At 56.1% G+C, this 57,671-nt stretch carries 46 protein-coding genes, 7 tRNA genes and 1 other RNA gene (2 of these 54 running past the window's edge); 31 read left to right on the plus strand and 23 right to left on the minus strand.

The window, feature by feature from the left end; genetic code table 11:
• From FHC51_RS21075 to FHC51_RS21085, 3 genes are all read left to right on the plus strand, one after another.
• Nucleotides 1–668: the 3' portion of a formate/nitrite transporter family protein gene (locus tag FHC51_RS21075; protein ID WP_220436526.1), read on the plus strand. The gene continues 274 nt to the left of window position 1, outside the view; 668 of the gene's 942 nt are visible here — the last part of the coding sequence; its start codon lies off the left edge, out of view; its stop codon occupies nucleotides 666–668.
• 75 nt (nucleotides 669–743) lie between these two features.
• A tRNA-Arg gene (locus FHC51_RS21080) sits at nucleotides 744–815 on the plus strand.
• A gap of 163 nt (nucleotides 816–978) precedes the next feature.
• Nucleotides 979–1,200 (plus strand): hypothetical protein, encoded by a 222-nt coding sequence (locus tag FHC51_RS21085; protein WP_103180578.1) that lies wholly within the window; start codon nucleotides 979–981, stop codon nucleotides 1,198–1,200.
• A 40-nt stretch (nucleotides 1,201–1,240) separates the two neighbouring features.
• Here the strand turns inward: FHC51_RS21085 and FHC51_RS21090 are convergent, their stop codons facing one another.
• On the minus strand, nucleotides 1,241–3,133 hold the full coding sequence (locus tag FHC51_RS21090; RefSeq protein WP_220436527.1) for a flagellin: 1,893 nt from the start codon (nucleotides 3,131–3,133) through the stop codon (nucleotides 1,241–1,243).
• Nucleotides 3,134–3,353: 220 nt separating this feature from the next.
• Here FHC51_RS21090 and FHC51_RS21095 point away from each other — a divergent pair, with 220 nt between their 5' ends.
• Together FHC51_RS21095 and FHC51_RS21100 are read left to right on the plus strand one after the other, a co-directional pair.
• Nucleotides 3,354–3,893: an isochorismatase family protein gene (locus tag FHC51_RS21095; protein WP_220436528.1), complete on the plus strand. Its 540-nt coding sequence runs from the start codon at nucleotides 3,354–3,356 to the stop codon at nucleotides 3,891–3,893.
• Between the two features lie 89 nt (nucleotides 3,894–3,982).
• Nucleotides 3,983–4,522, plus strand: coding sequence for a DUF2058 domain-containing protein (locus FHC51_RS21100; RefSeq protein ID WP_103825186.1), 540 nt, complete (start codon nucleotides 3,983–3,985; stop codon nucleotides 4,520–4,522).
• A gap of 45 nt (nucleotides 4,523–4,567) precedes the next feature.
• Here FHC51_RS21100 and FHC51_RS21105 read toward each other — a convergent pair whose 3' ends face one another.
• The 8 genes from FHC51_RS21105 to FHC51_RS21140 all read right to left on the minus strand — a co-directional run bounded on the left by FHC51_RS21105 (nucleotide 4,568) and on the right by FHC51_RS21140 (nucleotide 18,639).
• Nucleotides 4,568–5,932, minus strand: coding sequence for an HlyD family type I secretion periplasmic adaptor subunit (locus FHC51_RS21105; protein ID WP_103825187.1), 1,365 nt, complete (start codon nucleotides 5,930–5,932; stop codon nucleotides 4,568–4,570).
• Nucleotides 5,919–8,069 (minus strand): type I secretion system permease/ATPase, encoded by a 2,151-nt coding sequence (locus FHC51_RS21110; protein WP_255585111.1) that lies wholly within the window; start codon nucleotides 8,067–8,069, stop codon nucleotides 5,919–5,921. The genes FHC51_RS21105 and FHC51_RS21110 overlap by 14 nt, the downstream gene beginning before the upstream one ends.
• A 138-nt stretch (nucleotides 8,070–8,207) precedes the next feature.
• Nucleotides 8,208–9,557 carry a TolC family outer membrane protein gene (locus tag FHC51_RS21115; protein ID WP_220436530.1) on the minus strand — a complete coding sequence of 450 codons (1,350 nt, stop codon included), beginning with the start codon at nucleotides 9,555–9,557 and terminating at the stop codon, nucleotides 8,208–8,210.
• Nucleotides 9,558–9,725: 168 nt separating this feature from the next.
• The gene (locus FHC51_RS21120) at nucleotides 9,726–13,676 is read right to left on the minus strand and encodes a retention module-containing protein (protein WP_220436531.1); all 3,951 of its coding nucleotides are present in this window, start codon (nucleotides 13,674–13,676) and stop codon (nucleotides 9,726–9,728) included.
• A 275-nt stretch (nucleotides 13,677–13,951) separates the two neighbouring features.
• Nucleotides 13,952–14,251 carry a tryptophan synthase subunit beta gene (locus tag FHC51_RS21125; protein ID WP_236560462.1) on the minus strand — a complete coding sequence of 100 codons (300 nt, stop codon included), beginning with the start codon at nucleotides 14,249–14,251 and terminating at the stop codon, nucleotides 13,952–13,954.
• A 68-nt stretch (nucleotides 14,252–14,319) separates the two neighbouring features.
• A complete protein-coding gene (gene lapD / locus FHC51_RS21130; protein WP_220436532.1) occupies nucleotides 14,320–16,266 on the minus strand; it encodes a cyclic di-GMP receptor LapD in 1,947 nt (648 codons plus the stop codon).
• A gap of 9 nt (nucleotides 16,267–16,275) precedes the next feature.
• Nucleotides 16,276–16,968 (minus strand): cysteine protease LapG, encoded by a 693-nt coding sequence (gene lapG / locus FHC51_RS21135; RefSeq protein ID WP_114386022.1) that lies wholly within the window; start codon nucleotides 16,966–16,968, stop codon nucleotides 16,276–16,278.
• Nucleotides 16,969–16,977: 9 nt separating this feature from the next.
• On the minus strand, nucleotides 16,978–18,639 hold the full coding sequence (locus FHC51_RS21140; RefSeq protein ID WP_220436533.1) for a Mur ligase: 1,662 nt from the start codon (nucleotides 18,637–18,639) through the stop codon (nucleotides 16,978–16,980).
• 116 nt (nucleotides 18,640–18,755) lie between these two features.
• Here FHC51_RS21140 and FHC51_RS21145 point away from each other — a divergent pair, with 116 nt between their 5' ends.
• The 6 genes from FHC51_RS21145 to ypdK all read left to right on the plus strand — a co-directional run bounded on the left by FHC51_RS21145 (nucleotide 18,756) and on the right by ypdK (nucleotide 26,473).
• Entirely contained in the window at nucleotides 18,756–19,634 is an 879-nt protein-coding gene (locus FHC51_RS21145) for an alpha/beta hydrolase (protein WP_309236362.1), read from the plus strand.
• Nucleotides 19,635–19,658: 24 nt separating this feature from the next.
• On the plus strand, nucleotides 19,659–22,991 hold the full coding sequence (locus tag FHC51_RS21150; protein ID WP_220436534.1) for a CapA family protein: 3,333 nt from the start codon (nucleotides 19,659–19,661) through the stop codon (nucleotides 22,989–22,991).
• Between the two features lie 94 nt (nucleotides 22,992–23,085).
• Complete coding sequence (locus FHC51_RS21155; RefSeq protein WP_114314335.1) at nucleotides 23,086–23,430, plus strand: hypothetical protein; 345 nt, start codon at nucleotides 23,086–23,088, stop codon at nucleotides 23,428–23,430.
• Nucleotides 23,427–24,872 (plus strand): hypothetical protein, encoded by a 1,446-nt coding sequence (locus FHC51_RS21160; protein WP_220436535.1) that lies wholly within the window; start codon nucleotides 23,427–23,429, stop codon nucleotides 24,870–24,872. Before FHC51_RS21155 ends, FHC51_RS21160 begins: the two co-directional genes overlap by 4 nt.
• A gap of 249 nt (nucleotides 24,873–25,121) precedes the next feature.
• On the plus strand, nucleotides 25,122–26,042 hold the full coding sequence (lpxP, locus tag FHC51_RS21165; RefSeq protein WP_114314333.1) for a kdo(2)-lipid IV(A) palmitoleoyltransferase: 921 nt from the start codon (nucleotides 25,122–25,124) through the stop codon (nucleotides 26,040–26,042).
• 350 nt (nucleotides 26,043–26,392) lie between these two features.
• Nucleotides 26,393–26,473: a membrane protein YpdK gene (gene ypdK / locus FHC51_RS23310; RefSeq protein WP_197080173.1), complete on the plus strand. Its 81-nt coding sequence runs from the start codon at nucleotides 26,393–26,395 to the stop codon at nucleotides 26,471–26,473.
• Between the two features lie 55 nt (nucleotides 26,474–26,528).
• Here ypdK and alaC read toward each other — a convergent pair whose 3' ends face one another.
• On the minus strand, nucleotides 26,529–27,770 hold the full coding sequence (gene alaC, locus FHC51_RS21175) for an alanine transaminase (protein ID WP_220436536.1): 1,242 nt from the start codon (nucleotides 27,768–27,770) through the stop codon (nucleotides 26,529–26,531).
• A gap of 386 nt (nucleotides 27,771–28,156) precedes the next feature.
• On the opposite strand from alaC, the gene FHC51_RS21180 reads away from it, so the two are divergent.
• Both FHC51_RS21180 and FHC51_RS21185 read left to right on the plus strand, forming a co-directional pair.
• Complete coding sequence (locus tag FHC51_RS21180; protein ID WP_156239478.1) at nucleotides 28,157–29,854, plus strand: sensor histidine kinase; 1,698 nt, start codon at nucleotides 28,157–28,159, stop codon at nucleotides 29,852–29,854.
• A gap of 12 nt (nucleotides 29,855–29,866) precedes the next feature.
• Nucleotides 29,867–30,604 carry a LytTR family DNA-binding domain-containing protein gene (locus tag FHC51_RS21185; protein WP_114314331.1) on the plus strand — a complete coding sequence of 246 codons (738 nt, stop codon included), beginning with the start codon at nucleotides 29,867–29,869 and terminating at the stop codon, nucleotides 30,602–30,604.
• A 41-nt stretch (nucleotides 30,605–30,645) separates the two neighbouring features.
• Here the strand turns inward: FHC51_RS21185 and glk are convergent, their stop codons facing one another.
• The gene (gene glk, locus FHC51_RS21190) at nucleotides 30,646–31,611 is read right to left on the minus strand and encodes a glucokinase (RefSeq protein WP_103180613.1); all 966 of its coding nucleotides are present in this window, start codon (nucleotides 31,609–31,611) and stop codon (nucleotides 30,646–30,648) included.
• 204 nt (nucleotides 31,612–31,815) lie between these two features.
• On the opposite strand from glk, the gene FHC51_RS21195 reads away from it, so the two are divergent.
• The gene (locus tag FHC51_RS21195; RefSeq protein ID WP_220436537.1) at nucleotides 31,816–33,051 is read left to right on the plus strand and encodes an ion channel protein; all 1,236 of its coding nucleotides are present in this window, start codon (nucleotides 31,816–31,818) and stop codon (nucleotides 33,049–33,051) included.
• On the opposite strand, the gene ipdC is transcribed toward FHC51_RS21195, so the two are convergent.
• Nucleotides 33,052–34,707 carry an indolepyruvate decarboxylase gene (ipdC, locus tag FHC51_RS21200; protein WP_220436538.1) on the minus strand — a complete coding sequence of 552 codons (1,656 nt, stop codon included), beginning with the start codon at nucleotides 34,705–34,707 and terminating at the stop codon, nucleotides 33,052–33,054.
• Between the two features lie 184 nt (nucleotides 34,708–34,891).
• Here ipdC and mgrA point away from each other — a divergent pair, with 184 nt between their 5' ends.
• Both mgrA and ypeC read left to right on the plus strand, forming a co-directional pair.
• Nucleotides 34,892–35,890, plus strand: a complete 999-nt coding sequence (gene mgrA, locus FHC51_RS21205) for an L-glyceraldehyde 3-phosphate reductase (RefSeq protein WP_220436539.1) — start codon at nucleotides 34,892–34,894, stop codon at nucleotides 35,888–35,890.
• Between the two features lie 126 nt (nucleotides 35,891–36,016).
• Nucleotides 36,017–36,367, plus strand: a complete 351-nt coding sequence (ypeC, locus tag FHC51_RS21210; protein WP_103824691.1) for a DUF2502 domain-containing protein YpeC — start codon at nucleotides 36,017–36,019, stop codon at nucleotides 36,365–36,367.
• Nucleotides 36,368–36,396: 29 nt separating this feature from the next.
• Here the strand turns inward: ypeC and FHC51_RS21215 are convergent, their stop codons facing one another.
• Nucleotides 36,397–37,638: an Nramp family divalent metal transporter gene (locus FHC51_RS21215; RefSeq protein ID WP_114314327.1), complete on the minus strand. Its 1,242-nt coding sequence runs from the start codon at nucleotides 37,636–37,638 to the stop codon at nucleotides 36,397–36,399.
• A gap of 342 nt (nucleotides 37,639–37,980) precedes the next feature.
• On the opposite strand from FHC51_RS21215, the gene FHC51_RS21220 reads away from it, so the two are divergent.
• Complete coding sequence (locus FHC51_RS21220) at nucleotides 37,981–39,168, plus strand: NupC/NupG family nucleoside CNT transporter (protein WP_103180623.1); 1,188 nt, start codon at nucleotides 37,981–37,983, stop codon at nucleotides 39,166–39,168.
• 46 nt (nucleotides 39,169–39,214) lie between these two features.
• On the opposite strand, the gene FHC51_RS21225 is transcribed toward FHC51_RS21220, so the two are convergent.
• The 3 genes from FHC51_RS21225 to FHC51_RS21235 all read right to left on the minus strand — a co-directional run bounded on the left by FHC51_RS21225 (nucleotide 39,215) and on the right by FHC51_RS21235 (nucleotide 41,801).
• Nucleotides 39,215–41,401, minus strand: coding sequence for an EAL domain-containing protein (locus tag FHC51_RS21225; protein WP_220436540.1), 2,187 nt, complete (start codon nucleotides 41,399–41,401; stop codon nucleotides 39,215–39,217).
• A 207-nt stretch (nucleotides 41,402–41,608) separates the two neighbouring features.
• Nucleotides 41,609–41,684 (minus strand) — tRNA-Ala (locus FHC51_RS21230).
• A 41-nt stretch (nucleotides 41,685–41,725) separates the two neighbouring features.
• A tRNA-Ala gene (locus tag FHC51_RS21235) sits at nucleotides 41,726–41,801 on the minus strand.
• Nucleotides 41,802–42,021: 220 nt separating this feature from the next.
• Here FHC51_RS21235 and FHC51_RS21240 point away from each other — a divergent pair.
• Entirely contained in the window at nucleotides 42,022–42,381 is a 360-nt protein-coding gene (locus FHC51_RS21240) for a YfeC-like transcriptional regulator (RefSeq protein WP_220436541.1), read from the plus strand.
• 1 nt (nucleotide 42,382) lies between these two features.
• Complete coding sequence (locus FHC51_RS21245; RefSeq protein WP_220436542.1) at nucleotides 42,383–42,778, plus strand: YfeC-like transcriptional regulator; 396 nt, start codon at nucleotides 42,383–42,385, stop codon at nucleotides 42,776–42,778.
• 38 nt (nucleotides 42,779–42,816) lie between these two features.
• On the opposite strand, the gene gltX is transcribed toward FHC51_RS21245, so the two are convergent.
• Nucleotides 42,817–44,232, minus strand: a complete 1,416-nt coding sequence (gltX, locus tag FHC51_RS21250; RefSeq protein WP_220436543.1) for a glutamate--tRNA ligase — start codon at nucleotides 44,230–44,232, stop codon at nucleotides 42,817–42,819.
• Between the two features lie 257 nt (nucleotides 44,233–44,489).
• Between gltX and FHC51_RS21255 the strand changes: the two genes are divergently transcribed.
• The 6 genes from FHC51_RS21255 (at nucleotide 44,490) to FHC51_RS21280 (ending at nucleotide 45,506) form a co-directional block, all read left to right on the plus strand.
• Nucleotides 44,490–44,565: transfer RNA gene (locus FHC51_RS21255), tRNA-Val, on the plus strand.
• A gap of 44 nt (nucleotides 44,566–44,609) precedes the next feature.
• A tRNA-Val gene (locus tag FHC51_RS21260) sits at nucleotides 44,610–44,685 on the plus strand.
• A 48-nt stretch (nucleotides 44,686–44,733) separates the two neighbouring features.
• Nucleotides 44,734–44,809: transfer RNA gene (locus tag FHC51_RS21265), tRNA-Val, on the plus strand.
• A 4-nt stretch (nucleotides 44,810–44,813) separates the two neighbouring features.
• Nucleotides 44,814–44,889: transfer RNA gene (locus FHC51_RS21270), tRNA-Lys, on the plus strand.
• A 29-nt stretch (nucleotides 44,890–44,918) separates the two neighbouring features.
• Nucleotides 44,919–45,043, plus strand: a non-coding RNA gene (locus FHC51_RS21275) — RtT sRNA.
• A gap of 121 nt (nucleotides 45,044–45,164) precedes the next feature.
• On the plus strand, nucleotides 45,165–45,506 hold the full coding sequence (locus FHC51_RS21280; RefSeq protein WP_220436544.1) for a FlxA-like family protein: 342 nt from the start codon (nucleotides 45,165–45,167) through the stop codon (nucleotides 45,504–45,506).
• On the opposite strand, the gene FHC51_RS21285 is transcribed toward FHC51_RS21280, so the two are convergent.
• A complete protein-coding gene (locus FHC51_RS21285) occupies nucleotides 45,503–46,438 on the minus strand; it encodes a LysR family transcriptional regulator (RefSeq protein WP_220436545.1) in 936 nt (311 codons plus the stop codon). The two genes, FHC51_RS21280 and FHC51_RS21285, sit on opposite strands and share 4 nt — an antisense overlap.
• Nucleotides 46,439–46,527: 89 nt before the next feature.
• Between FHC51_RS21285 and FHC51_RS21290 the strand changes: the two genes are divergently transcribed.
• Complete coding sequence (locus FHC51_RS21290) at nucleotides 46,528–47,526, plus strand: bile acid:sodium symporter family protein (protein ID WP_103826490.1); 999 nt, start codon at nucleotides 46,528–46,530, stop codon at nucleotides 47,524–47,526.
• Here the strand turns inward: FHC51_RS21290 and FHC51_RS21295 are convergent.
• The 3 genes from FHC51_RS21295 to zipA all read right to left on the minus strand — a co-directional run bounded on the left by FHC51_RS21295 (nucleotide 47,523) and on the right by zipA (nucleotide 50,849).
• On the minus strand, nucleotides 47,523–47,738 hold the full coding sequence (locus tag FHC51_RS21295; protein WP_103180635.1) for a DUF3820 family protein: 216 nt from the start codon (nucleotides 47,736–47,738) through the stop codon (nucleotides 47,523–47,525). The two genes, FHC51_RS21290 and FHC51_RS21295, sit on opposite strands and share 4 nt — an antisense overlap.
• A gap of 1 nt (nucleotide 47,739) precedes the next feature.
• Nucleotides 47,740–49,755, minus strand: a complete 2,016-nt coding sequence (ligA, locus tag FHC51_RS21300) for an NAD-dependent DNA ligase LigA (RefSeq protein ID WP_220436546.1) — start codon at nucleotides 49,753–49,755, stop codon at nucleotides 47,740–47,742.
• A 68-nt stretch (nucleotides 49,756–49,823) separates the two neighbouring features.
• On the minus strand, nucleotides 49,824–50,849 hold the full coding sequence (gene zipA / locus FHC51_RS21305) for a cell division protein ZipA (RefSeq protein ID WP_220436547.1): 1,026 nt from the start codon (nucleotides 50,847–50,849) through the stop codon (nucleotides 49,824–49,826).
• Between the two features lie 230 nt (nucleotides 50,850–51,079).
• On the opposite strand from zipA, the gene cysZ reads away from it, so the two are divergent.
• The 5 genes from cysZ to crr all read left to right on the plus strand — a co-directional run bounded on the left by cysZ (nucleotide 51,080) and on the right by crr (nucleotide 55,923).
• Nucleotides 51,080–51,841: a sulfate transporter CysZ gene (gene cysZ, locus FHC51_RS21310; protein ID WP_220436548.1), complete on the plus strand. Its 762-nt coding sequence runs from the start codon at nucleotides 51,080–51,082 to the stop codon at nucleotides 51,839–51,841.
• Nucleotides 51,842–51,995: 154 nt separating this feature from the next.
• Nucleotides 51,996–52,967: a cysteine synthase A gene (cysK, locus tag FHC51_RS21315; RefSeq protein ID WP_220436549.1), complete on the plus strand. Its 972-nt coding sequence runs from the start codon at nucleotides 51,996–51,998 to the stop codon at nucleotides 52,965–52,967.
• A gap of 379 nt (nucleotides 52,968–53,346) precedes the next feature.
• Nucleotides 53,347–53,604 carry a phosphocarrier protein Hpr gene (ptsH, locus tag FHC51_RS21320; RefSeq protein WP_000487600.1) on the plus strand — a complete coding sequence of 86 codons (258 nt, stop codon included), beginning with the start codon at nucleotides 53,347–53,349 and terminating at the stop codon, nucleotides 53,602–53,604.
• Nucleotides 53,605–53,648: 44 nt separating this feature from the next.
• On the plus strand, nucleotides 53,649–55,376 hold the full coding sequence (ptsI, locus tag FHC51_RS21325; protein WP_103824678.1) for a phosphoenolpyruvate-protein phosphotransferase PtsI: 1,728 nt from the start codon (nucleotides 53,649–53,651) through the stop codon (nucleotides 55,374–55,376).
• A 43-nt stretch (nucleotides 55,377–55,419) separates the two neighbouring features.
• Entirely contained in the window at nucleotides 55,420–55,923 is a 504-nt protein-coding gene (crr, locus tag FHC51_RS21330) for a PTS glucose transporter subunit IIA (protein ID WP_039029658.1), read from the plus strand.
• Nucleotides 55,924–55,971: 48 nt separating this feature from the next.
• Here crr and pdxK read toward each other — a convergent pair whose 3' ends face one another.
• Together pdxK and cysM are read right to left on the minus strand one after the other, a co-directional pair.
• The gene (gene pdxK / locus FHC51_RS21335; protein WP_220436550.1) at nucleotides 55,972–56,808 is read right to left on the minus strand and encodes a pyridoxine/pyridoxal/pyridoxamine kinase; all 837 of its coding nucleotides are present in this window, start codon (nucleotides 56,806–56,808) and stop codon (nucleotides 55,972–55,974) included.
• 5 nt (nucleotides 56,809–56,813) lie between these two features.
• Nucleotides 56,814–57,671: the 3' portion of a cysteine synthase CysM gene (cysM, locus tag FHC51_RS21340; RefSeq protein WP_114314318.1), read on the minus strand. The gene runs 54 nt beyond the window's last position; the window shows 858 of its 912 coding nt (coding positions 55–912); the start codon falls outside the window, past its right edge; the stop codon is at nucleotides 56,814–56,816.

Below are 57,671 nucleotides of genomic sequence, written 5' to 3' on the forward strand. Positions count from 1 at the left end.
GCGGCATAATCATCGAAAACCTCGGATACACCTTTGGCTTTATTATCGTGATTATGGCGCGCCAGCAGCTTTTTACCGAGAATACCGTCACCGCCGTACTGCCGGTGATGCAAAGCCCAACCTGGGGTAATTTCGGCCTACTGATGCGCCTGTGGAGCGTGGTACTGCTCGGCAATATTATCGGCACCGGTGTCGCCGCCTGGGCGTTCGAGTTTATGCCGATATTTGATGAGCCCACCCGCGACGCCTTTGTGAAAATCGGGATGGGGGTGATGGAAAACAGCCCCTCAGAGATGTTCGCCAACGCGATAATCTCCGGCTGGATCGTCGCCACCATGGTCTGGATGTTCCCGGCTGCCGGTTCAGCGAAAATCGTGGTTATTATTTTGATGACCTGGCTTATCGCCCTGGCAGATACCACCCACATCGTGGTGGGGACGGTAGAGATCCTGTACCTGGTGTTTAACGGCACCATTCACTGGACCGAGTTTTTCTGGCCCTTCGCGCTCCCTACCCTTGCCGGTAACATCTGCGGCGGTACCTTTATTTTTGCCCTGCTCAGCCATGCGCAGATCCGCAACGATATGTCGAATAAGCGTAAAGCTGAACTAAAAGCGAAAGAGCAAGCCCAGCAGGAAAAAGAGGAAGAACGCAAAAAAGCGGTGTGAGTGGCGACACTTTAAGCAGTCAGGCGGTCACGCGCTTAACGCATTGTATAAATGACGTTATACTCGTGCCGCTTTGTCCCCTTAGTTAAATGGATATAACGAGCCCCTCCTAAGGGCTAGTTGCAGGTTCGATTCCTGCAGGGGACACTTTCCTGCCGTCAGATTTACTTTTTTTCCCGCAACTTCGTAAGTTACTTTCTGTTCAATAGCACCCATAAACACAACTTAACCGGTTGCTGTAATGTACTCTCCCGCCATCAGAACGTATCCCTGGCTCACCAGGTAATACAAAATTGAACGGAGAAAGTTGATGAAGAAGATCCTGATCGCGCTGGCTTTAATCGCCCCATGCTCAGCCTTTGCTGGGGTTGTGTTTCACCCTGTAGAACGCGCAGCCGTGGTCGCAAATTCCGCCCACCCGGTAGCGGCTGCAACGGTTACCGCGCAGGCAAGAAATCACCGTGCCGCCAGGGTAGATGCCGTTAACTGCAACGATGGGCATTGCGTACAGCGCGGTAACGTCATTCGCTAAGCGTTACGGAGCCCCGAAAGCTCGGGGCTCTCACCGGATGTTATTTCATCGAATCATTCAGCAGTGACAACACTACCTGTGACGTCTGGTTGGCTTTGGTCATTAACGAGGCGAACGTTTCCTGGAGCATCTGTGCCCGGGCCATACTGGACACTTCCGCGGCATAGTCCGCATCTTCAATCCGCGAGCGGGACGCATTGACCGCAACAGACATTGTCGCCTGGAGATTTTGCGTGGACTCCAACCGGTTCGCCACAGCGCCCAGCGTGCTGCGTCTTTCATCAACCTGTTTAATAGCATTATCGAGCGCGGCCAGAGGGTTCTCAGGATTTTTCAGGCGGATCTCATCGCCGACTTCAGTGATATTCAGGGTCGTATAGTTGGTCGCCGCATCCGTAGAGGCACTAAAAGACGCCTGGTAGTAGATCTGGAGATCCCCCAGACCATTCAGCGTTTTTAGCAGGAAGCGGGCAGGATTCTCATCAGTCAAAACCAGAGTGGCTTTTTTTGTCTCAGTGCCGTTCACCACATCCATGTAGTAATTACCGTCCGCGTTCAGACGCAGCACATCGTTGGAGATATTACCTTTGGCATCGGTATAACGTACGTTGACCTTCGCAGGATCCATCGTGACCCGTGACGACCCGCTGACCTGATTCACATCAGAGAAATTATTCAGACTGGTGGCGTTATTCGCCGTCACCACAAGCGAACTGTTCGTACCGTCAGTCGTGGTCGTTACTGAGGCAGTGTAATAGTTAAAATTACCATTGCCATCGTCCACTTCCATAATGTACTGGCTGCCCGACTTCAGGAGTCGGGAACTGGAGCCGGAAAGCGGATTATTACTCGCATCCCTGAAGCTCAATGCTGCGGTCGTGGCATCAATATTGGGTGTAGTCGTCACGACAGCCGGAAGCGTAGCGAAATCCGTATCCAGTTTTGCCGTGGCGCTGGTCATTTGTGCGGTGACGGCACCCGATGAACCATACGTCAGGGTGGCAGGATAATAGAAATCATCCTGCTCAATATAATACTGGCCGTTTGATTCTCTTAATGACGGCGCGGGACTATTGCTTAACATTCCCCCGTTGGTGTCGATATAGCTCACCGAAGTAATGGTCCGGCTACTTAGCTGGGTGACGCTGCTGTAGAGAGGCGTTCCATTGGTGGCACTGATATTTACAGTTCCGGTTCCGCTGGCGGTATCCCAGCTTGCGGCCGTGGTGGCCTGATAATAAGCTGGCTTGCCGTCGGCTCCCGTGTCCTGAATGTAATACCGGCCATCAGTGGCGTTTCGCACCAGTTGCGGCGAGTTGTATGAGCCCGTCGGATACCAGGTTACGCTGACATTACCGCTGTTCAGGTCGATATTACTGGCATTTCCAGAAACCTGATTGATATCTGAAACCTTACCGCTGATGCCACGAATAACAAAATCCTTCAGGCCGATACTCTCTACGCTGAAATTTTTCGATAAATCGAGGGAGATTTTTTCATTATCTCGGGTGCCGACCTGAAAACCGACGGTACCCGCACTGCCATTCAACAGATTGATGCCGTTAAAGTCGACAGAGCCGTTCAGGCGGTCGATCTCTTTAAGGTTTAAGTTAATTTCGGCCTGAATGGTATCGGCATCCACCAGGGTATTGGATTCACTGAGCCCTTTGACTGTAAGCTCGCGAATACGCTGCAAACGATTGTTAATTTCATCCATTGCGCCTTCGGCCGTCTGAATCATCGACAAGCCATCGCCAGTATTGCGTTGCGCCTGTTGCAGCCCATTCTGCTGGCTGGTCATGCGGTTAGCAATCGCCTGGTTGGCCGCATTGTCCTTCGCGCTATTGATACGCATGCCGGAAGACAAATTGCGGATAGACTGCTCCAGGGCAGAGGTGTTTTTTGCAGATTGACCCCGCAGCGTTAACGCCATCAGGTTAGTTTTTAGGCTCAGCATTTCGATATACCGATACAGGTTTCTCTGAAGCTGTTATCGGTCATACAGTGGATTAGTTGATGATTTATTTGAGCCTTAACCAAATTTGGTAGGGGGCGTGGCGCATAATTGCGAATATGTTAATGCGTTCCAGCGTTACAAACACGCCCAAAAGCCGATAATAACCCTGCCAGCGGCACGGTTTAAGGAGGATTACATGTCAAAAGCACTACTCATCATCGATATGCAGAATTTTGTCACGGAAAGAATTCAACAGGGCGTGGATTACTTTCCGCATAACAGCATTGAAAACATGACCTCTGTAATTGAAAAATTCAGAAAATCGGGCCGTCCCGTCATCCATGTTCGCCATCAGACGCCTGAACAGGGCTCGCTTTTCCATCCCCGCTCGCCATCCAGCTTACCCATGGATGCCTTCAAAGAATTAGCGAACGAACCGGTCTTTATCAAACACACCTCCTCCGCGTTCAGCTCAACGGAATTAATGCCTTATCTTCAGGACGCGCAGATTTCAGAGGTTGTTGTTATTGGCGCGGTGGCCGGATTTTGCGTTAACTCCACCGTCAGAATGGGTGCCGACCTTGGGTTAACGATGACGGTAGTAAAAGATGCGGTGCTCAGTTTTGAACTGAGACAATCTCAGCTCAGCGCAAAAGTCATTCATGATGTTACCCTTGCGCTACTTGCGGCCGATTTTGCCCAGGTGACAGACGCCACGGCACTACAGCTGTCCTGAATAGTGTGCCGTGGGCGACCATCGCCTGGCACGCCCCTCACGCTCCAGGGTATAATCTGCCAATCATTTGACAGATTTCAGAAACGACGATGACCAAACTCACACTACAAGAGCAGATGCTGAAAGCTGGCTTAGTCAGCAGTAAAAAGCTGGAAAAAGTGCAGCGCACCGCTAAAAAGTCCCGCGTCCAGGCGCGTGAGGCCCGGGAAGCGGTAGAAGTGAATAAGCAGGCGCAAATTGAGCGCGACAAAGAGCTTAGCGAACAGCAAAAGCAGGCGACGCTGGCAAAAGAGTATAAGGCGCAGATCAAGCAGTTGATTGAGATGAACCGCATCGTCATTGCCAAAGGCGATATCGGCTTTAACTTCACCGACGGCAATCTGATTAAAAAAATCACTGTGGATAAGACTACGCAAAAACAGCTGATCAATGGCCGTCTGGCGATTGCGCGTCTGGTTGCTGAAGCGGGTCGCGAGAGCGAATACGCCATCATCCCTGCTGTTGTGGCGAATAAAATTATCCAGCGTGATGCGAGCTATATCGTCTTCAGCGGTGAACTGACGCAGGAAGCGAAGGATGAGGACGATCCGTACGCTGATTTTGTCGTGCCTGACGATTTGATGTGGTAACACTTAAAGGCCACCTCCCGGCGAGGTGGCCTTTCTCCATACTTATTAGCGCTCGTGAAACGCCTCCGCTCTGGCGCGCAGAATCGGTTTCAGCAGATAGGCCATCACCGTTTTCTTACCGGTAATAATATCCACCGACGCTACCATCCCCGGAATAATTAACAGCGGCTTTTCATCCGTGCCGAGATGGTTTTTATCGGTGCGCAGGCGAATCACGTAAAAACTCTTCCCATCTTTGTCGGTTACCGTGTCAGGGCTGATCTGCTCCAGCGTCCCTTTCAGGCCGCCATAGATGGTGTAGTCGTAGGCGGTGAACTTCACCGTTGCTTCCTGGCCCGGACGTAAAAACGCAATGTCCTGCGGACGGATTTTGGCCTCCACCAGCAGCTTGTCGTCCAGCGGCACAATCTCCACCAGGTCTTTGCCCGGCTGGATCACCCCGCCGATGGTGTTGACCATCAGCTGCTGCACCACGCCGCGCACCGGCGAGGTGACCAGGGTACGGTTCACCCGGTCGGAAATCGCCTTGCCCGACGCCTCTATCTTGCTGAGATCGGTTCGCGCCTCGTTGAGCTGCCCCAGCGCTTCGCTGCGATAACGCCCGCGCGTTTCACTGACTTTGCTCTCAATCTCCTTGATGGCCGCTTCCGCCCGAGGAATGGCGAGTGTCACGGAGTCGAGCTGTCCCTGGGTCTCTACCACGCCACGACGCAGGCGGAGCACTTCGACTTTGGAGATCGCCCCTTTCGCCACCAGCGGTTCAGACATGGCGACTTCCTGCTGTTGCAGCCCCAGGCTACGACGGTACTGGCTGGCCTTGCCCTGGAAGTCGAGCAGTTCCTGTTTCTTCTGCACCAGCTGTTCATTAAGCCCCGCCAGTTCGCTCTGAATGCGTTTGTTCACGCTGGCGAAAAGCTCCATCTCACCGCTGGCGATCTCCGGCGCCTGCTTCACAATTTCCGGCGCCAGGGTCAGGGTTGTGGCATCGTTCAGCTGCGCGGTCAGACGCTGGATGCGCGCCTGCAGCGCCAGCCGATCGGCCTCGCTCTCCCCAGCGTTGGAACGAAACTGAGTATCATCCAGACGCAGCAGCGGCGCGCCGGCCTTCACCACCTCGCCTTCATGCACAAAGACTTCGGCGACGATCCCCCCTTCGAGGTTCTGCACTTTCTGCAGACGGGACGAGGGGATCGCCCGCCCTTCCCCGCGTGTGACTTCATCAATGCTGGCCAGCGATGCCCAGAGGATCATGGCGATAAAAAAGGCGAAGATAGCCCACAGCGTGACGCGTACCACCCGGGGGGCATCATCCAGCAACGCTTTGTTGACCTCGTTGGTGGTAAACGGCGCGGGCTGTTTATCTCCTGACAGCCAGCTCATCAGGCGGCTAAGCATCTCAACGATTCGCATGAATTTGTCCCTTCTTCAGCGCACTCATGACGCTCTCTTTCGGGCCATCGGCAATGATTTTGCCGTTGTCGACAATAATCAGACGATCCACCAGCGTCAGCAGCGAGGCACGGTGGGTAACCATCAGCAGCGTTTTGTTGGCAATCACTGGCGCAAGCGCCTTTTTGATCAGATCTTCGCTGGTGTTATCCATCGAACTGGTGGGTTCGTCCATTAACAGCACCGGCGGGTCGAGCAGTAGCGCCCGCGCCAGGGCGACAGCCTGTCGCTGGCCGCCGGAAAGACTCATTCCCCGCTCACCCACCTGCATGTTGTAACCGGAGGGGTGACGACGCGCAAACTCGTGCACCCCGGTCAGGGTGGCCACCCGCAGCATGGTTTCGTCATCAACGTAGCTGGCGCCATACACCAGGTTCTCCCGCAGGGTGCCGCTGAACAGGTGAATATCCTGTGGCGCGTAGCCGATATTGTGCCGCAAGTCGTGAACATCGATCTGACGGGCATCAATGCCGTCGATCAGCACATTTCCGCTGTCCGGCTGGTAAAAGCCGACCAGCAGTTTCGCCAGCGAGCTTTTCCCGGACCCACTGCGGCCGATAATCCCCACCTTCTCCCCGGGCTGGATCGTCAGCGAGACGTTGCTGAGCGAGGCATACTGATTGCCGGGATAGATAAAGGTCACATCGCGCAGCTCAATAGCGCCGGAGAGGGTTTCCCGCTTCAGCGGCACTTCGTCGTCCTGCACCTCCTGCTCAAGATCCATCATCCGGTCGATGGTGGCCTTGGTCATGCGCGCGCGCTGGTAGCGGGTGATCAGGCTGCACAGCTGGCCGATGGGCATCATGGCGCGACGGTGCAACAGATAGCAGGCAATCAGTCCGCCCATGCTCAGGTTACCGCCGATAATGATGTAGACCCCGGCCACGATCAGGGCCACGCCGCTGAACTGCTGCAGCCAGGCAGTAAAGTTCACCGCCACATAGGAGAGCGACTTCACCCGCAGTTCCAGCTTGCTTAGCTGACCGGTGAGGTGTTCCCACTGATACTGACGCTCGCTCTGGGCGTTGTTGATTTTGATGGCATCCAGCCCGGTGAGTGTCTCCACCAGCATCGCCTGGCGTTCGTTAGAGAGCTGATAGGTTTTCCTGACCCGCGACATCAGCGGGCGCTGGATCAACCAGTTCACCAGCAGCGCCAGCGGATAAGCGAGCAGCGGGATAAACACCAGCGGGCCGCCGATGATGCCAATGACCAGCAGGATCAGCAGGGTAAAGGGCAGATCGATAAAGGCGGTCAGGGTCAACGACGACAGAAAATCACGAATCGACTGGAACTCCTGGAAATTCTGCGCAAAGCTGCCCACCCGCTGCGGGCGGAGCTTCATCTTCATCCCCAGCAGCCGCTCGAACAGCGCCGAGGAGACCACGAGATCAGTTTTTTTGCCCGCCAGATCGAGGCAAATTCCCCGCAGGATCTTCAGCACAAAGTCGAACACAAAGGCAATGCTGATGCCAATCGCCAGCACCCACAGCGTGGCGGTGGCCTGATTAGGCACCACCCGGTCATAAACGTTCATCACAAACAGCGGGGCGCTGAGTGCCACCAGGTTGACGAGGAAACTGGCGACCACCGCATCCAGGTAGAGGGATTTCGACAGTTTGAGCGTATCCTGGAACCAGGCTTTGGTACGCGGCAGAGTGGCCGTCGGCTGGGCATCAAACTCATGCTCCGGAGAGATAAAAATCACCCGGCCGCTGTAATTCTCCGCCAGCGTCTCTGGCGACACGGTGATCTCACCGCCCTCCGTTTCACTGGGCAGCAGCCGGGCGCGCTGCTGCGCATCCCAGCCAATCAGCACCGCGGCCTGATTGTTCTTCAGCAGGAGAATGGCAGGCAGAGAGAGAGCGGTGATGTTTTCAAGCCCACGCTGAACGACTCGCGCCTTGAGCCCGGCCCGTCCGGCGGCGCGGGGAAAGGTCTCTGTCGTCAGAGTGTGGGCTGCCAGCGGCAACCCCGCGGTCAGGACGTTGCGGCTGGTGACAATGTTATGCAATTTACAGACGATCATCAGCGCATCCAGCAGGGGATCGTCATGGCTTTGCCGCGGATCCTGCCTGCCCTGCGCCTGCGGGGCCATCTCGATGCGATCAGAGGAGTCAATATCAGGCGTCATTCTCTGCCTCAGTGTTCTGCGGACGGGAACCGCAGATAAAAAAAGAGAGGGTTGTTGCCGTTATCTCTGCCAGCAACAACCCCGTCAGCCTTTCAGGGCGTCTTACTTTAATTCAGGCAGTTCTGCCTGGGAAGATTTCGCTTGCCCGAGCGGCTCCGCTGCCGTCGGCGGCTGAATATTCAGGCTCTTTAGCAGTTCGCCGGTACGGGCGCTGATGCGGTAGGTGGTAAACATGTCGACAAACTGCAGCTCGACATAGCGGCGCTGGGCGCTGAACACCTCGTTTTCGCTGTCCAGCATATCGAGCAAGGTCCGGTCGCCAAGGCTGAACTGCTCCTGGTAGGCGCTACGCACCTGCACGCTGCGATCGGCGTACTCTTTGGCAATCGGCACCTGCTGCCCGGCGTTTTTCAGGGCATTCCAGGCCAGACGCAGCTCTTCGTTCAGCTGACGCTGGGCGTTATTTTTCACATCCTGCGCCTCTTTCATTTTGTAGGCGTAAGAGGTGAGCGTCGCCTGGTCGCTGCCGCCGTTATAGAGGTTGTAACGCATGCGCAGCATCGCCTGCCACTCCTGACTGTGGCCGCGGGTCCCATCGATGTTGTTATCCATGGTGCGCCCGACTTCGACATTCACATCCGGATAAAAGCGCGATTTTGCCGCCTCGTACTGCTGGCGGGTCGCTTCCACATCGGCATCGGCCTGTTTCAGCAGCGGATTGTTTGCCAGCATGACGGTCCGTGCGGCCTCCAGCGAGGCGGGTACCGCGATTTTGGCCGGCATGACGAGAGTGTCAGGCTCTTTGCCGGTGATACTCTGGTAGTTGGCGCGAGCGTCTTCGAGGTTAGTTTGCTCGGTCAGCAGGTTGTTGCGCGCCTGGGCCAGACGAGCCTGAGCCTGCTCAAAGTCTGCCTGACGCCCCACCCCCTGCTCGGTACGCAGGCGGATCTGATCGAACACGCGCTCGTGATTCTTCAGGTTATCTTCTGCCAGCGCCACCATCCTCTGGCGCATCAGCACATCGAGATAGCTCTGGATCGCCTGCAGGGCGGTGGATTCACTGGTATTCATTACCGTCCAGGCGCGGGAGTTGACCGTCGCTTTCTGACGGCCCACTTCGCTGGTGGTGGCAAAACCGTTGAAGACGTTCTGGCGCAGATTGATGGCGGACTCGCTGCGGTGCAAATCACGCAGATGATCGCCTGCCCCGCGCGTGCTGGCGTTATCGGTTTGCTCCCAGCCGGTACCGGCGGTGAGATCCAGGGTCGGGAGATAGCCGCCTTTGGCGGCGCGGAGATCCTGATCGGCGGAATAGCGGCTGTTTACCGAGGCGTTAACTTCCGGATGCCATAACAGGCTCTCTTTCACGGCCTGTTCCAGGGTCGTGGCCTGGCTATATGTGGCGCTCAGCGCCAGGGTAGCCCCTATAACGAACTGACTATACTGTTTCATCTTATTTTTTCCTTCACATCCCTTGATTATTGGTCAATATTCACCAGAGAAACCCCATCAGAGAGAGGGGGAAAAATGTACCCTGCGATTTTGCGGACAGACGGGATCCCTCGTCTGTCCTGAATAATGTTTGCCGCGCAGTGCCAGACCAGGCCTGCGCGGCGCCAGTCAGGCGTGCTCTTCCGGTTTGGCGATCAGACTGTCGAGCATCGTGTCGTTACCTGCGTCATACCCCTCCGTTCCGGCGATCTCACCGCCTTCAGCCGGAACATGCTCGACCTCCGCCGGGCCCTCCGCCGTGTCGCTCTGCGGCCCCGCCTGGATCAGCGTGCTGAGATCGTTATGCTCTTCATCATGAATGAGATCGCTAAAGTTCAGCTGCTCCTCCTGATCCGTACTCTGGAGCGTGAGGCTCTCGCTCTGCGCATTATCGACCGTTGGCGTGCCGTTGTTATCCACACTGCTGGTATTGAGCATCAGGTTGTCGTCATCGATTAACGATACGGCGTGATCCCCGTTCTCCAGAGTGTGGTCGGCGTCATGCTCATCAGCCGTCAGGCTGCCCGTCTGCTTGTGATTCTCTTCACTGTCGCTTTCAACATGATTCTCCTCAACGCTGTGGTCAGCCATCAGTGGGTGATCGTCGACGTTATGATCGGCGTGCTCTTCTCCACCGTGGCTTTCGCTGACAAACGTTCCGCCCTCTTTCCCGTCAACGGTGAAGTCGGTTTCGTGTTGATCGAAGGCAGTAGAGTCCACTTTCAGCCCGATCTCCCCGAAATCGCTCTGACCGTCCGGCAGCTCAACGCTCACCTGGCCGTTGAAGTGCGAGGTGTCGTTGTCAAAGGTCAGGGTGTAGCTCTTCTCTTCGGCGTTGTAACTGACGCTCGCATAGTTGCCGGTAAAGGTCGCGTTTTCCGGGATACCGCTCAGGGTGATGCTGTTAAGGTGATCGCTGCTGTCTGAGCTTTCGAGATTGACATCCAGATTCAGCGTCACCGTATAGCTGACGGTGGTATTGCCGCCGTGCGTGGAGGAGGGTCCGTCACCAAAAACAACGCCTTCGATGCCGTTGGCATTCTGGAACGGTGACTTCCCGGTCTCGTTATCAACCACATGCAGGTTATCTATATCGTTGTTTTTACCATTCTGTGGATGGTCGACACCGGTAACGGTGTAGTCAGCCTCATTCCCCTGAACAAAGATATAGTCCTTGCCCTCGCTGCTCTGAGGTAAGTCCTGGTTGCCGGTGATACCGTTGAGCGGCCTGAACTCATAGCGATCCTGCGGCCAGTCACCCTGCTGGTAATAGCCCCCGGTATGGTCCCCGACCACAAAGATATCGGTGTGGGTTTTGTCGCCATCATTGGCGTTGGCATTACCCTGGCTGTTGTAGTAGTGGATCTGATCCGGGCTGTCGGCCTTCGGCACAAAGTCGCCCTGAATCTTGCCGTCCGGGCTATCCGGGGTCAGCCAGACATGTACGTTGCTGCCGATCGCCACAATCACGCCGTTCTGGATGTCGTAACCGTTAGGATCGCCGCTGCCGCCATTAACGTGGATGATCTGGTCATCTGTCGTCTCGGTCGTCTTACTGCCTGGAGTGACGGTAACGGTCAGTTTGACGTCGGTGTCGGAATCAGAGTCGGCGTCGGCGTCGGCATCGGCATCTGCATCGGCATCCGCGTCTGCATCTGCATCTGCATCGGCATCGGCATCGGCATCTGCATCGGCATCGGCATCGGCATCGGAATCCGCATCCGCATCCGCATCCGCATCCGCATCCGCATCGGAATCGGCATCGGCATCGGCATCGGCATCAGCATCGGAATCCGCATCGGCGTCTGCATCCGCATCAGCATCGGCGTCCGCATCCGCGTCGGCATCGGCATCGGCATCGGCATCAGCGTCAGAATCCGCATCCGCATCCGCATCGGCGTCGGCGTCGGCGTCGGCATCAGCATCAGCGTCGGCATCAGCATCCGCATCGGCGTCCGCATCGGCATCCGCATCGGCATCCGCATCGGCATCCGCATCGGCATCCGCATCGGCATCCGCATCGGCATCGGCATCCGCGTCGGCATCTGCATCCGAATCAGCGTCAGCATCAGCATCAGCATCTGCGTCGGCGTCGGCATCCGCATCCGCATCGGCGTCCGCATCAGCGTCCGCATCGGCATCGGCATCCGCATCGGCGTCCGCATCGGCATCAGCATCAGCATCAGCATCAGCATCCGCGTCGGCATCGGCATCGGCGTCGGCGTCGGCGTCAGCGTCAGAATCCGCATCGGCGTCTGCATCGGCGTCTGCATCGGCATCTGCATCTGCATCTGCATCTGCATCTGCATCCGCATCAGCATCGGCGTCCGCGTCGGAGTCAGAATCCGCATCGGAATCAGAATCCGCGTCAGCATCGGCGTCTGCATCAGCATCCGCATCGGCGTCGGCATCCGCATCGGCATCAGCATCCGCATCAGCATCAGCATCCGCATCCGCATCCGCATCAGCATCCGCATCAGCGTCAGAATCCGCATCAGCATCGGCGTCAGAATCCGCATCCGCATCCGCATCAGCGTCAGAATCCGCATCGGCATCAGCGTCTGCATCCGCATCTGCATCGGAATCCGCATCGGCATCAGAATCCGCATCCGCATCCGCATCGGCATCAGCGTCGGCATCGGCATCGGCATCTGCATCCGCGTCGGCATCAGAATCCGCATCTGCATCGGCATCGGAATCAGCGTCCGCATCCGCGTCGGCGTCGGCGTCGGCATCCGCATCGGCATCCGCATCAGCATCAGCATCTGCGTCCGCATCGGCATCGGCATCAGAATCTGCATCGGCGTCTGCGTCTGCGTCTGCGTCGGCGTCGGCGTCGGCGTCGGCGTCGGCGTCGGCGTCGGCGTCCGCATCGGCATCCGCATCCGCATCCGCATCCGCATCAGCATCGGCGTCCGCATCCGCGTCGGAATCAGAATCGGCATCCGCATCGGAATCGGCATCCGCATCGGCGTCGGCGTCGGCGTCGGCGTCGGCGTCGGCATCAGAATCCGCATCGGCGTCTGCGTCTGCGTCTGCGTCTGCGTCTGCATCAGAATCAGAATCGGCATCAGCATCTGCATCAGCATCGGCATCAGAATCCGCATCGGCGTCTGCGTCTGCATCCGCATCCGCATCAGCATCGGCGTCCGCGTCGGAGTCAGAATCCGCATCGGCATCCGCATCGGCATCGGCATCCGCATCGGCATCGGCATCGGCATCGGCATCGGCATCGGCATCCGCATCAGCGTCGGCGTCCGCATCGGCATCGGCATCGGCATCCGCGTCGGCATCAGAGTCCGCATCTGCGTCGGCGTCGGCGTCGGCGTCGGCATCAGAATCCGCATCAGCATCTGCATCGGCATCGGCATCCGCATCCGCATCCGCATCAGAATCCGCATCCGCATCGGCATCCGCATCAGCGTCAGAATCCGCATCGGAATCGGCATCAGCATCGGCATCTGCGTCGGCATCAGAATCCGCATCAGCATCGGAATCAGCGTCCGCATCTGCGTCGGCATCAGAATCGGAATCCGCATCTGCATCTGCATCCGCGTCGGCATCAGCGTCCGCATCCGCATCTGAATCATCAATATCGAGCAGCGTTAATTCTTCCGGGGGCTCATCATCGGGGAAATCCAGGCCGATCGTTGGGTAACCCGCAGTGGGATCAACAATTTCGCCGGTAAGATCGAGCACGACGTGGGTATGTGACCCGCCGCCGCTGCCGCCTGGCTCGCCGCCAGAATTACCGGATTGCGGACCAGCTGCTGTCGCTTCCAGGGTTTGCGTCGGGTCCTGCCCGTCGGCAATAGCCTGCTGGATGGCTGCCACGTCCTGCTGCTGGGTCGCCGTGGCCTCTGCCACTAAGTGCCCTGAGCTGTCCCACTGACTGTCACGCCCCAGATCCAGTTGTTTGCCATCCGGCAAAGATAAGGTAATTGCGCCAGCCGCTCCCGTCTGGACGTGTTCTCCTTCGAGAACGCGGTCGCCTTCGGTGAGCAAACGCTTACTGCCGTCAGGGCTGACGGCAAATACCTGCCCGATTACTGCTTTGACAATCCCGGATACGCCGCTCATATATTGTCTCCCTCAATCTTTTTCTTGCCCAATTCATCCATTTCTCAGGCTTAGAATGCTAAAAGAGTATTTAATCTGTATTAGTAATATGCTGTGCAACTATGACTACAATACGCCTTTATGCACCAGATTTATTGATGCAGATACGGATCAGGGCGCTATATTAATAGATGCCATGAATAAACAGGAAACTAAAAAGATCTGTACTATCAAAATAGGGAGCCAGGGAAATATCCCCCTATTAACTGTTGATTAATCCCGGTACGCAAAAGAGGCTAAATAAGCCCCTCGTCCTCATCCGCGATTAACCCTTCCAGACCACTCAGCGAGCGACGCGCCTGCGCACGGCTGGTGAGTTTGGCCTGTGCGGCAGGCGGCAGGTCAGTAATGGTGATAACCCCTTTACTCATCAGAACTTCGATCAGATCCTCAAGCACACGCACCATCTCAAGGTCGCTTTGCCGCAGCTGGTACAGCGTGGCTTCGCGGATATCACGCTGGCGCAACCACTCGTCAATCTCGGGCGTACAGAGATCGTGCTGTTCTGTCATTGCGGAAAAAGGTGTCAATTCCACCCGAATTATTCGTCTTTCCCTATCGCGTTCTACGTAATACATATTCAGCCTCTGTATAACCTGTGAGGTTAATTTCCACCCAGCGTACTGGCATCAGCAAAATAGCGCCCCATTGCGCCATACAGCCCCATTTTTTCGAGGATCGCCAGTTCACCTGCAGTTTCCACTCGCTCGGCAATTAAAGGAAGATTTATCTGACGGGCGGCCCAGTAAATAGCCTCAATAAACAGTTTTTTATCGTCCTCGCTGTCTATATCGCGAATATAACTGCCATCAACCTTAATCCAGGCCAGCCCCCATTGCGGCAAATTGCCGATAAGGTGGAAGCGTCCGCCAAAGTGCTGGATCCCCAGACGACACCCCAACGCCTTCAGGCGGCTGACCAGAACATTCACCCGCTCGACATCGGGCAGCTCATTCTCATCCAGCTCAAACGTCAGCCAGGTTGCCAGCTGCGGCGCGCTTTTCAGCGGCTGCAGCAGAGCATTCAGGCTCTGGTCATCCGCGACGCTGGCCCCGCTGATGCTCAGCGCCAGCGGACGCGGTGATTTTGCCAGTTCACTTAGGGTCTGCTGGAGCATCACAATGTCCATGCGGCGGCTGAGATTGAGCCGGTGGATCCACGGCATAAAGCGCCCCGCAGGCACCAGCTCGCCCTCCGGGGTTTTAATCCGCGCGAGGATCTTATGATGCAGCACCTCACGCGCGTTGTTGCAGGCGTAGACCGGCTGCGAGAAGAGCGCGAAGGCGCCGCTCGTCAGCACCGCGTCCAGACGGGTGTACCAGCTGTGATGATCGTCTTCGCTCTCGGTGGCCGATGCGGTATCGGGCGTTGCAAAGATGCGCATTTCGGTTTCGGCTCTCGCCAGCGCCTGGTCCGCCTGGGCCAGTACTGCCTGGGGCGTATCGCCTGGGTTAAAGGGCACCATGGCAAAATGCGCCACCGGCGTTACGTCGCTCATGCCCATCTCAGACAGCGCCTTCAGCTGGGTGCTGAGGGTGTTGCGCAGATTATCAAGGTCCTGGCCCAGGATCTGCGGGGCGATAATGGCAAACTCCCCGCCGCGTACGCGGGCTAAAAAACCCTCGTTGTGGAAATAGTTGCGCTGCAGACCGCTCAGGATATCCGCCACGGCCACCAGCAATTGATCGGATTTCGCCCCGCCCAGACGCTGGTTAAGCCCCATCAGATCCTGCACCCGCAGCAGCATCATATGGCCAGCGGCGTTCTCTTCATCACTCAGGCGTGACTGGAGCTGCATATCAAACGCCCGGCGGTTGCTCAGACCGGTCAGGCTGTCGTGATAGGCCTCCTGACGCAGCGCTTCGGTACGCCGGGCCTGCTCGCTGAATAACACCTTGAGCTGCGTCACCATCAAGTTGGTGGCGTCCACCACCCGGCGCAGCTCAGGCGTTTTCGGCAGCGCCTGTATGTTGAGAAACTCGCGGCGGCAGATGGCCATCGCCTGCCCGGCAATATAGTTAAGCGGACGCAGAATGCGGCTCAACATCAGGGTAGCCGCCAGCACAAACAGCAGGCTGCAGCCGATCAGCCACAAAAAGCTGGCGACGATACTGTTCCACAGGCGGGCCAGGGCGAACATCGGATGGCTGACCACTTCAACCCGGGCGACCTGCGTCCAGCCCCGCATCACAATGGCATCCCCTTCGCCGGGGCCGAGGTTCACCAGCCGCACAAACCACTGCGGTACACGGGTGCTCTGCGGCACGTCGCTGCGCTCGATAATCGGTTTATTGGTTTTAATGTCGACCACACGAATGCGATAGAAATAGCCGCTGTCGAAGATGGAGTTCACCATCAGTTCGGTCATGGTCGGATCGTCGATATGGGTGGTCAGCGACACGCCCAGTGCCGTCGCCGCGTCCTGCGCGTGGGCGCTAAGCTGATTGCGGTACTGCTCCCGTGAGCTTTCCAGGGTAACGAAAAAGTTACCGCAGAAAATGACGAGCGTAAATAAACAGATGCCAATCAGTAGCTGTTTATAAAGAGACATGGCCCTATCCTATTCATTAATTACAAATCCTTCTGCACGCATACGGGTGAGAAGATCCTGCCAGCGGGAGAGCCGTTTGCTGTCGCCCACGCGTTTGTTGCCGCCGGACTGCGGCAGCCATAGCCCTTCGCCGTTAAACGCGTAGACCGGAAGCAGGTCGGTACGCTGTGTAGCAGGCAAGATGGCGGTTTTCAGGTTATCCAGAACCAGTGGGATCGCCGTGGGGGTGGAATACCATGTCACCACCATGTGCGCCTGATTCAGTTCGAGTGCTTTAACATAGGTAATACGTAACTGGTTCGCCGGCACGCCCATTTCGCGCAGGGTGAAATATTTCGCCAGCGCAAAGTCCTCGCAGTCCCCTGCCCCCTGACGTAAAAACTCAATTGGCGTTGCCCAGTAATCCTGCTGCTTCCAGACGACGATATCATCGCGAAACGCCATGCGGGCGTTAAAAAATTGGTTAACCCGGTTTAACGTGTCATGGATCGTGCCCTGCGACGGCTGTTTAAGCAACGCTGCCCACTCATCAATCCGCTGCCGGGCGGCGGGGGTAGCCGGGCCATACAGCCGTTCGGTACGGGTGCTGATGGCGCTGAAATCCCACCCGGCGCCGAGCCCGGGAGAGATAACCAGCAGCAGCACCAGCCAGAGCGACAACCAGCGTCGGCAGCTCGCCAGAAGAGAAGGAGGAAGCCGCATGGCGTTAACTTACTTCTCGCCTGACCGGGCCAGCCAGCGCTTACGGTACGCGACATAGCCGGAAAGGTAGTGCTCAACGTCGTCGATTCGCACACGATAGCTGTGGTGACGAATAAAAAAGCTGCCGACGATGCGTGGCGGGTTTTTAAAGAACATCGCCAGTTCCGGCCAGAAAAAGCCGTTTGCCAGGTAGCGGGCGCGGCTCTCCAGCGCCTGGTTGAACACCGTCATGTCGAAGCCCGCCAGCAGATGTTTATGGGGCGATGCCTCAAGCCGCGCGATCATCCGTGAGGCCGCCATCATTAACTCAAGCAGCGTAGGATAAGTGGTGACGCGGTTCTGAACGAAGTCGAGATGATCGCGCACGTTATCCAGCCCAAACTGGTAATAGCGCTCCAGCGGCCGGTAGAGCGTGAGCTCGTTGACGCAGTAGCTGAGCCAGTGATCGTGCGCCTGCCAGTGCTTCTGGTCGATAAAGTGCTCCATTGCCCGTTCGACCATTGCCAGCCAGCGCGGTGCTTTGGTCAGCCCGTAAAGACGCATCAGCGCAAAGGCCGCTTCCCCGTCGTAATAGATAATGCGGTGCGCCGCCTTCAGCGACAGATCCCCGGCGTTAAGCACGTGGACAAATCCGCCCGTCTGCGGATCCTGCATAAAGCCGATCCCGTTCGCCAGCCGCGCCATCTGCTCCAGGTAGCGGTTATCGCCGGTCAGCTCGCTGTACTTCGCCATCGCCAGGATGCACACCGCATTGCCGCCGAGCTTGATCTCATCCCCGGTATCCACCAGGAAGTCGGCTTCGCTGCCGTCCGGCAGCCTGTAAGTACGGATAAAGCTGGCGCAGAGGTCGTTGAGCGCCCGCTCGATTGCCGCGAACTGTTCAGGCTGCTGCGTCACTTCCCAGCCTTCGAGCAGTGCATAGGTGGAGCTGGCGTGGCGCAAGGCGTTATAGGTGGGAATAGCGCGGTCGAAACAGGGGAACCAGCCGTACTGATAGCGCCCGGAAGGGGTAATCTGGCGTGCAAGGTAGTCGGTGGCGGAGGCGATCATCGGCTCAAGCGCCGTCGCCTGCCAGTCGGGTAGCTGGCGGTAGCCGCTGTTACGTCCGGTCGATTCGATGGGCAGCAGCTGCTCGCCGTCGCAAAAGAGCGCCCGGGTGGTGAAGCGCCAGAGCGTCTGGTCAGGCTGCGCCGGCCAGCTGAGCACGGCGCCGAAGCGGCGGCGGGAAAAATGGGCCAGATTAGTGGCATTGGGCGTGGCAACGCCGTGATCGCCGTGATAGAGCAGCGCGTTGGCCGCGATCTCCTGCTCCAGCATCGCGTAGCGAAACGCCGGATCCAGGCTGATGCCAAAGCGAAAATAGTTGCGTTTGGTTTTGGCTAAGCGGGCTTGCAGGTTATCCCAGCGCAGAGCCTGCACCTGATCCACAAGGTCAACGCGCAGCCAGCAAACTTCCGTCCCACTCTTTTGCTGCCACTGCAGCAGCGCCTGTACACCCTGCTGCCAGGCGTGATCGAAGGTGTCGCCACAGCCTTGCACAACATGCGCACGGCTTTGGCCATCGGAAGCACTAAAAAAGATCGCCCAGGTGGGGCAGATCGGTGGTTTGGGCGCGACGTCCAGCAATTCCATCGCCGGGCGGATTTGCGCCAGTAATTGGCTGAGCGGCATTTTTACTCCTGATAACGCCTGAGGAAACCCTGTCAGAATAATCCTAACCAGATAATACCATTATGTGTGACAAGTTGTGTATTCTGTATGTCTATTGTTTCTTCCGGGGCGGTGGTGTGAGTCGATGTTTCGCGGTATGGAGCCTGCTGCTAATCAGCGTTTTCGCTTACGCTGAGACGCCGCTGCTGTGGAACCAGCCGGCCTCCCGACAGCACTGCCCGACCGGCGACGATGCCGTGTGGGTACACTACCCTGAAGGCAACGCCTGTATGCGCTATTTCAGCGCAGGCAATCTGCAGGCCGCCCCGCTGGCGGTGGTGATGCTGAAAGGCGACCGCGTCTCGCAAATAAAGCGCCCACCCGCCACCATCCCGGGGAATACCGCCGCCGACCAACGCCGTCAGGCCCGGGCCATCCTACGCCAGACCGGGTTGCCGACCATCATTCTCGCCCGCCCCGGCACCTACGGTTCCAGCGGTGACCATTACCACCGTCGTCAGGCGGAAGAGTTCCAGGCTATCGATGCCGCCCTCAATGCTATCAAGGCCCGCTACGGTATTCAGCGCTTTATTCTCAGCGGACACAGCGGAGGTGCCACCGCCGCCTCGGCGCTGTTGACTACCGGCCGCCGGGACATCGACTGCGCGGTGCTGAGCTCCGGTGCCTGGGGGCTGCTGGAGCGGGCGCAGCGCATGCGCCTGCAAAAAGGTAACGCTCTGGCACCGGCACTGGATACCACCGGACTGCCGCACCCGTGGGATCCCCTCAACCACATCAGCGGGATCGCCGCCGATCCCTTCCGGTTGATCCTGGTGATCGGCAACCCGCAGGATCGCAATACGCCGTTCGATCTGCAGGCGCGATTCGCGGATGCGCTGCGGGAACATGGCCACCGGGTAGAACTGCTCGAACGCCCCGCCAGACCACCGGAATATCATGATTTGACGGGTAATGCGGCAATCAACGCCATTCGCCTTTGTCCGCTACGCGGATAAGCCCAAAAAAGCAGGAATAAAAATATGAGCCAGAAACCGCCCCGCCAGCCACGCGCTGAGACGCAAGCACCGGGATGGACCGCTGCCGAACTCGAAAAACTACCCGGTAGCATCTGGTACAATCGCCCGGATGCAGGCTGGTGCGCCACTGACATCGTCCTTTTTCATGATAAGGCGCAGCCTGGCCAGCCCTGCCTCTTTGTCGCCATCGATCCCGACACCTGGCGCAAGGGCTCCGGCAACACCGGTATTTACGCAGGCTGGGATGACACTCATCTTTCGCTTCCCCGCCACGCCTCTCGCTACTGCGGGGCCATCGTCCAGCGCAAGGTTGATGGTCTGCCTCCGGACTTTCCTCAACTGGTGGTGGGCAACAGTTATCAGGCCCTGCTTTGGCTTGCAGAAGAAGCCCGGCGGCGGCTGGACGGCAAGCTGGTGGCGATCACCGGTACGGTAGGCAAAACCTCGACCAAAGAGATGCTGAACAGCATTCTGGCAAACCATATGTCGGTGGTGGCGAGCCGCGGGAACCACAACACCCGCACAGGTGCCTCCATCACGCTGGCGCGTGCAGTCTGCAATCCGCAGGCGGTGGTAATGGAAGTGGCGATCTCTGCTCTGTGGATGCGCAACGGTGGGATCGGCCCGCGCATTAAGCCGCATATCGTCATCATCACCGAAATCGGCATCACCCAGGTGGGCAGGAGCGTGACCTCTCTCGATGATGTGGCCCGCTTTAAAGCGCGCATCAGTCACGGTCTTATTCCAGGTGGCTATGCCATTTTAAACCGTGATATGGCCGGATATAACACTGTGGCTGCCAGCGTTACCCGCGACGGTGCCCGTATCATCAGCTACGGGTTTGATGCCGACGCCGACGTGCGGATCACGGCATTTACCCAGGATGCCAACGGCAGCCTGATCACACTCAACCTCCACCAGCAGAGCCTGAGTTACCGGCTGGCCGTGCCGGGCAAAGGCGCCGCGCTTAACTCGGTGGCCTCGCTTATCGCCGCCGACCTGCTTGGAGTGAGCCTGGCGGAGATCGTTACCAGCCTTGAAGCCTGGCGCAGCGATGGTCAGCACATGGGCATTACCGCGCTGCCGCTGCAGGGCGGCGGGGCAGTCACTCTGATTGATGACAGCTATAACGCCGAATACCTGTCGATGCTCAACGCGTTTGAGGTGGCCGCCCAGCGTGCGCAGGAAGACGGTGGCCGGGTGATCGCCCTGCTGGGGCGGATCATCAACCTTGGGGATCAGTCCGCCGCCATCCACCGCTCACTGGCGCAGCCCCTGCTGGCGGCCAGCTGCCAGCAGGCATTTCTGCACGGTGACGAGATGCGTACCCTGCACGACGCCCTGCCGGATGAGGTTCGCGGCGGCCATTTCAGCACCGCAGAGGCGCTGGTGGAGGCCGCTGCGCCGACGTTGCGCGACGGTGATATCGTGCTGGTCAAAGGGAGCGTGCGTAATTCCGACTTCAGGCGGGTTGTCGGCCTGTTGAAGCGCCGACTTACCGCGTCGCCAGCCCTGGCAAAAGGGCAAACCGCCCGTCTGCTGATGAATCTTACCACCGGCGAAACCCGGCTGTCTGAGCAGGGCGACAGCGCGTTTGCCCCCACGTACTTGAGCCAGCTGCTGCTGGCCGTCTGCCTGGCAGAACGTCTGCTGGCGAAAAAAATAACCCTTGAGACGCCTGTTGAGATGCACGGCATCGCCGCCCATGTTCTGCAGGGCAATCCGGCTCTTGGCCTGCAACGGGGCAGCACGGCAACCGTGAAATCGCTGGTGCAGGGGATGCTCATCCACAACGCCTGCGACGCCGCCATTCATCTGGCGGAAACGCTGGCAGGCAGTAGCGCGGAGGCGTTGAAGGCGCTGCGCAGCCTTGTTGACCAGCTGGAGATGCGCCACACCCATATCAATAACGTCTCCGGTCGTCCCCGCCCCGGCCAGCGCACCACGCTTACGGATATCGCCAGGCTGATGCACCATTTTCAGCTGCGCTACCCGCACTGGCTTACGTGGCTGGGTGAGCATGAGGCGGCTATAGGCGAGCGGGTGTACCGTAAAAGCGGCAACCTGCACAGCAACGGCAGCGCATGGGGACAATTCTGCGCCGGACGCTGGGGCGTTGCGCTGCAGTGGATCGCAGGCGAACTCTGGCTGGCCTGCGCTGCCGGGGCGGATGATGCCTTTCATCTCGACTATCTGCTGGATGGGCTCCTGGCCGGAGTGGATGGCGCAGAGCCCGCACCGGCGCCCGTCGAACGGCACATCGACAAACCTGTGGCGACCCTCACCTTGTTGGGCGACACCTACTTTGGCGAGTGGTATACCCGCAAGCGCCAGGCGCGGGGTTTGGATGATGCCCTGCAACGTTACGGCTACGATCACAGCTTTCTGGGCATCGCCCCCCTGCTGCGCGGTAGCGACTTCACCCTTGCCAACTTTGAGGCGGCCCTCGCCACCGATCTGCGCGCCAGTCTGGAAGGCCGAAAGCCGTTCTGCCTGACCGGGGATCCGGTCGCCTCGGTTACCGCCCTGCGTAAACAGGGTATCGACGCGGTGGCCCTTGGCAATAATCACGCCATGGATGCCGGACTGCCGGGGCTGGAGAGCACCCTGGCGGCGTTTGGCGACGGCGGCATTGCCTGCATCGGCGCCGGACGCAATGCGCAGCAGGCCCACGCTCCGCTGGTGCTGACGGTGGGCGGCAGACAGTACAAGATTTTCAGCGCCTACTGGTACCGACGCTACATGGAGCAGGATTGCGCCTTTTATGCCCGCCCACGTCGGGCAGGGGTCGCCTGCCTGAGCGGCGGCCTGGCTGAACAGCTGCGTCTGGAGAAATCACGCCCCCGGCCAGCCACCACTATCGTGCTCGCTCACTGGGGGCTAGATTACCAGGGGACAACGGCGGGACAGCGGGCGCTGGCGCAGCGTCTCTGCGAGGCCGGAGCCGACCTGATTATCGGCTCCGGGCCGCACATGGCAGGCGAGGCGGTACGACTGGGCGAAAGTCTGGTGATCTACAGCATCGGCAACGGGGTGTTTAACAGTAACGGTGAATACCAGTCGCGAGGCGTGCCGCCGTATGGCTTTGTCGTCCGCCTGCTGCTCGGCGCCCCGCAACCGCAGATCGCGCTTCTGCCGATCCTGACCGACAATAAACAGACCTTCTGGCAGCCCCGCCCGGTGACCGGGGCGGAATTTGCGGATCTGATCGCGCAGCTGACCGCGCAGGGCATGCCCATTACCCGGGAAGAGGCGTCCGATGCGGGCTGGCGCGCCGTCAGTGAGGAGGGTGAATGCAGGCTGATCATGCCGCTGGCTCAGCTGGCCGGGAGGTAAGCAGAATTTTTAAGCGATACAACTACCTGAATTAAAATTCCCGATTACATTTAAAAGACGTCACTCCGCTGTGCGACAGAGTCAGGACAAACTGATGAGCGTGCCACTGCAAAAAATGCCCCGCTGCGGGGTGGTGTTGTTAACGCTGCTTCTGAGCGTAAGCGGTTGTGCTAGCCATGATAAGAATCCCAGCCGGGCGCGCGTAGCGCCGAAATATGTTCGCCCTGCGCCTGTGCAGCCCGCGTATAGCGCACCTGAATCGTTCCTGAACGCGCCAGAAGCGCCCCCTGCGCCACCCGTAAAAGTAAAAAAACGGCCTCAGGTTAAAGCCGCAGAACCGCCCGCGCCCCGGGTCGTGCCGGTGCTGGATAACTCGTTGCCGGAGCAGATCTGGCAACCTGCGATCACCCGTCAAACCAGCCTGGAGCTGAAATCATGACGGAACGCGCTCTCGGTGAACTGGAAAACCGGGCCGATATTAAGCGCCCTACGCTGCCGCTGTGGCAAAACGCGGTGGTTATTCTCCTCACCCTCACCTACCTCATCTGCGAGCTGGCCTTTAACTCGCGCCTGCTCGATCTGGTGGGAAGTCTCTCCACCCCCGACGATATCCACAATATGGAGCGCTATGGTCGGGCCCTAACCGCCATCGCCGCCGCGCTGCTGGTATTCCAGCTGTTGCTGGCGTGCAACGCCTGGCTGAAAAAACGCGACATTGCGTTTCCCGCTCCCTGGGTGGCAGGCATGGTGTTCTCGCTCTGTCTGCTCACCGGCGTGGTGACATGGCAAACGGTGGAGTGGGTTATTGAGCGCCAGGTTGCCCAAAGCACCGGCGAGTTTCGCCAGAAGTCGATGCTGACGCAGCTCTATCAGCACTCCTTAATTGACGGGCACCAGACGCTGGCGGGGATCCCGCTTGATGACGATGGCAGTCAGCGCGAAACCTGGACCAGTCCATCCGGAAAAGCGTTTCTGGCGATGCTGCCGCTGCTTATGAGCTCGGTCAGCCGCTATCACGAACTGCTTGAGCGAGAGGCGGCACAAAACCTGCGCGACAGCATCAGCGTTCAGGAGGGCGGGCTCCTCGGCTATTACAAACTCTGGCTGGCCGCGCGCGCGGAAATTTATCAGGACTATCTCGGCTATAACAGCGATACCCGGAAAAATGGGCTTTATCATGGGGTGGCAATCCCGGCCCGCCTCGACTGGGAGACGTTTTTCATGCTGGAACCGGTACAAAAGAGGCTGCGGGAAAAGCTGGCCCTGCCGCTGCAAACCCGGGTGCAGCCTGAATATCCGAAAGAGGACGCCCTGAAACAGTTCGCCCTGGCTCTGCAGGCTCCCCATCTTGACTACGTCCTGCAACAGCAACTCCCCCGCCTGCAGGCTGCGCTCACCAGCTACGGTGCAGGCGGAGCAAATGAAAAACGGGGCGAGGATGCGGCGCGGGCGGTGATTGTGCCTCCCATTGCGCTGATGTTCTCCCTGCTCGGCGCCCTCACCCACCTGGCAAAACTGCTCTATCTGCTGCTTCTCCCGTTAAGTGCCGCCCTGCTCTCTGTCGCCCCCTGGCGGCCCGTTCGCCTGCTCAACCGCCATCCGCTGATCTTCCCGGTGCTATTAATCTGCCTGCTGCTCGGCCTGTGCAGCGTGACGAACAACAGCATTACGGCTTCTCCGGCCTATCAGTCGCTGCGGCACGCATTGCAGGGAGCGGAAGTGACGATCACCGATACCCCCGCATCCCTCAGCGGCGGCACGCTGTTGCGGCTGATCCATACGGTCAGCATCGGGCAGAGTTACAGCTATCCGTTAAATCACGCCTTACGCCAGAACGTGCTGCTCGGCTTTGATTTTGGATATGAAAGACCTCATGAATAGCCTCTTAATGCGGATAAAAATAGCCTCCTGTTTTAGCGATTTTACCGGTTATTTTTTGATCGAAAAGTAGTGTTAGCAGTTAAGATATATCAGTGCTACATTACGCCGCCCAACGCCAATTGCCGTTTTTTCAGACTCCGGGCATGTACGGTTTCAGCCATGAACCAATACGATTACCGCGGGTCTTATTAACATTCCGGCGTAGCGCCAGTCTGGGGCTACCAACATACTCTTCACAAAGGTCGTTTTATCTTGTCTCAATGCAAATTCACGCGCACGCTTCTGCATCCGCGTTACTGGTTTACGTGGTTTGGTCTGGGCGTCCTGTGGCTGCTCGTGCAATTACCTTATCCGGCGCTGCGCTGGCTGGGTGCCGGTCTCGGAAGCCTCTCGCGTCGTTTTCTGAAGCGCCGTGAATCTATCGCGCGCAGAAACCTCGAACTCTGTTTTCCGGCGCTCTCCCCTGCAGAGCGCGATCATCTCATTAGTGAAAATTTTAAATCTATCGGCATGGCGTTACTGGAAACGGGAATGGCCTGGTTCTGGCCGGACTCGCGGGTACGTAAATGGTTTGACGTTGAAGGCCTGGAAAATTTGCAGCGCGCGCAGGCGAAAAACTGCGGGGTGATGGTGATCGGCGTTCACTTTACGTCGCTGGAGCTGGGTGGCCGGGTGATGGGGTTGTGCCAGCCCATGATGGCTACTTATCGTCCGCACAATAGCGCCCTGATGGAGTGGGTGCAGACGTGCGGGCGCATGCGTTCAAATAAGGCGATGATCAGCCGCAATAATCTACGTGGGCTGGTTAGCGCCCTGAAAAAAGGCGAAGCGGTCTGGTTTGCTCCGGACCAGGACTATGGCCGCAATGGCAGCAGCTTCGCCCCCTTCTTCGCAGTAAAGGAGGTGGCCACCACAAACGGCACATTTGTGATTCACCGTCTTTCAAAGTCGGTGATGCTGACGGTTACCATGGTCAGAAAAGACGATAAAAGCGGTTATCGCCTGTTTATCATGCCGGAGATGGAGAACTATCCCCAGGAAGAGGCGGCCGCCGCGGCTTACATCAACAGTGTGATCGAGAGCGAGATCATGCGTGCGCCGGAACAGTATTTATGGGTGCATCGCCGTTTTAAAACGCGTCCTGTGGGGCACGCTTCCCTCTATCTTTAACCCCGTCGAAGGTTAGTTTCTTTTAGAAACTAACCTTTTCAATCACCTGTAATCACTTAGGTTTATCGTTAGCAGGCTATCTTGCTGAAGGACAATTTATTACCTGCCGAAATTAAACTGTCGCCGTTCCACGACACTCGTAAGTCGTGGAAATTATTTAGAAAAATGCCTCTTGTCACTCCCGAAATTTAAGCGTACATTAGCGCCGTCTGGCTACCTGAAAGCACAGAATTCTGAGCTGGAGTCGTCGCTGAAACGGGATAATTCTCATTTCCGCCCTAGACTGACTTCACCTCTCTATACTCAGTTGGACTCTGTTTTTTATTGCGTATCACGAAATACGCGGAGCGATGAACGTGAAATATTTCTTTATGGGTTTTTCAGTGATTTTGTTCGCATGGGTCGGTACGTTTGCCCTGATGATGAACTGAGCAAAGAAAATGTAGTCAAAAAAACAGGCGCCCAAGGCGCCTGTTTTTTTTGGGGTTACTGACCCGCCTGCTCTGGCGTGGTCTTTGTTACCTGGGGCAACAGTCCGTCGGCGCGGAACATGCTTTTAATGCCCCTCACCGCCTGACGGATACGATCGCTGTTCTCAATCAGCGCGAAACGCACGTGCGTATCGCCGTAGTCGCCAAAGCCAATCCCCGGGGAGACGCACACTTTCGCATCCTGCAGGAGTTTTTTGGCAAACTCCAGCGACCCCATCGCGGCGTAGGCCTCCGGGATCTTCGCCCAGACGTACATCGAAGCTTTCGGCATCTCCACCATCCAGCCCGCCTCATGCAGCCCTTTGACCAGCACATCGCGACGGCGTTTGTACTGGGCGGCAATCTCCTTCACGCACTGCTGATCGCCTTCCAGCGCAGCAATGGCCGCTACCTGCAACGGGGTAAAGGTGCCGTAGTCGTGGTAGCTTTTGATACGTGCCAGCGCGTTTACCAGCGTCTTGTTGCCGACCATAAAGCCGATACGCCAGCCCGCCATGTTGTAGCTTTTCGACAGGGTGAAAAACTCCACCGCAACGTCCCGCGCGCCGGGTACCTGCATGATCGACGGCGCTTTCCAGCCGTCATACACAATGTCGGCGTAGGCCAGGTCATGCACCACCAGCACGTCGTAGCGCTTAGCCAGGGCCACCACTTTCTCAAAGAAGTCGAGTTCCACGCACTGGGCGGTCGGGTTGGAAGGAAAACCGAGGATCATCATCTTCGGCTTCGGATAGCTTTCCCGGATGGCGCGTTCCAGCTCGTTAAAAAAGTCGACGCCTTCAACCAGCGGCACAGAGCGCACCTGCGCACCGGCAATGACCGCACCGTAAATATGGATCGGGTAGCTGGGGTTCGGCACCAGCACCGTGTCGCCATGGTCCAGCGTCGCCAGCATCAGATGCGCCAGCCCCTCTTTTGAACCGATGGTGACAATGGCTTCGCTCTCGGGGTCGATCTCCACCTTATAGCGTTCCTGATACCAGCGCGAAATGGCGCGGCGTAAACGCGGAATCCCTTTAGAGGTTGAGTAGCCATGCGTGTCCGGGCGCTGGGCGACGGTGCAGAGTTTTTCCACGATATGGGGCGGCGTAGCGCCGTCCGGATTACCCATACTGAAATCGATAATGTCTTCGCCGCGCCGACGCGCAGCCATTTTCAATTCAGCAGTAATGTTAAACACATACGGGGGAAGACGATCGATACGCGAAAAACGGCGTTCAGGACTGGAGTCAGCCATAAATTCCTCAGATTACGTTAGCGCCCGGACCGTCCGAGCGACGTCGCCACGGATGTGGCGTGCTTAGAAAATAACCTGAAAAAATTCGCCTTGTCGAGGGGGAAGAAATAAAAAAAAGCGTAGCGCTAAAACGGGAACACTGCTTAAACAAAAACCGGAAGTAAAAATGAAAAGAGGCATCAAGAATGTTATTTTGTTAACATTTTAATATCATTACAGTTACGACTTCCGGGTGGCTTTTTAGCTTTTCTGCTCGCTTATGTGACCTGAGATACAATCCCCTTTGATTAACGTGGTTTATCCCCATTTTATAAAAGAGCGGGATGGCTGGTCATTGAGCGTCAGGTTTTTTATCATGGTTCTTTCCTCTTTTCCCAGGTTTACCCGTGCACGAAATATTCAATATGCTGCTGGCGGTGTTCGATCGCGCGGCGTTAATGCTGATTTGCCTGTTTTTCCTCATTCGCATCCGCCTGTTCCGCGAGCTGCTGCATAAATCTGCCCACTCGCCGCGCGAGCTGCTGGCGGTCACCGTTATCTTCTCGATGTTTGCCCTGTTCAGCACCTGGTCCGGGGTGCCGGTGGAAGGTTCGCTGGTCAACGTGCGTATTATTGCCGTGATGTCAGGGGGGATCCTGTTTGGCCCGTGGGTGGGCATTATCACCGGTGTTATCGCCGGGCTTCACCGCTACCTGATCGATATCGGCGGCGTAACGGCGGTTCCCTGTCTGATCACCTGCGTTATTGCGGGCGTGATGTCGGGCTGGATCAACCGCACCTTCCCCAAAAAGCAGCACTGGCGGGCGGGTATTATCGGTGGGATGATCTGTGAAACGATGACCATGATTCTGGTGGTGGCCTGGGCCCCGACCACCGAACTGGGGCTGGATATTGTGTCTAAAATCGGTATCCCGATGATCCTCGGCACCGTGTGCATCGGCTTTATCGTGCTGCTGGTGCAGAGCGTGGAAAGCGAAAAAGAGGCCAGCGCCGCCCGGCAGGCCAAGCTGGCGCTGGATATTGCCAATAAGACGTTGCCGCTGTTTCGCGACATTAACGCTGAATCGCTGCGCCAGGTGTGCGACATCATCCGCCGCGACATCGACGCTGATGCGGTGGCCATTACCAATATTGACCGGGTGCTGGCTTACGTGGGCGTGGGTGAAACAAACTACCGGGATAATGATGATACCATCAGCCCCACCACCCGCCAGGCAATCAGCGGCGGCAAGATCATCATTAAGAATAACGATGAGGCCCACCGCACCCCGGAGATCCACTCCATGCTTGTCATCCCGCTGTGGGAAAAAGGGGTGGTCACCGGCACGCTAAAAATTTACTACTGCCACGCGCACCAGATCACATCGACCTTACAGGAGATGGCGGTCGGGCTGTCGCAGATTATCTCCACTCAACTGGAGGTCTCCCGTGCCGAGCAGCTGCGGGAGATGGCAAACAAGGCAGAGCTGCGCGCCCTGCAGAGTAAAATTAATCCCCATTTCTTGTTCAATGCGCTGAACGCCATCTCCTCATCGATCCGCCTGAATCCGGACACCGCCCGCCAGCTGATCTTCAATCTGTCGCGCTATCTGCGCTACAACATTGAGTTGAAAGATGACGAGCAGATCGACATCAAAAAAGAGCTTTATCAGATCAAGGATTACATCGCCATCGAGCAGGCGCGGTTTGGCGATAAGCTCACCGTCATCTATGACATTGATGAAGAGGTGAACTGCGTGATCCCAAGCCTGCTGATCCAGCCGCTGGTGGAGAATGCCATTGTCCACGGCATTCAGCCGCGCAAGGGTAAAGGCGTGGTTACCATCAGCGTGGCCGAATGCGGTAACCGCGTGCGGGTGGCGGTGCGCGACACCGGCCACGGGATCGACCCGAAAGTGATTGAACGGGTAGAGGCAAATGAGATGCCCGGCAATAAAATTGGTCTGCTCAATGTCCATCACCGCGTTAAGCTGCTTTATGGCGAAGGACTACATATTCGCCGCCTTGAGCCGGGTACCGAGATCGCGTTTTATGTTCCTAACGAACGCGCCGCCGTTCATGCCCAGACGTTGTTGTTGCCTTAGAGGGAGTGACGCATGAAAGTCATCATTGTGGAAGATGAAATACTCGCTCAACAGGAGCTGAGCTGGCTGATTAAAGAACACAGCCAGATGGAGATCGTCGGCACCTTTGAAGATGGTCTGGACGTGCTGAAATTTCTGCAGCAGAACCGGGTTGACGCCATATTTCTGGATATCAATATTCCCTCTCTGGACGGCGTATTGCTGGCGCAAAACATCAGCCAGTTTGCCAGTAAGCCGTTTATTGTCTTTGTCACCGCGTGGAAAGAGCATGCGGTGGAGGCTTTCGAGCTGGAAGCGTTCGACTATATTCTGAAGCCGTACCAGGAGTCGCGGATTGTCAGCATGCTGCAGAAGCTGGAACACGCCTGGCACCAGCAGTCCGGCGCGGAGCAGGTCGCGGCCTCACCGGTCATGCGTGAAAATGACACCATCAATTTGATCAAGGATGAACGCATCATCGTGACGCCGATGAACGATATCTATTATGCCGAAGCGCATGAGAAGATGACCTTCGTCTACACCCGCCGCGAGTCGTTCGTCATGCCGATGAACATCACCGAATTTTGCAGCAAGCTGCCGGCGAGCCATTTCTTCCGTTGTCATCGCTCGTTTTGCGTCAATCTGAACAAGATCCGCGAGATCGAACCCTGGTTCAACAACACCTACATTTTACGGCTGAAGGATCTCGATTTTCAGGTGCCGGTGAGTCGCAGCAAGGTGAAAGAGTTTCGCCAGCTGATGCACCTGTGAAGGGAATGCCCCGGTGAACAGACGTCACCGGGGAGAAGCCATTACAGTACCTGGCCCAGAGTCTGACGCAGATGCGCGCCAGAGCCCAGCAGACCCGGATTGTCATGTACAATCAGGTACACCGGAATATCCCGGACATAATCGCGGAAGCGCCCCTTGTCTTCAAACCCGCCGCGGAAACCGGACGATTTAAAGAAGTCGAGGAAGCGCGGTACGATCCCGCCCGCGATATAGACCCCACCAAAGGTGCTCAGGTTCAGCGCCAGGTTGCCGCCAAAACGCCCCATGATGACGCAGAAGAGCGAGAGCGCACGACGGCAGTCGGTGCAGCTATCTTCCAGCGCGCGTTCGGTCACATCTTTCGGCTGCAGATTTTCCGGCAGACGGCCATCGGATTTCACAATCGCCCGGTAAAGGTTCACCAGGCCCGGACCTGAGAGCACCCGCTCCGCCGAGACGTGGCCGATCTCCGCGCGCAGCTCTTCGAGGATGATGCCCTCTTCTTCGCTGTTTGGCGCGAAATCGACATGTCCGCCTTCACCCGGCAGGCTGATCCAGCGCTTGTCGACGTGTACCAAATGGGAAACCCCCAAGCCGGTGCCAGCGCCGTAGACGGCAATGGGCTTACCTTCAACCGGCTCGGTGCCGCCGAACTGGATCAGATGCTCCGGCTTTAACATCGGGATCGCCATCGACACCGCGGTAAAGTCGTTAATAATTTCCAGATGGGCAAAGCCGAGGTTGGCCTTCATTTCGGCGACAGAGAATGCCCAGGTGTGGTTGGTCATCGCCACCCAGTCACCGGTAATCGGGCAGGCAATGGCGATACAGCCATCCTCAACGCTGACATCATGCTCCGTCAGATAGACACGAACCACCGCTTCCAGGCTGGGGTAATCCAGCCCGGAATAGGTTTTGGCGCGGGAGATTTCGCCGGTGTTGACGTCACATAACGCCAGACGCGCGTTAGTCCCCCCTACATCACCTACCAAAGCATACTTTGTCATTCTTCTACTGCTCCGCTAAAGTCAAAATAACTGTTTGGCACACTCTAAATTCAAGGCCCGTGAACAACAACGACCTGAATAAAAGCACCCCAGGATTATCGATCTTCATCACAGAATAACTTTACCGTTTCAGCACCATTTGCACTATTGCCATAAGGCTGAACGTGCAAAGTACAGACAGCTATTTTTAACAAGGAAATCATCATGCTCCATCCGCGAGCCAGAACGATGCTGCTGCTGGCCCCTCCTGCGCTGATTATTGGCGTTGCATCCAGCCTGATCCTGATTGTGATCATGAAGGTCGCCTCCGTGCTGCAATCGATTTTGTGGACCTCATTACCGGCTTCCCTCGGCCTTAACGCAAGCTCGTCGGTATGGGTTATTTTAATCCTGACGCTTACCGGTATCGCTGTAGGAGTGGTGATACGCTACAGCCCGGGACATGCCGGGCCAGATCCGGCCGTAGAGCCGTTGATTGGCGCGCCGGTAGATGCCGCTGCCCTGCCCGGGTTGATTATCGCCCTGATTATTGGCCTGGCGGGCGGCGTCAGCCTTGGGCCTGAGCATCCGGTGATGGCGGTGAACATCGCGCTGGCCGTCGCCATAGGAGCGCGGGCGTTCCCCCGGGTGAACGCCCTCGACTGGACCATTCTCGCCTCTGCGGGCACCATCGGGGCGCTGTTCGGCACGCCTGTTGCGGCGGCGCTGATTTTTTCCCAGACCCTGAGCGGCAATCCGGAGATCCCGCTCTGGGATCGTCTGTTCGCCCCGCTCTTATCCGCCGCCGCCGGAGCCCTGACCACCAGCCTCTTTTTTCATCCTCACTTCTCGCTGCCCGTTGCTCACTACAGCCAGATGCAGATGGTCGACATTTTTAGCGGCGCGATTGTCGCCGCCATCGCTATCGCGCTGGGGATGGTGGCGGTCTGGTGTTTGCCACGCCTGCACCGTCTGATGCATCGTCTGAAGCACCCGGTCCTTATTCTTGGCGCTGGCGGATTTATTCTGGGGATCCTTGGGGCAATCGGGGGCAACATCACCCTGTTTAAGGGGCTGGATGAGATGCAGCAGATGGCCTTCAGCCAGATCTTCAGCGTGTCAGATTATCTGCTCTTTGCGCTGATAAAACTGGCGGCGCTGGTAGTGGCTGCGGCGTGCGGTTTTCGCGGCGGGCGCATTTTCCCGGCGGTGTTCGTCGGCGCGGCGCTGGGGTTGATGCTGCATGAACATGTAGAGGCCGTTCCCCTGGCGATCACTATCTCCTGTTCGATTATGGGGCTGGTGCTGGTTGTCACCCGGGATGCGTGGCTAAGCCTGTTTATGGCGGCAGTGGTGGTGCCGGACACCACCCTGCTGCCGCTGCTCTGTATTGTGATGCTGCCCGCCTGGCTGTTGCTGGCGGGCAGACCGATGATGGCTGCCTGGAACGATGAGAAGTAATCAGGCGCTTTTGCGTGCTTCCAGCGCCTGGATAATGCCGCTCAGCAGCGGCGGAACGTCGGCTTTCGGCAACATCACCTCAATTAACGACAGCCGTTGTGGGTGCGCGACTCTCTCCAGCACCTCTTCCAGCTGCACCGTCTCACTCACCCGCCAGCACTCGGCCTGACAATCCAGGCTGAGCGCCTGCGGGATCTGCGTCCAGTTCCACAGCGCAATGTCGTTATAGCGCTGGTTCGGACCATGTATGGCACGCTCCACCGTATAGCCTTCGTTGTTCAGGACCATGATCACCGGACGCTGTTTGTCCCGCAGCATGGAGCCCAGCTCCTGGATAGTGAGCTGCGCCGCACCGTCGCCGGTAATGGCAATCACGCGGCGATCCGGGCAGGCAGTCTGCGCACCGTAGGCGGCGGCCAGGGTGTAGCCAATCGATCCCCAGATCGGCTGCACGATAAAATTGACCTCATCCGGCAAACGCAGCGCGCCAGCACCAAAGGCCGACGTTCCCTGGTCGGCGAGAATAATGTCCCCCGGGCGAATATAGGTTTGCAGCGTTTTCCAGAAGCTGTCCTGGGTCAGCGAGCCGGGATGAACCGCATGTAACTGCCGCGCCGGGCGGGGCGTATTCCCGGTTTGGGCATACTGATGGCAGAGGCTGGCGAGCACCTCAATGGCCTGGGTCATGGGGATCCCGGTGTACCAGACATCGCCAATGCGCGAGGCGTGGGGCTGAACGTCAATGGTCTGCTGATGGGTAAGTTTGTGGGTGAAGCCCGCGGTAAGCGTATCGGTAAAGCGCGTACCCACGCAGATGACGGTATCGGCGCCCTCAATGGCCTCGTTAACCTCGGCTGCGCTGGCGGAGCCGCTGTAGGTGCCGGCAAAACCGGGTTTGCGCTCGTCAAAAATCCCTTTCCCCATCAGCATGGTGGCGTGGGCGATGGGCGTTTGCTCCACCCAGCGTTGCAGCTGATTTTTCAGGCCATAACGCAGGACCAGGAAGTCGGCCAGCAGCGCGGTGCGATCGCTCGCGGCCAGCCGTTTTTCTGCCGCCTGGCGGAAGGCGTCAAGACGGAAACTGTCGCTCTCATAAAGACGGTCCATGAGCGCGCTGACAGGCGGCGTGGCTGGTTTTTTTGCCACATCGGCAGGCAGCATAATATAGCCTGGACGGCGCTCCCGGAGCATCTGGGTCAGGACCCGGTCGATTTCATAGCAGGCGTTTTGTTCAGTCAGGAGCGCCTGGGCGACGGTAACGGGCTCACTCATCTTATAGAAGTGACGAAACTCGCCGTCACCAAGCGTATGGTGTAGCAGCTCCCCTTTTTTCTGCGAGGCGCTGCCCGGGGCACCCACGATATGCAGAACCGGCACATGCTCGGCGAAACTGCCTGCGATACCGTTCATGGCGCTGAGCTCGCCCACCCCGAACGTTGTCAGCAGCGCAGCAAACCCTTTGCAGCGCGCATATCCATCGGCGGCATAGGCCGCATTTAATTCGTTGGCACAACCTACCCAGCCAATATCCGGGCTGGCGATAACGTGATCGAGAAACTGCAGATTGTAGTCGCCCGGCACGCCAAACAGATGATCGGCACCACAATCTGTAAGACGGTCCAGCAGGTAATCGGCGACGGTGTAGGGGGTTTGCATGACAGTTATCCTTATAATGTTGACTTCAATTTGAGTATTGAAGAAGCGTGATAGCTGTCCAGGAATGGCGATAAACTGCCCATGGAAATAATGCTTTACGTATTTTCGCAAGGTAATCTGCCTGCCAGACGTTTAGTGTAAACGTATACACTGAATGACATTCTGACGCAGAGGGGCAAGTCTCATGGTTTATCAGGCGAATCAAAACCGTTACCAGTCAATGAATTATCAACGATGCGGGCAAAGTGGTCTCAAGCTCCCTGCCATCTCCCTGGGGCTGTGGCATAACTTTGGCGACGCCACGTTGATCGAAAACAGCCGTCAACTTTTACATCGTGCCTTCGATGTGGGGATTACGCACTTCGACCTTGCCAATAACTACGGTCCACCGCCGGGTTCCGCAGAGCGTAACTTTGGACGGATTTTGCAGGAAGATTTCAGCGCCTGGCGCGATGAACTCATCATCTCAACCAAGGCGGGCTATACCATGTGGGAGGGCCCCTATGGCGACTGGGGCTCGCGTAAGTATCTGATTGCCAGCCTCGATCAGAGCCTGAAGCGGATGGGCCTGGAGTATGTCGATATTTTCTATCATCACCGTCCGGACCCGGAAACGCCGTTGAAAGAGACGATGAAAGCGTTAGACCATGTCGTGCGCCAGGGCAAGGCACTGTACGTTGGGCTATCCAATTATCCGGCAGAGCTGGCTCGCCAGGCCGTTGAGATCCTCGATGATTTAGGCACGCCCTGCCTTATCCATCAGCCGAAATACTCGATGTTTGAACGCACCCCAGAAGCGGGCTTGCTGGACGTACTGAAGGATAAAGGGGTGGGCTGCATTGCCTTCTCACCGCTCGCCGGGGGGCAGTTGACCGACCGCTATCTGAACGGTATTCCGGCAGATTCCCGCGCCGCCAGCGGAAGCCGGTTCCTCAATCCGGATCAGCTTACCGAAGAGAAACTGGCGAAAGTGCGTCAGCTCAACGCCCTGGCGGAACGCCGCAACCAGAAGCTGTCGCAGATGGCGCTGGCCTGGGTGTTACACCAGGAGGCCGTCACCTCGGTGCTGATTGGCGCCAGCAAAACGGCGCAAATTGATGATGCCGTGGGAATGCTGGCGAACCGTCACTTCACGCCTGAGGAGCTGAACGAAATCGACGCGATTCTGAACAGTGTAAATTAAAAGCACTTTTAGCAAAAAGTGCTACGCCTTCTGAATTAGGAGTTAAAGCGATTATCCGGGACTTTACCGCCCCTTAATATTGCTTTAACAAGCCGATTACGGCTCCGATCGTGAAGGAGAATAACCATGTTCAGGTCTCTGATTCTGGCAGCAGTATTACTGGCTTCAGCCCCGCTGGTCGCTAATGCTGGCGAAATCACCCTGTTGCCATCCATAAAATTACAAATTGGCGATCGTGATAATTACGGTAACTACTGGGACGGCGGCGGCTGGCGTGACCGCGACTACTGGCGCCGTCATTATGAATGGCGCGGCAACCGCTGGCACAGACATGATAACGGCTACCACCGTGGCTGGGATAAACGTAAAGCCTATGAGCGCGGCTATCGCGCAGGCTGGAGCGATCGTGACGATCATCGAGGCCCACGAGGCCGCGGTCACGGGCATGGTCACGGCGGACACGGTCACCGTCACTGATACGAAAAAGGCGCCTCCCGGCGCCTTTTTTACAATCCCAATGCGGTCCCGATTAGTAACCACAGATTCAGCGCCACCACCAGCACGACGATCGCCCACCCCGTCCGTTTCACCGTCTTACTGTTAACCAGATCGCCCATCAGCTTCTTGTCGCTGGTAAAGACCAGCAGCGGCACCAGCGCCAGTGCAATACCAAAACTGAGCAGGACCTGGCTCATCACCAGAATGCGGGTCGGATCCAGTCCCATCAGGATCACCACAAACGACGGCAGCATCGTGATCGAACGGCGCACCCATAAAGGAATGTGGAAGCGCACGAATCCCTGCATGACCACCTGCCCTGCCAGCGTGCCGACAACGGTGGAAGAGAGACCCGCCGCCACCAGGCTCAGGCCAAAGATAGTTGCCGCCGCGTGACTCAGCAGCGGTTCCAGCGTCAGGTACGCCTGATCCAGATCGGCAACGCCGGTATGGCCGTTGAAATGGAATGCCGCTGCGGCGGTCGCCATCATCGCCAGGTTAACAAACCCGGCAATGGTCATGGCGATGGCAACGTCCCATTTCGTCGCGGAGTAGCGCTCCTGCCGTGAACCGCCATGCAGATTCTGGGTCAGCGAGGAGTGCAGATAGATCACGTGCGGCATAATGGTCGCGCCCAGTACCCCAGCCGCAAGGAACACCGCTTCGGTGGTCGGCAGGCTCGGGATCGCCATCCCTTTACCCAACTGCACCAGATCGGGCTGAGAGAAGATGAGCTCAACAATGTAGGCTGCCGCCACAAACAGCAGCAGGCCACCGATCACTTTCTCCAGCGGTTTCTGCCCGCGTCGTTGCAGCATCAGAATAAGGAAGGTGGCGATACCGGTTAATACCGCGCCCTGCAACAGCGACACGCCGAGGATCAGCTTAAAGCCAATCGCCGCGCCGATAAATTCTGCCAGATCGGTCGCCATGGCAATAATCTCCGCCTGCACCCAGTAGAACCAGACCAGCGGACGCGGATAGTGGTCGCGGATCTGCTCCGCGAGGTTTTTGCCGGTGGCAATGCCCAGTTTTGCTGACAGCACCTGGATCATCATCGCCATCAGGTTGGCCCAGACTACCACCCACAAAAGTTTATAGCCGAAGCTGGCTCCGGCCTGGATGTTGGTCGCAAAATTACCGGGATCGATATAGCCAATGGCGGCAATAAACGCAGGTCCCATTAATGCAAACCGCATTTTGCGTGCAGCCCTACCACTGCTACTCTCATCAACGCGACTGTTGCTCATTTTTGCCTCAGTAATATAGCCTTTGCTATGTTAAATGCTATCAAAATGCGAATGATTATCAAGTTCATTTAGAAGGATTATCGTGATTGCAGTGATAGCGAAGAACAATTAGCAGGCTGGAATGGTCTATCGATAGCGGGCAGAAGCACGCGCCTTTGTGAAGCGTAGCACACAAACTTAACTTTTAACTCATTTACATAACATAACGAAAATGTATCGTATGTCACTATTTTTGAGACTCGTCACAGGACTCAACGATAGTGTGGCTTTGATCTCGTTTTCTTTACGCTTGTTTCATAGAATGTGCAGCGAAATTAAACCTGCCTCATATTTGGAGCAAATATGGACCGCGTCCTACATTTTGTCCTGGCACTTGTTGTCGTTGCCGTGCTTGCGTTGCTGGTCAGCAGCGATCGCAAAAAGATCCGCATTCGCTATGTCATTCAGTTACTTGTTATTGAAGTATTGCTCGCCTGGTTCTTCCTGAACTCAGACGTGGGGCTGGGCTTTGTAAAAGGCTTCTCCGAGATGTTTGAAAAACTGCTCGGATTCGCCAATGAAGGGACCAACTTCGTGTTCGGTAAAATGAACGACGAAGGTCTGGCGTTCTTCTTCCTGAAAGTGTTGTGCCCAATCGTCTTTATCTCTGCCCTGATCGGTATCCTGCAGCACATCCGCATTCTGCCGATTGTCATCCGCGCTATTGGTACCGTGCTGTCTAAAGTGAACGGCATGGGCAAACTGGAATCTTTCAACGCCGTAAGTTCCCTGATCCTCGGTCAGTCTGAGAACTTTATCGCCTATAAAGATATCCTCAGCAAAATGTCCCGCAACCGCATGTACACCATGGCGGCAACGGCAATGTCTACCGTTTCCATGTCTATCGTGGGCGCGTATATGACTATGCTTGAGCCTAAATATGTGGTGGCTGCGCTGGTTCTGAACATGTTCAGCACCTTTATTGTTCTGTCACTGATCAACCCGTACCGCGTGGATGAAAGTGAAGAGAACCTGCAGATGGCGAATCTGCACGAAGGTCAGAGCTTCTTCGAAATGCTGGGTGAATACATCCTGGCAGGCTTCAAAGTGGCAGTGATTGTTGCTGCGATGCTGATCGGCTTTATCGCCCTGATCTCCGCGCTGAACGCCCTGTTTGCTGCCGTACTGGGTATCTCCTTCCAGGGGATTCTGGGTTACATCTTCTACCCGGTAGCCTGGGTGATGGGTGTGCCAGCCAGCGAAGCGCTGCAGGTGGGCAGTATTATGGCGACCAAACTGGTTTCTAACGAATTCGTCGCGATGATGGATCTGCAGAAAATCGCCGGTAGCCTCTCCCCGCGCGCCGAAGGCATTCTCTCCGTCTTCCTGGTTTCTTTCGCTAACTTCTCTTCCATCGGTATCATCGCCGGTGCGATTAAAGGTCTGAACGAAGAGCAGGGTAACGTGGTTTCCCGCTTCGGTCTGAAACTGGTCTACGGTTCTACGCTGGTCAGCGTCCTGTCTGCGTCCATCGCTGCACTGGTACTGTAATCAGCATAAAAAAACCGGGGATAACGCCCCGGTTTTTTTTCGCCTGTCATTCAGTGAGCGGTTGCGGTTTGCCGACCAGATATCCCTGCAGATAATCCACTCCCGAGGCGAGCAACTTTTCCCGCTGCTCTTCTGTTTCGACAAACTCCGCCACCACACACAGCGATCGGGTCTTCGCCAGATTGCAGATGGATTTCACAATCATCGCATCCATGCTGTCGCTGCAAACATCCTTCACAAAGCAGCCGTCGATCTTGATGACATCCGCCTGCAGGCGCTTGAGCCGCTCGTAATTGGCGTACCCGGTACCGAAGTCGTCGATAGCAATTTTAAACCCGTACTGACGCAGCTGCTGAATGTTAGCGATACTCACTTCCGAATTGGAGAACGCCTGCTCTTCTGTCACCTCAATAATGACCGTTTGCGGCTTCACGCTGTAGCGCTCAAACAGTGCAATGATCTCTGACGCAACCTCTTTTTGCATCAGCGTCAGCGGCATCAGATTCACCGAGAAACGCGCGCAGCACTCCTGTGAAGGGTGATTCCGCAACCATACCAGCAGCGCTTCAACCACGCTGATATCGAAGCGTCGGCTCAGGTTAAATTGCGCCACCAGCGGCAGAAACCTGTCGGGCGTGAGGATTTCACCCTCGCTCTCCAGGCGCGAGAGAATTTCGTGATACCCCATGCCATCGGCTCTCTGGATGGGTTGTGCATACAGACGCAGTCCCCCCTCATCCAGCGCCCGTTTAATGCGGCTCAGCATCAGCACACGCTCTGTCGTCTGTCCCGAAACTGTCTCAAGGCTGCTGTTCAGCGACAGAACCTGATTCGCCGAGCAGGCCTTTTCCGCCAGCCAGCTCAGCTGGCCCAGCGTGTGATACAGGCTCTCGCCACCGCTAGACTCCACGCCGCCCCAGGCGCCGCCAAACTCAATATCCAGGCCGATATTGTTCCAGTAAATTTTGCGGCTGTTCAGGTAATCAATGATGTGTTGCAGGCGCGCTCCGGTTTCCGGGCCGTTGAGCACTACCACCAGCTCATTACCCGGGATCTGGAAAACCTGCTCATTGGCCATCAGCAATGGCTGTAGCTGGCGAATAATGGTCCGTTTGCACTGCACACGCATCATCAGGCCGTAATGACGGCTCAGAAACTCCATGTTGTCCATGCGCAAACAGCACAGGGTGACATCCCTGTTGTCCTTCAGAAAGCATTCCAGCGCGCGCAGGTTACGTAGCCCGGTTAACGGATCGACCAGCGCCCTCTCCCGCCAGTCACGTTTGAGCCACTCACTGCGCTGATAAATGCGGGACATATAAGCCAGACAAATAGCGAAGGAGATGAGCACCGACAGCACAAACGCCAGAGAGTAGCCGTTCTGCACACCCTGCAAAAAATTGCTGTTATAGGTCAGCAGCAGCAAGGCGCTCAGCGCCCAGCCCAGCGCGATAAAGTGATAGCGAAAGCGACTGACGCCTAAGGTGAATAAAATGAAGACCACCGGCACCAGATAACCCGCAATAATATCGGAGGGAAAAGGGACACAGAGCAGTAAAAGGAAAGCAACAAGACCGAGAAGTAATGAAGATGTGAATATTTGGTTGCGAAATGAAAACGAATCAGGAATATTCCGTCGCCAAAATGCACGGGCATAATTCGGATTAATAACCATTCTTAAAGGATAATAGAACAGCATGGTAAAAATCAGAACGGCACAAATCAGGCTCTGAATATCCACTATATGATAGATTACCGAACCCCGGTCAGTGAAGTTCGCAAGGGTAACCGGAAAATCACATAAATAACCAGCCAGATACATCGAGATTTTTATTGATAGCGGAAGGATAAATCCCAGCCAGAAAATACGTGCGCCAATAAAGCGGCTGGGCACCTGGTAACGCCAGCGCGATCCGAGCTGCCATCGCAGTATTCCGCAGACCACTAGTGTACTAAATACCTGACAAAATAATAAGATAGCATCCTGTCCTGGCGTTAAATCTAAATTCCATGCGTTAATGATGGCAAAGCTGAGAACGATCGGAAGAATAGCCTGACGACCAAATAAGAATATCATCGCCAGCATGACGCTCAGCGGCATCCATGCCAGATAAACCTCAAAACCATCGATGACCGATTTCGGGGAAATAAGGCGAGAAAAAGGAATGACAATCAGGCATAACACCAGCGCGAGCAAGAAGCTCTTTATGTTAATATAAAATTTAATATTCATTAATTTTATTAAACACTTTACCTGGCGTTATTAAATTCACAATAATAATAATTTCTTTATGCAGGTGATTCAAGTTAGGGCTCAGGAAATAGCATTTCCTGATCAGGAGTAATCTCAAATAAGATTTATTTACAGAACAACAAGGGAGATAAAACGCTGTATTGCAGGCATAAAAAAACCCCCGCCGTCTGGCGAGGGTTTAAATTTTGGTGGAGCTAAGCGGGATCGAACCGCTGACCTCTTGCATGCCATGCAAGCGCTCTCCCAGCTGAGCTATAGCCCCACAGTATTCTTTACGCACCAGACTCTGTTGGGTTCAGAGTTTGGTGGAGCTAAGCGGGATCGAACCGCTGACCTCTTGCATGCCATGCAAGCGCTCTCCCAGCTGAGCTATAGCCCCATCGCGTAAAGCGTGTCGTGTTGACGGGCGGCATCATATGAATTCCATTGCTGAGTGTCAACGGCAAATTCTCACACTGTGGTTCAATCGCTGAAAATTCATGCAAATGAATCACATTGCGAGAGCGCTCGCAGCCATGAGTTAATCTTGTCACGTTTTCCAGTAAAACGATGTTATAAAATGACCCACTAATTAACCACACTCTTACTCAGGAAATTGCATGATCAAGGAACGAATGACGCCAGAAGAGTTAGCCCGACTCACTGGCTATAGCCGACAGACCATCAATAAGTGGGTACGGAAAGAGGGTTGGTCCACATCCCCAAAACCCGGCGTTCAGGGCGGCAAAGCGCGTCTGGTCCATGTGAACGAGAAAGTTCGGGAGTTTATTCGCAACGCACGTAGAGTCCCGGATATGGCCGTATCGCCGGACATGCACCCCGATAACTCGCTACAGGCCTTGTTAATTACGCTGGCCAACGAAATGACACCATCAGAGCAGAAACAACTCACCTCTTTATTACTCCGGGAAGGGATTACCGGTTTGTTGCAACGTTTAGGGATCCGCGATCAGAACTGATATGAAAAGATTACGTAGTAAAATGACCACCGAGGAGCTTGCCGAGACGCTGGGGGTCGCCAGGCAAACCATCAACCGCTGGGTGCGCAATAATGGCTGGAAAACGGAAGCCATTAATGGGGTAAAAGGCGGTCGAGCACGCCTGATCTATATTGATGCGCAGGTGCACGAGCACATCATGAACATCCCTGCCATTCGTAAACGACAGGCGCTCTACCAGTTGGCAGAGAACGGGGCAAGCTACGGTGAGGCTAAACCCGCTGCCGTGCTACCAGGGATCATCAATGCGCTGGAGAATATGACTTCAGCGGAACAAAAGCGGCTGGAAACGTTGCTTACCCGGGAAGGGATACAGGGTTTTCTCGTGCGGCTGAACATTCATCAGCCAGAGGAATAAAAAACGGCAGGGAGACCTGCCGTTTTTTTTCGTTCTGATTACTGCTGATTTTCGCGCTCAGCAATAAAGTCCAGCGCTCTGTTGATCCGCGCCACGCTACGGGTTTTGCCAATCGCGTGCACCGTAACGTCCAGAGCAGGAGACTGGCCGGCACCGGTAACGGCTACGCGCAGTGGCATACCCACTTTACCCATACCGACTTCCAGCTCATCCGCTGTCGCCTGAATGGCATGATGCACATTTTCAGTGCTCCAGTCGGTAATGGCGGCCAGCTTGTCGCGAACCACTTCCAGCGGCTGACGTGCAACCGGACGCAGGTGTTTCTTCGCCGCGTCGGCATCGAACTCGTCATACTCCTCATAGAAGTAACGGCAGTTTTCCGCGATCTCTTTCAGGGTCTTACAACGTTCACCCAGCAGTTTGATCAGGTCGGCAAGCTGTGGACCGTTGCGGGTATCAATATTTGCCTGCTCAATGTGCCACTGCAGCTGGGTCGCAACATACTCTGGCGGCAGGGTATTGATGTAGTGATGGTTCAGCCACAGTAATTTATCGGTATTGAACGCACTGGCAGACTTACCTACCGCGCTCAGGGTGAAGAGCTGGATCATCTCTTCGCGGCTAAAGATCTCCTGATCGCCATGGGACCAGCCCAGACGCACCAGGTAGTTCAGCAGCGCTTCCGGCAGGTAGCCGTCGTCACGGTACTGCATAACGCTGACTGCGCCGTGGCGTTTAGACAGCTTTTTACCGTCGTCACCGTTGATCATAGAGACGTGGGCGTAAACCGGTACCGGCGCATTCAGCGCTTTAAGGATGTTGATCTGACGTGGGGTGTTATTGATATGGTCTTCGCCACGCACCACATGGGTGATCGCCATATCCCAGTCATCCACCACGACGCAGAAGTTATAGGTTGGTGAACCGTCGGTACGGCGGATAATCAGATCGTCCAGCTCCTGGTTGCTGAATTCGATCGGGCCGCGGATCTGATCGTCAAAAATGACTGAACCTTCCTGCGGGTTAGCGAAACGCACTACGCAGGGTTCATCCGCCGCGTGATGTGAATGGTCGTGGCGGCAGCGACCGTCGTAACGAGGCTTTTCGTTATTGGCCATCTGCTCTTCACGCAGCGCTTCCAAGCGCTCTTTCGAGCAGTAGCACTTATATGCAGTGCCCGCTTCAAGCATTTCATCAATGACGGCGTTGTAGCGATCAAAACGTTTAGTCTGGAAATAAGGGCCTTCGTCCCACTCCAGATTAAGCCAGTTCATACCATCCATAATGGCTTCGATTGCTTCCGGCGTGGAGCGTTCGAGATCGGTGTCTTCGATACGCAGCACAAACTCACCGCCCTGGTTGCGAGCAAACAGCCAGGAATAGAGAGCAGTACGCGCACCGCCGACGTGCAGGTAGCCTGTCGGGCTTGGCGCGAAGCGAGTTTTGATTTTCATGAAGTGGCCTTACAGTGATAAAGATGCCGACAACCGGCATATCCTGGAAACTAAAGTGGGCAATATTCTATCACTCCAGCCTGATTCCTCAATCTTGTTACTGTCAGATCGCTCTCTGTAGCCGTTTTTGTTTAGAAATCATGCATCACAGGCGGTTTTGCGATCGTTTTGTTTAATTTTACGACGAACGAACAAAATCTTTAGAAAAGGCGTTGACTCATTTTCAACTCTCCCTATAATGCGACTCCACACAGCGGGGGTGATTAGCTCAGCTGGGAGAGCACCTCCCTTACAAGGAGGGGGTCGGCGGTTCGAACCCGTCATCACCCACCAACTACTTTATGTAGTCTCCGCCGTGTAGCAAGAAATTGAGAAGTGGGTGATTAGCTCAGCTGGGAGAGCACCTCCCTTACAAGGAGGGGGTCGGCGGTTCGAACCCGTCATCACCCACCACTTTCTCGCCAGCTGGATTTCTTGCAGTAGTAAATGAAGTACCGAAGTGGGTGATTAGCTCAGCTGGGAGAGCACCTCCCTTACAAGGAGGGGGTCGGCGGTTCGATCCCGTCATCACCCACCACTTCGGGTCGTTAGCTCAGTTGGTAGAGCAGTTGACTTTTAATCAATTGGTCGCAGGTTCGAATCCTGCACGACCCACCAATGTAAAAAGGCGCCCTAAAGGCGCCTTTTTGCTATCTGCGATATTAACGATTCGAACCTGCGCAGGTTCGGGACGAACGCAGTGAGTCAACGGAGCCGCCTGCGGCGACGGCCCGAAGGGCGAGCGAAGCGAGTCATCCTGCACGACCCACCAATGTAAAAAGGCGCCCTAAAGGCGCCTTTTTGCTATCTGCGATTCCTACTACTTCAGGTAGCGCTTCTCAAGCCCTTCAATTTTCTGCCGATATCTCTTTTTTAGGCAAGAGACTATCGTCATGACAACGATTCAAACATCCACCCCATCTGTACAAACCCAAAGCAGCGGCAGCAGCAACGCCGGTGGCAGCGACATTGCGTCACAGATCAGCCGCCTGACCTCGCAAATCACCAAACTCACCAAACAACTGAAAGATGTTGCCAACGGCAGCGGCTCGACGGAAGAGAAAAAAAAGCAGCAGGAGTTGCTGCAGAACCAAATCGAAATGTTGCAGGCCCAGCTCCAGCAGTTACAGCGTCGCCAGGCGGAAGAAGCTCAGCAGAAGCAGGACAAACAGCAGGGTAAAGTGGAAGGCGTTAACTCCCCTTCCGCTGAACACCAGATTGATATCTACGTTTAACGGTTTTCTGGGCTAAATAGCGGATCACGTATGCGGGCCTGTGTCAGCCGCTTCGCCTGCATGCGTACCACTTCCCACAGCGCCTGGGCAGCACCCGAAAGCGAGCGATTCTTTCGACGAACCAGCATCAGCTTCCGCTCGATGATTGGCGTGAAACGTTTTACCGTCAGCCGACTCCCCTGCGGCAACGGGAGCGCCAGCGCTGGCAGCACGCTAATCCCAATCCCGGCTTCTACCATTGGAAAGAGCGTGGCGGGATGACCAATCTCCTGCACAATCGTCGCCCTGACCTGCTGCTCTGCCAGAGCCGCATCAATCAGTGGCCGACTGCCAGAGGCGTAATCCTGTAACACCAGTTTGGCCCCCTGAAGCGACTGCCACGTCACCTCCTCCAGAGCAGCAAGGGGATCGTCGTCACGGCACAGCAATAAGAAAGGTTCAGAGAGCACCTCTTCACACTCCAGATCGCTAACTGGCCCCGGATCGATAACGATACCGAAATCGACTTCCCCCAGGCGGATGCTCTCCAGAACCCACTGCTGCGGCCGGTCATGGAGCACAAAATTGATATCCGGGTACTGATGATTACTTTGCGCGATACAGTGTGGAATCAAATGCGCCGAAATGGTCTGGCTGGCGGCGACCCTTACTGTTCCGGAGAGCTGTTGCCCTACTCTGCCTGCATCCCGTAGCGTACTGGTAAGTTCATCCAGCAGTCTTTCCAGACGCGCGGCCAGCTGTTGACCCGCCTCTGTCAACACCACCTCACGGGTAGTGCGATCGATAAGCCGCACGCCGGTCTGTAACTCCAGCTCTTTCACGCTATGACTCACCGCAGACTGGCTCAGGCCGATCATCGTTCCCGCGCGGCTGAAACTTTTCGCCTGCGCGACGGTGACAAATATACGAAGTTGCCGCAGAGAGTAATTCATCTGTTTTACTCATAAATTGATGCAATAAATCAATTTTATTTCTCAAACGGAGTTAAGCACAATAGCGTTATCTGTTTTCAGGAGTGTTTATGAAACTTTTGCGCATTCTCGATCCGTTCACCCTTATTCTTATCGTCGTGGTTCTGCTCGCCTCCTTCTTCCCGGCTCGCGGCGGCTTTGTCCCCTTCTTTGAAGGTTTAACCACTGCCGCCATCGCGCTGCTGTTCTTTATGCATGGGGCAAAACTCTCCCGTGAGGCAATTATCGCGGGCGGCAGTCACTGGCGACTGCACCTGTGGGTAATGTGCAGCACCTTTGTCGTTTTCCCTGTGCTGGGCGTGCTGTTTGCCTGGTGGGCGCCAGTCGACGTCGACCCGGCACTCTATACCGGTTTCCTCTATCTCTGCATTTTGCCAGCTACGGTACAGTCGGCCATCGCCTTTACCTCCATGGCGGGCGGTAACGTGGCGGCTGCGGTCTGTTCAGCCTCCGCCTCCAGCCTGTTGGGGATTTTCCTTTCGCCGCTTCTGGTGGGGCTGGTGATGGACATGCACGGCGCAGAGGGCAGTCTGGAGCAGGTGGGCAAAATCATGCTGCAACTGCTGCTGCCGTTTGTGCTGGGGCATCTTTCCCGCCCGTGGACCGGGGCATTTGTGGCAAAACATAAAAAATGGATCGCCAAAACCGATCAGTCATCGATTTTGCTGGTGGTCTACTCCGCATTCAGCGAAGCCGTGGTGCATGGCATCTGGCATAAGGTCGGGGTCGGATCGCTGCTGTTTATCGTGGTGGTCAGCCTAGTGCTACTGGCGATTATCATTGCCATTAATGTCTTTGCCGCGCGCCGCTTCGGGTTTAACAAAGCTGACGAAATCACCATTGTCTTCTGTGGCTCGAAAAAGAGCCTGGCTAACGGCATCCCGATGGCCAACATTCTGTTTCCAGCCTCGGTGGTTGGGATAATGGTGCTGCCGCTGATGATCTTCCACCAGCTGCAGCTGATGATTTGCGCGGTGCTGGCGCGTCGCTACCGTCGCCAGACCGATGAGTTGCAGGCGCGGGAGCAGGCCCGCGCGGCAAAAGTTTAAGGACGTCTAAGGGGCTGAACCAGCTGGGTCAGCCCTTCGGTTTTAATCAGCAACGTTAAGGCCATCAGCTCACCCAGATGCCCGGCAGGAAATTCATCCTTACGGGCAAACCACAGCAAATACTCTTCCGGCAAGTCAATCAGCCGACGGCCTTTGTACTTGCCGAACGGCATTTCGGTATTGGCTATCTCAATAAGCTGCGCTTTATCCACGTTACTCTCCCAACAGACGCAGCATTTCGTCTTCGTCGATGACCGTAATGCCCAGCTCCTGCGCTTTGGCAAGTTTAGAGCCCGCCGCTTCACCGGCAATCACCAGGTCGGTTTTCTTCGACACGCTGCCAGCCACTTTTGCCCCCAGCGCCGTCAGACGCGCTTTAGCATCATCGCGTGAAAGCTGGCTCAGGCTGCCGGTCAGCACCACGGTTTTGCCGGCGAACGGACTGTCGATCTCGTCGGCGTTGATCGCCACCGGCGCAGGCCAGCGGATCCCTTCATTAAGCAACTGACCGATAACGTCGCGGTTGCTCTCTTCCGAGAAGAAGTTAAAGACGTGTGTAGCAACCACGATGCCAACGTCCGGCACCTTTTGCAGTTCGTCGATCGTCGCCTTTTCCAGCGCCTCCAGCGTACCGAAATATGCCGTCAGCCCTGCCGCCGTCGCCTCCCCTACTTCGCGGATCCCCAGCGCGTAGAGGAAACGGGCAAAGGTGGTCTCTTTGGCCTTTTCCAGCGCGTCGGCCACGTTCTGCGCGGATTTAGGCCCCATGCGATCCAGCCCAGTCAGCTTACCGGGCGTCAGGCGGAACAGATCGGCTGGCGTATGGACATACTCTTTCTCCACCAGCTGGTCGATGATTTTGTCGCCCATACCGTCAACGTCCATTGCCCGGCGGGAGACGAAATGTTTCAGGGATTCTTTGCGCTGGGCACCGCAGACTAAACCGCCGGTACAGCGGGCTACGGCCTCACCTTCGACGCGCTCAACGTCGGACCCGCACACCGGACAGTGGGTCGGGAACTCAACGGGGCGCGTATCGTCAGGACGCTCTGATTCCACCACGTTAACCACCTGCGGGATCACGTCCCCGGCACGGCGGATCACCACCTTATCACCAATACGCAGCCCCAGCCGGTCAATCTCATCGGCGTTGTGCAGGGTTGCATTGCTGACCAGCACTCCGGCCACCTGAACAGGCTCAAGACGCGCCACCGGCGTTATCGCCCCGGTTCGCCCCACCTGGAATTCTACGTCACGCACAAAGGTCATCTGTTCCTGCGCCGGGAACTTAAAGGCTACCGCCCAGCGCGGCGCACGGGCGACAAAGCCAAGCTGCTCCTGAAGCGCGAGGGAGTTGACTTTGATCACCACCCCGTCGATATCGAAGCCCAGCGTTGGACGATCGGCTTCAACCTGACGATAAAACGCCAGCACGGCCTCCGGCGAGTCGCACAGCTGCACCCGGTTACTGACCGGCAGCCCCCAGGCTTTAAACTGCAGCAAACGACCCAGATGGGTATCAGGCAGCTCGCCCCCTTCAAGGATGCCGACGCCATAGCAGAAGAACGTTAGCGGGCGCTTCGCGGTAATACGCGGGTCAAGCTGGCGCAATGATCCGGCGGCGGCATTGCGGGGATTAGCGAAGATTTTGCCGCCGGTACGACGCGCCTCTTCGTTGATTTTTTCAAATCCCGCCTGCGGCAGGAAGACTTCGCCGCGTACTTCGAGACGTGCCGGAATGTTCTCGCCATGTAATTTGAGCGGAATGGCGCGGATGGTACGCACATTGGCGGTAATGTCTTCGCCGGTGGTGCCATCGCCGCGGGTGGCCGCGCGGATCATCACGCCATTTTCGTACAGAATGCTGACGGCCAGCCCATCCAGCTTCAGCTCGCAGCACCAGCTCAGGGCATCGGTATGCTTCAGGCGATCCTGGACGCGTTTGTTGAAGGCGAGGAAGCTCTCTTCATCAAAGACGTTATCCAGCGACAGCATCGGCACTTCATGACGTACCTGGCTGAAAAAGGCCAGCGGTGCCGCCCCGACGCGCTGGGTTGGCGAGTCCGGCGTGATTAACTCGGGGTGCTGCGCTTCAAGCTCGCGCAGCTCACGCATCAGACGGTCATACTCCGCATCCGGCACTTCCGGCGCATCCATCACATGATAGAGATATTCATGGTGGCGAAGCGTGGTTCGCAGTTCGGTGAGTTGTTGTTCGATTGAGTCCATGTCGCACCATTAATGAGAAAAACCCCCGACAGGCGGGGGTTGAGGAGGTGTGAAACAAACGCGAAAGTTTACGCGTTAGCTTCTTTCACTTCGCGGATGCGGTCCTGATATTCGCGCAATTTTTGCGGCGTCATCATTCGACGCTGATCGTCGAGCACCATACCGCCGACTTCATCGGCAATATGCTGAGCGGACTGCAGCATCAGCTTAAAGTTTTGCAGTTCATCGCCATACGAAGGCACCTGCATAAAGATCGTAATGCCCGGCGTCGTGAAATCACCGGTCATCTCCGGATCAAAGGTTCCCGGATTAACCATATTCGCCAGGCTGAACAGCGAAGGGCCGCTGCCGTCAGGGCTGAGGTGGCGATGGAAGATATTCATATCGCCAAATTTAAAGCCCGCCTGATGAATGCTGTTAAGCAGCACGTCGCCATTCAGGGTGGTGCCCTGGTGAGCCGCAACGCTCATGACAATCACCGTCTCTTTACGCTGTGGTTTTTCAGCCACTGGCGCGGCCTCGACAACCGGCTCCGGCTCTGAAACCGGTGCTGGCGCAGGGGCGGGTTGCGGCGCTGGCGCAACAGGCTGTGGCGCCTGCTGTACGACAGGTTGTGGTTGTGGCTGCGGCTGTGGTTCAGGCTGAGCGGCATATTGCGGCTGCGGCACCGGCTGCTGACGCACAGGTTCATGCTGCTGCGGCACGGGCTGCTGTCGCACAGGTTCATGCTGCTGCGGCTGCGGCTGGCGTACCGGTTCGGCCACGGGCTGCGGCGCAGCGGGACGTGGCTGTGCAGAGGCGTAAGGCGGCTGGTACTGATGCTGCGGAGGCTGACGAGGCGCTTCATGCTCCCCATGGCCTGCGCCGGGCGCACTATTGGCCCGATGAACGCGTACTTCACCCACACCCTCGTCTTCCATGTCGTCGATATCCTCATCGCTATCGTCGTCACGGGTAGACTTCATGCGCTTCAGTGGGCGATCGCGAAACATAGAAGAGCGCTCTTTACGGCTGGTCCAGAACCCATGGACCAGTAAAGCGATTATGGCGATCGCGCCAACAATGATTAATATCAGACGCAAATCCTGCATCATTATATTCTCTGTTGTTCTAACACCTTGCCACCACGGCAAACATTTACTCACTAAGAGTATTTGCCGATTACGTCAAGTGCAAGTGCGTGCAGAGCATTCGCAGCATAAAGATGAGTTAAATCGTGCTTTTTGCTGTTTTTTCGAACATTTCCGAACTGGTCAACGTGCCGCAACTGGCTAATATAGGCAGGCAATTTCACTGGTTGTGATAAAAGGAGCTCAACCTGGTTATGGTTTCATCGACATCTTCCTCTTCACGCAGCGGCGTCTGGTACTTTTCGCAGGGCTGGAAACTGGTTTCCCTGCCCGGCATAAGACGCTTTGTGATCCTGCCTCTGCTGATCAACGTTCTGCTGATGGGGGGCGCCTTCTGGTGGCTGTTTACCCGTCTGGACACCTGGATCCCGGCGCTCATGAGCCATGTTCCCGACTGGCTGCAATGGCTGAGCTATCTGCTGTGGCCGATTGCGATCGTTTCGGTTCTGCTGGTGTTTGGCTACTTTTTCTCGACGCTCGCCAACTGGATCGCCGCCCCCTTTAACGGTCTGCTCGCCGAACAGCTGGAAGCGCGGCTGACGGGCGCCACGCCGCCGGACACCGGCGTGCTGGGGATCATGAAAGATCTGCCGCGCATTATGAAACGCGAATGGCAAAAGCTGGCATGGTATCTGCCCCGCGCCATCGTGCTGCTGCTCCTCTATTTTATTCCCGGCATCGGCCAGACCGTAGCGCCAGTGCTCTGGTTCCTGTTCAGCGCGTGGATGCTGGCCATCCAGTATTGCGACTATCCCTTTGATAACCATAAGGTGCCCTTCAAAGAGATGCGCACCGCTCTGCGCAGCCGCAAAGTTGCCAATATGCAGTTTGGTGCGCTGACCAGCCTGTTCACTATGATCCCGTTCCTTAACCTTTTCATCATGCCGGTGGCGGTGTGCGGGGCCACGGCGATGTGGGTGGATTGTTATCGCGACAAACACGCTTTGTGGAAATAAGTTAAAAAGAGGGGTGGCTTATGCCGCCCCTTATTCCATACTGATCCCCATTATTTCTATGCAGCATATAGATATGCGATTTCCTTACTTCCCCCTACCCATGCAACAGGTATGCTGGGACGGTATCCCAATTTCAAACAGTTAAGGACAGGCCATGAGTAAGATTTTTGAAGATAACTCGCTGACTATCGGTCACACGCCCCTGGTTCGACTGAACCGTATCGGTAATGGACGCCTCCTGGCGAAGGTAGAATCTCGTAACCCAAGCTTCAGCGTAAAATGCCGTATCGGTGCCAACATGATTTGGGATGCGGAAAAGCGTGGCGTGCTGAAACCGGGCGTTGAGCTGGTTGAACCAACCAGCGGTAACACCGGTATCGCGCTGGCCTACGTTGCTGCCGCGCGCGGTTATAAGCTGACGCTGACCATGCCAGAAACCATGAGTATCGAACGTCGTAAGCTGCTGAAGGCCCTGGGCGCAAATCTGGTCTTAACCGAAGGCGCAAAAGGCATGAAAGGCGCTATTCAGAAAGCAGAAGAAATTGTGGCCAGCGATCCGGCTAAATATCTGCTGCTGCAGCAGTTCAGCAACCCGGCTAACCCGGAAATCCACGAGAAGACCACCGGTCCGGAAATCTGGGAAGATACCGACGGTCAGGTTGATGTCTTTATCTCTGGTGTCGGTACCGGCGGTACGCTGACAGGCGTGAGCCGTTATATTAAAGGCACAAAAGGTAAAAAAGATCTGATTACCGTTGCCGTTGAGCCAACCGATTCGCCGGTGATTGCCCAGGCGCTGGCCGGGGAAGAGCTGAAGCCGGGCCCGCATAAAATTCAGGGTATCGGCGCGGGCTTTATTCCAGGCAACCTGGATCTGAAACTGATTGATAAAGTTGTGGCTATTACTAACGATGAAGCCATTTCTACCGCGCGCCGCCTGATGGAAGAAGAGGGTATTCTGGCGGGTATCTCCTCCGGTGCTGCCGTAGCCGCCGCGCTGAAATTACTTGAGGATGAAACCTTTACCAATAAGAATATCGTGGTTATTCTTCCATCGTCGGGTGAGCGTTATTTAAGTACTGCCCTGTTTGCCGATCTCTTCACCGAGAAAGAACTGCAACAGTAGTGCCAGAATGTAAATATCGCGTAAAAAAGCACCCATTCGGGTGCTTTTTTGTGGCCTGCTTCAAACTTTTATCTCTTCCGGCATTGCTCAACCCCGTTGGCTCTGGTATTTAAGCTGACAATTATTTTGAAGCACGAAATTAATCGATCCAGGAATTCGCGCTGCTGAATCGATTTTATGATTTGGTTCAAGTCTTGCTTTCACGGCATAATGTTTAATGTCGAGCGAGACGTCAGCAGCCTGACATGCCAGTGCCGGAATACGTTTGACACATTTGTGCCTCGTGCCGTTAAGCCGGTGCTAACAATACAGGCTAAAGTCCTGCCGCCAGGCTAGACTTTAGTTCCACAACACTAAACCAATAAGTTGGGGAAATACAATGTTCCAGCAAGAAGTTACCATTACCGCTCCGAACGGTCTGCACACCCGCCCTGCTGCTCAGTTTGTTAAAGAAGCAAAAGGCTTCACTTCTGAGATCACTGTGACTTCCAACGGCAAAAGCGCAAGCGCAAAAAGCCTGTTCAAACTGCAGACTCTGGGTCTGACTCAGGGCACCGTTGTGACCATCTCCGCGGAAGGCGAAGACGAGCAGAAAGCAGTTGAGCATCTGGTAAAACTGATGGCTGAGCTCGAGTAAGTATCCGGGTTCTTTTAAATATCAGTCACAAGTAAGGTAGGGTTATGATTTCAGGCATTTTAGCATCCCCGGGTATCGCTTTCGGCAAAGCACTTCTGTTGAAAGAAGACGAGATCGTCATCGACCGGAAAAAAATTTCTGCTGATAAGGTAAATCAGGAAGTTGAACGTTTTCTGAGTGGCCGTGCAAAAGCATCTGCGCAACTGGAAGCGATCAAAACTAAAGCTGGCGAAACTTTCGGTGAAGAAAAAGAAGCCATCTTCGAAGGGCACATCATGTTGCTCGAAGATGAGGAGCTTGAGCAGGAAATCATAGCCCTGATTAAAGATAAAGGCATGACAGCGGATGCCGCTGCGCATGAAGTTATCGAAGGTCAGGCATCTGCCCTGGAAGAGCTGGACGATGAATACCTGAAAGAACGCGCGGCTGACGTGCGTGATATCGGTAAGCGCCTGCTGCGCAACATCCTTGGCCTTGCCATTATCGATCTGAGCGCGATTCAGGATGAAGTTATCCTGGTTGCTGCCGACCTGACCCCGTCAGAAACCGCACAGCTGAACCTGAACAAGGTGCTGGGTTTCATCACCGACGCGGGTGGCCGTACCTCCCACACCTCTATCATGGCGCGTTCTCTGGAGCTGCCAGCCATCGTGGGTACCGGTAGCGTGACCGCACAGGTGAAAAACGACGATTATCTGATTCTGGATGCCGTAAACAACGTGGTTTACGTCAACCCAACTAACGAAGAGATCGAAAAACTGCGTACCGTTCAGGAGCAGGTTGCGACTGAAAAAGCGGAACTCGCTAAGCTGAAAGATCTGCCTGCTATTACGCTGGATGGTCATCAGGTAGAAGTGTGCGCAAACATCGGTACCGTACGCGACGTCGATGGCGCTGAGCGCAACGGCGCGGAAGGTGTCGGTCTCTATCGTACTGAATTCCTGTTCATGGACCGTGACGCCCTGCCAACCGAAGAAGAGCAGTTTGCTGCCTATAAAGCGGTTGCTGAAGCCTGTGGCTCCCAGGCCGTTATCGTCCGTACCATGGACATCGGCGGCGACAAAGAGCTGCCGTACATGAACTTCCCGAAAGAAGAGAACCCGTTCCTGGGCTGGCGTGCCGTGCGTATCGCCATGGATCGCAAAGAGATCCTGCGCGACCAGGTCCGCGCTATCCTGCGCGCCTCCGCTTTCGGTAAACTGCGCATCATGTTCCCGATGATCATCTCTGTTGAAGAGGTGCGTTCACTGAAGAAAGAGATCGAAATCTTCAAACAGGAACTGCGCGACGAAGGTAAAGCATTCGACGAAGCTATCGAAGTTGGCGTGATGGTAGAAACCCCAGCTGCCGCGACGATTGCCCGTCATTTAGCCAAAGAAGTGGACTTCTTTAGTATTGGTACCAACGATTTAACCCAGTACACCCTGGCAGTTGACCGTGGTAATGATATGATTTCACATCTTTACCAACCAATGTCACCGTCCGTACTGAACTTGATCAAGCAAGTTATTGATGCTTCTCATGCAGAAGGTAAGTGGACAGGCATGTGTGGTGAGCTTGCAGGCGATGAACGTGCTACACTTCTGTTGCTGGGTATGGGTCTGGACGAATTCTCTATGAGCGCCATTTCCATCCCGCGCATCAAGAAGATTATCCGTAACACGAACTTCGAAGATGCGAAGGTGTTAGCAGAGCAGGCTCTTGCTCAACCGACAACGGACGAGTTAATGACGCTGGTTAACAAGTTCATTGAAGAAAAAACAATCTGCTAATCCACGAGATGCGGCCCAAATTACTGCTTAGGAGAGAAGTCTAATGGGTTTATTTAGTAAACTATTCGGTGACAAAGGCAATAACGACACCGGAACTATTGAGATTGTTGCTCCGCTGTCTGGTGAGATCGTCAACATCGAAGACGTGCCAGATGTCGTATTTGCTGAGAAAATCGTTGGTGATGGCATTGCTATCAAACCAACCGGTAACAAAATGGTTGCACCGGTTGACGGCACGATTGGTAAGATTTTTGAAACCAACCATGCATTCTCTATCGAATCCGATAGCGGTATTGAGCTGTTCGTTCACTTCGGTATCGACACTGTTGAACTGAAAGGCGAAGGCTTCAAGCGTATCGCTGAAGAAGGCCAGCGCGTTAAAGTTGGCGATCCGGTGATTGAATTCGATCTGCCACTGCTGGAAGAGAAAGCCAAGTCTACCCTGACGCCGGTTGTTATCTCCAACATGGACGAAATCAAAGAGCTGATTAAACTGTCCGGCAGCGTCACCGTGGGTGAAACCCCGGTTATCCGCATCAAAAAGTAATTTTTGACCGCACAGAAAAATGGCGCCTTCGGGCGCCATTTTTGTTTGTCAGAGGGGTAAAACCAGCTCGTCGTACCCTTTTTCCTGAGTGTACTGCATGACCTGCGTCACCCTCTCCCCTGCCCGGTTTATCGCCGCCGCCACACTCTCATTCTGCACCAGCGCGCTGACAAGCTCTGAACAAAACAGATCGCCAGTACCTTTAAGATCGACGTTGACGCGGGGATGGGTGCTGATTGTCACCTCGTCATGGGATACCAACACCACATGAATAGCGTCAGCGTCACCGGCCACCGGGGCGCTGGTAATCGCCACCCACTGCAGCGTATCGGAAAGGAGCCCTTTTGCCGCGGCAATGGCGCTGGCGTTATCCCGACACGTTTTGCCACTGAGCACTTCCAGCTCGTAGATATTGGGCGTAATCCCCTGCGCCAGCGGCAGCAGATGCTGACGGTAGGCCTCCGGAATGTCGGGTTTAACGTAGGTTCCGCTGTCGGTGTCACCAATCACCGGGTCCACCAGGATAAAGATATCCGGATGCTGCGCCTTAATCGTACGCAGCCAGTTTGCCAGCAGGATAATCTGGCTGGCGCTGCCCATGTAGCCGGTGGTAACCGCTTTCAGCTCGCGCAGTATGTCGCGCTCGTCCAGCGCTTGCAGGTAGCCGCTGAACCACTCGTCGGGGATCACCCCACCGTAAAAGGTGTCGTAGTGAGGGGTATTACTGAACAGCACGGTCGGTATCGCCGTCACGTTGAGGCGATGGTGCCGAATATTGGGCACCGCAATGCTGTTACCCACGCTGCCATACACCACCTGCGACTGCACAGCCACAATATCGCTCTGCTGCGCCCGGGTTTTATCCCGGAATAAAATCATCTCCATCGCTTTTAGATCCCTGCCCCCTGCGTATAGCTCTCCTCACCAAACACGCCGGTAGAGAGATAACGATCGCCGCGATCGCAGATGATCGCCACCACCACCGCGCCCGGCACCGCCTGTGCAATGCGCAGGGCGCCCGCTACCGCGCCGCCTGAACTGACGCCGCAAAAAACACCTTCGCGCACGGCCAGTTCACGCATGGTATTTTCTGCCTCGCGCTGGTGAATATCCAGCACCTGGTCCACAAGCTGAGCATTAAAAATGCCCGGCATGTACTCCGCAGGCCAGCGGCGAATACCCGGGATGCTGCTCCCCTCTTCCGGTTGCAGGCCAACAATGGTGACCGCTTTTTCCTGCTCACGCAGAAAACGGGAGACGCCGGTGATGGTGCCCGTGGTTCCCATGCTGGAGACAAAATGGGTGATGCGGCCTTCGGTCTGCTGCCAGATCTCCGGGCCGGTGGTGGTGTAATGGGCATAGGGGTTATCGGGGTTGTTGAATTGATCCAGCAGCTTACCTTCACCGCGCTCAGCCATCTCAAGGGCCAGATCGCGCGCCCCTTCCATCCCCTGCTCTTTGGTCACAAGAATCAGCTCGGCACCGTAAGCCCGCATCGCGGCACGGCGCTCCTGGCTCATGTTGTCCGGCATCAGCAGCTTCATGCGATAGCCTTTGAGGGCGGCGATCATCGCCAGCGCAATGCCGGTGTTCCCGCTGGTCGCCTCGATCAGCACATCGCCGGGTTTGATTTCACCGCGCTTTTCCGCCTGGACAATCATCGACAGCGCGGCACGATCCTTCACCGAACCCGCCGGGTTGTTGCCTTCCAGTTTGATCCAGATTTCGCTGCCGTTATCCGGCCCCAT

This window comes from Leclercia sp. EC_58, assembly GCF_019584355.1.
Lineage (GTDB): Bacteria > Pseudomonadota > Gammaproteobacteria > Enterobacterales > Enterobacteriaceae > Enterobacter.

Excerpts from the sequence above, each read along its gene's own strand:
- FHC51_RS21150 (WP_220436534.1), top strand. The coding sequence starts at position 19,659 with ATGAGCCAGAAACCGCCCCGCCAGCCACGCGCTGAGACGCAAGCACCG.
- FHC51_RS21290 (WP_103826490.1), top strand. The coding sequence starts at position 46,528 with ATGAAACTTTTGCGCATTCTCGATCCGTTCACCCTTATTCTTATCGTC.
- FHC51_RS21090 (WP_220436527.1), bottom strand. The coding sequence starts at position 3,133 with ATGGCGTTAACGCTGCGGGGTCAATCTGCAAAAAACACCTCTGCCCTG.
- FHC51_RS21215 (WP_114314327.1), bottom strand. The coding sequence starts at position 37,638 with ATGAGCAACAGTCGCGTTGATGAGAGTAGCAGTGGTAGGGCTGCACGC.
- cysK (WP_220436549.1), top strand. The coding sequence starts at position 51,996 with ATGAGTAAGATTTTTGAAGATAACTCGCTGACTATCGGTCACACGCCC.
- FHC51_RS21225 (WP_220436540.1), bottom strand. The coding sequence starts at position 41,401 with ATGAATATTAAATTTTATATTAACATAAAGAGCTTCTTGCTCGCGCTG.
- FHC51_RS21240 (WP_220436541.1), top strand. The coding sequence starts at position 42,022 with ATGATCAAGGAACGAATGACGCCAGAAGAGTTAGCCCGACTCACTGGC.
- FHC51_RS21140 (WP_220436533.1), bottom strand. The coding sequence starts at position 18,639 with ATGCCGCTCAGCCAATTACTGGCGCAAATCCGCCCGGCGATGGAATTG.
- FHC51_RS21280 (WP_220436544.1), top strand. The coding sequence starts at position 45,165 with ATGACAACGATTCAAACATCCACCCCATCTGTACAAACCCAAAGCAGC.
- lapD (WP_220436532.1), bottom strand. The coding sequence starts at position 16,266 with ATGTCTCTTTATAAACAGCTACTGATTGGCATCTGTTTATTTACGCTC.
- ipdC (WP_220436538.1), bottom strand. The coding sequence starts at position 34,707 with ATGCAAACCCCCTACACCGTCGCCGATTACCTGCTGGACCGTCTTACA.
- mgrA (WP_220436539.1), top strand. The coding sequence starts at position 34,892 with ATGGTTTATCAGGCGAATCAAAACCGTTACCAGTCAATGAATTATCAA.
- zipA (WP_220436547.1), bottom strand. The coding sequence starts at position 50,849 with ATGATGCAGGATTTGCGTCTGATATTAATCATTGTTGGCGCGATCGCC.
- FHC51_RS21245 (WP_220436542.1), top strand. The coding sequence starts at position 42,383 with ATGAAAAGATTACGTAGTAAAATGACCACCGAGGAGCTTGCCGAGACG.
- FHC51_RS21105 (WP_103825187.1), bottom strand. The coding sequence starts at position 5,932 with ATGCGAATCGTTGAGATGCTTAGCCGCCTGATGAGCTGGCTGTCAGGA.
- alaC (WP_220436536.1), bottom strand. The coding sequence starts at position 27,770 with ATGGCTGACTCCAGTCCTGAACGCCGTTTTTCGCGTATCGATCGTCTT.
- ligA (WP_220436546.1), bottom strand. The coding sequence starts at position 49,755 with ATGGACTCAATCGAACAACAACTCACCGAACTGCGAACCACGCTTCGC.
- FHC51_RS21095 (WP_220436528.1), top strand. The coding sequence starts at position 3,354 with ATGTCAAAAGCACTACTCATCATCGATATGCAGAATTTTGTCACGGAA.
- glk (WP_103180613.1), bottom strand. The coding sequence starts at position 31,611 with ATGACAAAGTATGCTTTGGTAGGTGATGTAGGGGGGACTAACGCGCGT.
- gltX (WP_220436543.1), bottom strand. The coding sequence starts at position 44,232 with ATGAAAATCAAAACTCGCTTCGCGCCAAGCCCGACAGGCTACCTGCAC.
- FHC51_RS21160 (WP_220436535.1), top strand. The coding sequence starts at position 23,427 with ATGACGGAACGCGCTCTCGGTGAACTGGAAAACCGGGCCGATATTAAG.
- ypeC (WP_103824691.1), top strand. The coding sequence starts at position 36,017 with ATGTTCAGGTCTCTGATTCTGGCAGCAGTATTACTGGCTTCAGCCCCG.
- FHC51_RS21220 (WP_103180623.1), top strand. The coding sequence starts at position 37,981 with ATGGACCGCGTCCTACATTTTGTCCTGGCACTTGTTGTCGTTGCCGTG.
- FHC51_RS21085 (WP_103180578.1), top strand. The coding sequence starts at position 979 with ATGAAGAAGATCCTGATCGCGCTGGCTTTAATCGCCCCATGCTCAGCC.
- lapG (WP_114386022.1), bottom strand. The coding sequence starts at position 16,968 with ATGCGGCTTCCTCCTTCTCTTCTGGCGAGCTGCCGACGCTGGTTGTCG.
- FHC51_RS21115 (WP_220436530.1), bottom strand. The coding sequence starts at position 9,557 with ATGAAACAGTATAGTCAGTTCGTTATAGGGGCTACCCTGGCGCTGAGC.
- FHC51_RS21110 (WP_255585111.1), bottom strand. The coding sequence starts at position 8,069 with ATGGCCCCGCAGGCGCAGGGCAGGCAGGATCCGCGGCAAAGCCATGAC.
- FHC51_RS21100 (WP_103825186.1), top strand. The coding sequence starts at position 3,983 with ATGACCAAACTCACACTACAAGAGCAGATGCTGAAAGCTGGCTTAGTC.
- ptsH (WP_000487600.1), top strand. The coding sequence starts at position 53,347 with ATGTTCCAGCAAGAAGTTACCATTACCGCTCCGAACGGTCTGCACACC.
- crr (WP_039029658.1), top strand. The coding sequence starts at position 55,420 with ATGGGTTTATTTAGTAAACTATTCGGTGACAAAGGCAATAACGACACC.
- FHC51_RS21120 (WP_220436531.1), bottom strand. The coding sequence starts at position 13,676 with ATGAGCGGCGTATCCGGGATTGTCAAAGCAGTAATCGGGCAGGTATTT.
- FHC51_RS21285 (WP_220436545.1), bottom strand. The coding sequence starts at position 46,438 with ATGAATTACTCTCTGCGGCAACTTCGTATATTTGTCACCGTCGCGCAG.
- FHC51_RS21195 (WP_220436537.1), top strand. The coding sequence starts at position 31,816 with ATGCTCCATCCGCGAGCCAGAACGATGCTGCTGCTGGCCCCTCCTGCG.
- FHC51_RS21155 (WP_114314335.1), top strand. The coding sequence starts at position 23,086 with ATGAGCGTGCCACTGCAAAAAATGCCCCGCTGCGGGGTGGTGTTGTTA.
- FHC51_RS21185 (WP_114314331.1), top strand. The coding sequence starts at position 29,867 with ATGAAAGTCATCATTGTGGAAGATGAAATACTCGCTCAACAGGAGCTG.
- pdxK (WP_220436550.1), bottom strand. The coding sequence starts at position 56,808 with ATGGAGATGATTTTATTCCGGGATAAAACCCGGGCGCAGCAGAGCGAT.
- cysZ (WP_220436548.1), top strand. The coding sequence starts at position 51,080 with ATGGTTTCATCGACATCTTCCTCTTCACGCAGCGGCGTCTGGTACTTT.
- ypdK (WP_197080173.1), top strand. The coding sequence starts at position 26,393 with ATGAACGTGAAATATTTCTTTATGGGTTTTTCAGTGATTTTGTTCGCA.
- ptsI (WP_103824678.1), top strand. The coding sequence starts at position 53,649 with ATGATTTCAGGCATTTTAGCATCCCCGGGTATCGCTTTCGGCAAAGCA.